The organism is Pseudoalteromonas sp. L23, assembly GCF_021728455.1.
Lineage (GTDB): Bacteria > Pseudomonadota > Gammaproteobacteria > Enterobacterales > Alteromonadaceae > Pseudoalteromonas.
Genome location: NZ_JAKKCW010000006.1, coordinates 230687 through 288357, shown reverse-complemented (window position 1 = coordinate 288357; position 57671 = coordinate 230687). Strand labels below are relative to the sequence as shown.

General features: G+C 44.1%; 54 protein-coding genes and 1 riboswitch (2 of these 55 running past the window's edge). Of the genes, 35 read left to right on the top strand and 19 right to left on the bottom strand.

The genetic code is table 11. The features are described from left to right. A protein-coding gene (locus L3V43_RS12770) for a methyl-accepting chemotaxis protein (protein ID WP_102057645.1) crosses the window boundary here: on the bottom strand, positions 1 to 1521 show its 5' portion. Its footprint begins 510 nt before the window's first position; the window shows 1521 of its 2031 coding nt (coding positions 1-1521); its start codon is at positions 1519 to 1521; the stop codon falls past the left edge of the window. Positions 1522 to 1648: 127 nt separating this feature from the next. Between L3V43_RS12770 and L3V43_RS12765 the strand changes: the two genes are divergently transcribed. Then, the gene (locus L3V43_RS12765) at positions 1649 to 2446 is read left to right on the top strand and encodes an NADP-binding protein (RefSeq protein WP_237116609.1); all 798 of its coding nucleotides are present in this window, start codon (positions 1649 to 1651) and stop codon (positions 2444 to 2446) included. Here the strand turns inward: L3V43_RS12765 and hutH are convergent. The 3 genes from hutH to hutC form a co-directional block, all read right to left on the bottom strand. Beyond that, complete coding sequence (hutH, locus tag L3V43_RS12760) at positions 2438 to 3970, bottom strand: histidine ammonia-lyase (RefSeq protein WP_174170529.1); 1533 nt, start codon at positions 3968 to 3970, stop codon at positions 2438 to 2440. The two genes, L3V43_RS12765 and hutH, sit on opposite strands and share 9 nt — an antisense overlap. Positions 3971 to 3972: 2 nt before the next feature. Beyond that, on the bottom strand, positions 3973 to 5652 hold the full coding sequence (gene hutU, locus L3V43_RS12755) for a urocanate hydratase (protein WP_237116610.1): 1680 nt from the start codon (positions 5650 to 5652) through the stop codon (positions 3973 to 3975). Positions 5653 to 5809: 157 nt separating this feature from the next. After that, entirely contained in the window at positions 5810 to 6571 is a 762-nt protein-coding gene (gene hutC / locus L3V43_RS12750; RefSeq protein ID WP_017217272.1) for a histidine utilization repressor, read from the bottom strand. Positions 6572 to 6682: 111 nt separating this feature from the next. On the opposite strand from hutC, the gene hutI reads away from it, so the two are divergent. Together hutI and L3V43_RS12740 are read left to right on the top strand one after the other, a co-directional pair. Further along, positions 6683 to 7906, top strand: coding sequence for an imidazolonepropionase (gene hutI / locus L3V43_RS12745; protein ID WP_237116667.1), 1224 nt, complete (start codon positions 6683 to 6685; stop codon positions 7904 to 7906). 24 nt (positions 7907 to 7930) lie between these two features. Next, the gene (locus tag L3V43_RS12740) at positions 7931 to 9715 is read left to right on the top strand and encodes a GGDEF domain-containing phosphodiesterase (protein WP_010607044.1); all 1785 of its coding nucleotides are present in this window, start codon (positions 7931 to 7933) and stop codon (positions 9713 to 9715) included. 43 nt (positions 9716 to 9758) lie between these two features. On the opposite strand, the gene L3V43_RS12735 is transcribed toward L3V43_RS12740, so the two are convergent. Both L3V43_RS12735 and rraA read right to left on the bottom strand, forming a co-directional pair. Next, on the bottom strand, positions 9759 to 10814 hold the full coding sequence (locus tag L3V43_RS12735; RefSeq protein WP_102057640.1) for an arginase family protein: 1056 nt from the start codon (positions 10812 to 10814) through the stop codon (positions 9759 to 9761). Between the two features lie 18 nt (positions 10815 to 10832). Further along, positions 10833 to 11336, bottom strand: coding sequence for a ribonuclease E activity regulator RraA (gene rraA, locus L3V43_RS12730; protein ID WP_010607046.1), 504 nt, complete (start codon positions 11334 to 11336; stop codon positions 10833 to 10835). Between the two features lie 158 nt (positions 11337 to 11494). On the opposite strand from rraA, the gene L3V43_RS12725 reads away from it, so the two are divergent. From L3V43_RS12725 to L3V43_RS12710, 4 genes are all read left to right on the top strand, one after another. Beyond that, positions 11495 to 12019 (top strand): phosphatase PAP2 family protein, encoded by a 525-nt coding sequence (locus L3V43_RS12725; protein WP_010368944.1) that lies wholly within the window; start codon positions 11495 to 11497, stop codon positions 12017 to 12019. Next, positions 12016 to 13068 carry an MJ1255/VC2487 family glycosyltransferase gene (locus L3V43_RS12720; protein ID WP_010607047.1) on the top strand — a complete coding sequence of 351 codons (1053 nt, stop codon included), beginning with the start codon at positions 12016 to 12018 and terminating at the stop codon, positions 13066 to 13068. The genes L3V43_RS12725 and L3V43_RS12720 overlap by 4 nt, the downstream gene beginning before the upstream one ends. 105 nt (positions 13069 to 13173) lie before the next feature. Continuing rightward, on the top strand, positions 13174 to 15054 hold the full coding sequence (locus L3V43_RS12715; RefSeq protein WP_102057638.1) for a methyl-accepting chemotaxis protein: 1881 nt from the start codon (positions 13174 to 13176) through the stop codon (positions 15052 to 15054). Between the two features lie 89 nt (positions 15055 to 15143). After that, positions 15144 to 15662, top strand: coding sequence for a GrpB family protein (locus L3V43_RS12710; RefSeq protein WP_102057637.1), 519 nt, complete (start codon positions 15144 to 15146; stop codon positions 15660 to 15662). On the opposite strand, the gene L3V43_RS12705 is transcribed toward L3V43_RS12710, so the two are convergent. The 5 genes from L3V43_RS12705 to priA all read right to left on the bottom strand — a co-directional run bounded on the left by L3V43_RS12705 (position 15659) and on the right by priA (position 20727). Then, positions 15659 to 16033, bottom strand: coding sequence for a DUF971 domain-containing protein (locus tag L3V43_RS12705; RefSeq protein WP_102057636.1), 375 nt, complete (start codon positions 16031 to 16033; stop codon positions 15659 to 15661). The genes L3V43_RS12710 and L3V43_RS12705 overlap by 4 nt on opposite strands. Before the next feature lie 49 nt (positions 16034 to 16082). After that, the gene (hslU, locus tag L3V43_RS12700; protein ID WP_010607051.1) at positions 16083 to 17411 is read right to left on the bottom strand and encodes an HslU--HslV peptidase ATPase subunit; all 1329 of its coding nucleotides are present in this window, start codon (positions 17409 to 17411) and stop codon (positions 16083 to 16085) included. A gap of 11 nt (positions 17412 to 17422) precedes the next feature. After that, positions 17423 to 17941, bottom strand: a complete 519-nt coding sequence (gene hslV / locus L3V43_RS12695) for an ATP-dependent protease subunit HslV (RefSeq protein ID WP_010368932.1) — start codon at positions 17939 to 17941, stop codon at positions 17423 to 17425. 70 nt (positions 17942 to 18011) lie between these two features. After that, positions 18012 to 18542 carry an SPOR domain-containing protein gene (locus L3V43_RS12690; protein ID WP_010368930.1) on the bottom strand — a complete coding sequence of 177 codons (531 nt, stop codon included), beginning with the start codon at positions 18540 to 18542 and terminating at the stop codon, positions 18012 to 18014. A gap of 13 nt (positions 18543 to 18555) precedes the next feature. Further along, a complete protein-coding gene (gene priA, locus L3V43_RS12685; protein WP_237116611.1) occupies positions 18556 to 20727 on the bottom strand; it encodes a primosomal protein N' in 2172 nt (723 codons plus the stop codon). A gap of 214 nt (positions 20728 to 20941) precedes the next feature. On the opposite strand from priA, the gene rpmE reads away from it, so the two are divergent. Next, entirely contained in the window at positions 20942 to 21157 is a 216-nt protein-coding gene (gene rpmE, locus L3V43_RS12680; RefSeq protein ID WP_010607053.1) for a 50S ribosomal protein L31, read from the top strand. A gap of 772 nt (positions 21158 to 21929) precedes the next feature. Next, complete coding sequence (locus tag L3V43_RS12675) at positions 21930 to 23171, top strand: malic enzyme-like NAD(P)-binding protein (protein WP_069020522.1); 1242 nt, start codon at positions 21930 to 21932, stop codon at positions 23169 to 23171. Between the two features lie 80 nt (positions 23172 to 23251). On the opposite strand, the gene metJ is transcribed toward L3V43_RS12675, so the two are convergent. Next, complete coding sequence (gene metJ, locus L3V43_RS12670; RefSeq protein WP_010368921.1) at positions 23252 to 23572, bottom strand: met regulon transcriptional regulator MetJ; 321 nt, start codon at positions 23570 to 23572, stop codon at positions 23252 to 23254. 344 nt (positions 23573 to 23916) lie between these two features. On the opposite strand from metJ, the gene metB reads away from it, so the two are divergent. Beyond that, positions 23917 to 25137 (top strand): cystathionine gamma-synthase, encoded by a 1221-nt coding sequence (gene metB, locus L3V43_RS12665; protein WP_237116612.1) that lies wholly within the window; start codon positions 23917 to 23919, stop codon positions 25135 to 25137. A gap of 4 nt (positions 25138 to 25141) precedes the next feature. Next, on the top strand, positions 25142 to 27490 hold the full coding sequence (gene metL, locus L3V43_RS12660; protein ID WP_102057632.1) for a bifunctional aspartate kinase/homoserine dehydrogenase II: 2349 nt from the start codon (positions 25142 to 25144) through the stop codon (positions 27488 to 27490). Positions 27491 to 27565: 75 nt separating this feature from the next. Here metL and L3V43_RS12655 read toward each other — a convergent pair whose 3' ends face one another. Next, positions 27566 to 30022, bottom strand: a complete 2457-nt coding sequence (locus L3V43_RS12655; RefSeq protein WP_237116613.1) for a PBP1A family penicillin-binding protein — start codon at positions 30020 to 30022, stop codon at positions 27566 to 27568. Positions 30023 to 30151: 129 nt separating this feature from the next. Between L3V43_RS12655 and L3V43_RS12650 the strand changes: the two genes are divergently transcribed. The 9 genes from L3V43_RS12650 (at position 30152) to L3V43_RS12610 (ending at position 39017) form a co-directional block, all read left to right on the top strand. After that, the gene (locus L3V43_RS12650) at positions 30152 to 31231 is read left to right on the top strand and encodes a pilus assembly protein PilM (RefSeq protein WP_010368913.1); all 1080 of its coding nucleotides are present in this window, start codon (positions 30152 to 30154) and stop codon (positions 31229 to 31231) included. After that, positions 31219 to 31791, top strand: coding sequence for a PilN domain-containing protein (locus L3V43_RS12645; protein WP_010607058.1), 573 nt, complete (start codon positions 31219 to 31221; stop codon positions 31789 to 31791). The genes L3V43_RS12650 and L3V43_RS12645 overlap by 13 nt, the downstream gene beginning before the upstream one ends. A gap of 16 nt (positions 31792 to 31807) precedes the next feature. Then, on the top strand, positions 31808 to 32413 hold the full coding sequence (locus tag L3V43_RS12640) for a type 4a pilus biogenesis protein PilO (RefSeq protein WP_010607059.1): 606 nt from the start codon (positions 31808 to 31810) through the stop codon (positions 32411 to 32413). Beyond that, a complete protein-coding gene (locus L3V43_RS12635; protein ID WP_010607060.1) occupies positions 32410 to 32952 on the top strand; it encodes a pilus assembly protein PilP in 543 nt (180 codons plus the stop codon). Before L3V43_RS12640 ends, L3V43_RS12635 begins: the two co-directional genes overlap by 4 nt. Beyond that, positions 32942 to 35008: a type IV pilus secretin PilQ family protein gene (locus L3V43_RS12630; RefSeq protein ID WP_010607061.1), complete on the top strand. Its 2067-nt coding sequence runs from the start codon at positions 32942 to 32944 to the stop codon at positions 35006 to 35008. The genes L3V43_RS12635 and L3V43_RS12630 overlap by 11 nt, the downstream gene beginning before the upstream one ends. A gap of 150 nt (positions 35009 to 35158) precedes the next feature. Further along, complete coding sequence (aroK, locus tag L3V43_RS12625) at positions 35159 to 35677, top strand: shikimate kinase AroK (RefSeq protein WP_010607062.1); 519 nt, start codon at positions 35159 to 35161, stop codon at positions 35675 to 35677. A gap of 26 nt (positions 35678 to 35703) precedes the next feature. Then, positions 35704 to 36774 (top strand): 3-dehydroquinate synthase, encoded by a 1071-nt coding sequence (gene aroB / locus L3V43_RS12620; protein WP_237116614.1) that lies wholly within the window; start codon positions 35704 to 35706, stop codon positions 36772 to 36774. Further along, positions 36775 to 38136, top strand: a complete 1362-nt coding sequence (locus L3V43_RS12615) for an AAA family ATPase (protein WP_237116615.1) — start codon at positions 36775 to 36777, stop codon at positions 38134 to 38136. 47 nt (positions 38137 to 38183) lie between these two features. Beyond that, complete coding sequence (locus L3V43_RS12610; RefSeq protein WP_010607065.1) at positions 38184 to 39017, top strand: Dam family site-specific DNA-(adenine-N6)-methyltransferase; 834 nt, start codon at positions 38184 to 38186, stop codon at positions 39015 to 39017. A gap of 19 nt (positions 39018 to 39036) precedes the next feature. On the opposite strand, the gene L3V43_RS12605 is transcribed toward L3V43_RS12610, so the two are convergent. Together L3V43_RS12605 and L3V43_RS12600 are read right to left on the bottom strand one after the other, a co-directional pair. After that, positions 39037 to 39231, bottom strand: coding sequence for a DUF2970 domain-containing protein (locus L3V43_RS12605; protein WP_010607066.1), 195 nt, complete (start codon positions 39229 to 39231; stop codon positions 39037 to 39039). A 38-nt stretch (positions 39232 to 39269) separates the two neighbouring features. After that, positions 39270 to 39572 (bottom strand): hypothetical protein, encoded by a 303-nt coding sequence (locus L3V43_RS12600; protein WP_010607067.1) that lies wholly within the window; start codon positions 39570 to 39572, stop codon positions 39270 to 39272. A 137-nt stretch (positions 39573 to 39709) separates the two neighbouring features. Here L3V43_RS12600 and rpe point away from each other — a divergent pair, with 137 nt between their 5' ends. The 11 genes from rpe to speD all read left to right on the top strand — a co-directional run bounded on the left by rpe (position 39710) and on the right by speD (position 50270). Next, entirely contained in the window at positions 39710 to 40381 is a 672-nt protein-coding gene (gene rpe / locus L3V43_RS12595; protein ID WP_010368892.1) for a ribulose-phosphate 3-epimerase, read from the top strand. Continuing rightward, on the top strand, positions 40381 to 41046 hold the full coding sequence (locus L3V43_RS12590; protein WP_237116616.1) for an HAD-IA family hydrolase: 666 nt from the start codon (positions 40381 to 40383) through the stop codon (positions 41044 to 41046). Before rpe ends, L3V43_RS12590 begins: the two co-directional genes overlap by 1 nt. 25 nt (positions 41047 to 41071) lie before the next feature. Further along, entirely contained in the window at positions 41072 to 42076 is a 1005-nt protein-coding gene (gene trpS / locus L3V43_RS12585; RefSeq protein WP_039494036.1) for a tryptophan--tRNA ligase, read from the top strand. A gap of 185 nt (positions 42077 to 42261) precedes the next feature. After that, positions 42262 to 42843, top strand: coding sequence for an aminodeoxychorismate/anthranilate synthase component II (locus tag L3V43_RS12580; protein WP_237116617.1), 582 nt, complete (start codon positions 42262 to 42264; stop codon positions 42841 to 42843). A gap of 213 nt (positions 42844 to 43056) precedes the next feature. Next, positions 43057 to 44232 carry an HDOD domain-containing protein gene (locus L3V43_RS12575; RefSeq protein WP_010607070.1) on the top strand — a complete coding sequence of 392 codons (1176 nt, stop codon included), beginning with the start codon at positions 43057 to 43059 and terminating at the stop codon, positions 44230 to 44232. A 357-nt stretch (positions 44233 to 44589) separates the two neighbouring features. Beyond that, a complete protein-coding gene (locus L3V43_RS12570; protein ID WP_206472683.1) occupies positions 44590 to 45801 on the top strand; it encodes an aspartate aminotransferase family protein in 1212 nt (403 codons plus the stop codon). Between the two features lie 67 nt (positions 45802 to 45868). Continuing rightward, positions 45869 to 46882, top strand: coding sequence for an arginine N-succinyltransferase (astA, locus tag L3V43_RS12565; RefSeq protein ID WP_010607072.1), 1014 nt, complete (start codon positions 45869 to 45871; stop codon positions 46880 to 46882). A 15-nt stretch (positions 46883 to 46897) separates the two neighbouring features. After that, the gene (astD, locus tag L3V43_RS12560) at positions 46898 to 48370 is read left to right on the top strand and encodes a succinylglutamate-semialdehyde dehydrogenase (RefSeq protein ID WP_069020533.1); all 1473 of its coding nucleotides are present in this window, start codon (positions 46898 to 46900) and stop codon (positions 48368 to 48370) included. Between the two features lie 152 nt (positions 48371 to 48522). Beyond that, positions 48523 to 48858: a DUF3802 family protein gene (locus L3V43_RS12555; RefSeq protein ID WP_029215895.1), complete on the top strand. Its 336-nt coding sequence runs from the start codon at positions 48523 to 48525 to the stop codon at positions 48856 to 48858. 103 nt (positions 48859 to 48961) lie between these two features. Then, on the top strand, positions 48962 to 49375 hold the full coding sequence (locus tag L3V43_RS12550) for an OsmC family protein (protein WP_010607074.1): 414 nt from the start codon (positions 48962 to 48964) through the stop codon (positions 49373 to 49375). 85 nt (positions 49376 to 49460) lie between these two features. Further along, positions 49461 to 50270, top strand: coding sequence for an adenosylmethionine decarboxylase (gene speD, locus L3V43_RS12545; RefSeq protein WP_095726638.1), 810 nt, complete (start codon positions 49461 to 49463; stop codon positions 50268 to 50270). A gap of 131 nt (positions 50271 to 50401) precedes the next feature. Here speD and L3V43_RS12540 read toward each other — a convergent pair whose 3' ends face one another. From L3V43_RS12540 to L3V43_RS12530, 3 genes are all read right to left on the bottom strand, one after another. After that, positions 50402 to 51058 (bottom strand): hypothetical protein, encoded by a 657-nt coding sequence (locus L3V43_RS12540; protein ID WP_237116618.1) that lies wholly within the window; start codon positions 51056 to 51058, stop codon positions 50402 to 50404. A gap of 87 nt (positions 51059 to 51145) precedes the next feature. After that, the gene (locus tag L3V43_RS12535) at positions 51146 to 51313 is read right to left on the bottom strand and encodes a hypothetical protein (RefSeq protein ID WP_237116619.1); all 168 of its coding nucleotides are present in this window, start codon (positions 51311 to 51313) and stop codon (positions 51146 to 51148) included. A 154-nt stretch (positions 51314 to 51467) separates the two neighbouring features. Then, positions 51468 to 51821: a helix-turn-helix transcriptional regulator gene (locus L3V43_RS12530; protein WP_237116620.1), complete on the bottom strand. Its 354-nt coding sequence runs from the start codon at positions 51819 to 51821 to the stop codon at positions 51468 to 51470. A gap of 346 nt (positions 51822 to 52167) precedes the next feature. Here L3V43_RS12530 and L3V43_RS12525 point away from each other — a divergent pair, with 346 nt between their 5' ends. Beyond that, the gene (locus L3V43_RS12525) at positions 52168 to 52401 is read left to right on the top strand and encodes a hypothetical protein (RefSeq protein WP_010607079.1); all 234 of its coding nucleotides are present in this window, start codon (positions 52168 to 52170) and stop codon (positions 52399 to 52401) included. 125 nt (positions 52402 to 52526) lie between these two features. Here L3V43_RS12525 and L3V43_RS12520 read toward each other — a convergent pair whose 3' ends face one another. Continuing rightward, positions 52527 to 54605: a TonB-dependent receptor gene (locus L3V43_RS12520; RefSeq protein ID WP_174170548.1), complete on the bottom strand. Its 2079-nt coding sequence runs from the start codon at positions 54603 to 54605 to the stop codon at positions 52527 to 52529. Positions 54606 to 54716: 111 nt separating this feature from the next. Here L3V43_RS12520 and L3V43_RS12515 point away from each other — a divergent pair, with 111 nt between their 5' ends. The 3 genes from L3V43_RS12515 to thiC all read left to right on the top strand — a co-directional run. Then, positions 54717 to 55124 (top strand): acyl-CoA thioesterase, encoded by a 408-nt coding sequence (locus L3V43_RS12515; RefSeq protein WP_010607081.1) that lies wholly within the window; start codon positions 54717 to 54719, stop codon positions 55122 to 55124. Positions 55125 to 55228: 104 nt separating this feature from the next. Beyond that, on the top strand, positions 55229 to 55648 hold the full coding sequence (locus L3V43_RS12510) for an META domain-containing protein (RefSeq protein ID WP_010607082.1): 420 nt from the start codon (positions 55229 to 55231) through the stop codon (positions 55646 to 55648). 68 nt (positions 55649 to 55716) lie between these two features. Continuing rightward, positions 55717 to 55847: riboswitch (TPP riboswitch) on the top strand. A gap of 118 nt (positions 55848 to 55965) precedes the next feature. Beyond that, a protein-coding gene (gene thiC, locus L3V43_RS12505) for a phosphomethylpyrimidine synthase ThiC (RefSeq protein ID WP_010607083.1) crosses the window boundary here: on the top strand, positions 55966 to 57671 show its 5' portion. The gene runs 247 nt beyond the window's last position; only the first 1706 of its 1953 coding nucleotides appear in the window; its start codon is at positions 55966 to 55968; the stop codon falls past the right edge of the window.

Genomic DNA, 57671 nt, shown 5'->3' with positions numbered 1-57671 from the left:
ACCTATGTTACTGGTTTCTTGTTCAAGTCCGGCAACCACTTTTGCGGCCTCACCAATATGGAGTGCTAGTTCAGTCATGACTTCTTGGGCTTGTGATGAACGTCCTGCACCTTCATTGGTAATACGTTGTACGACATCAGCGGCTTGGTTGGTCTCTTGTGCATTACGTGAGATTTCAGTCACAGTGGCTGCCATCTCGGTCACTGCCGCGCTTACGCTATCTACCTGTTCTTTTTCGCGCTGAATTTCGCTGTTAGTATTGTTTGATACTTCACGCAATTGGGCGGAAGCATTACTTAATTGTTCAGCTTGTGCTGCGGTATCGAGCATCATTGCTCTAAGTTTATCGATGAAGGTATTCATATGCAGCGCGAGTTGACCAACTTCATCTTTACTGGTGATATCGATACGTCTAGTTAGGTCGCCTTCACCTGATGCGATGTCTCGCATGGTTTCGGTAAGCGCTACAATCGGTTTGGTGATCATTTGCGTGGCGAGCAAGATCATTGCCACGATAATGGCTAAGATAATAATCAAGGCTGTGATTGTGCTCATTACGGCGTCATTTACAGGCGCTTCGATCAGCGACACCGGAATAAGTAGGCCAACGTGCCAATCCAATAGGGGGTTGTCTAATTTCACATTGTCATAAACAACATAATACGCTTCCCCTTTGAACGTGACTGTACTATTGCCAACGGGGTTACGCTTGATAGCGGCATTTAGAGCGTCAAAGCCTGATGTATTGGAAAACTGGGATTCAAGGCCATCTAAACCTTCTTTGCCTTTCTCGCCTTCATCTGTGGTAGAGAGTGAATGACCAGTACGCTTGGATAAATGCACAACATTTAAATCACCATCGAGCAAAAAGCCAAAACCTTTATCTTGAAACTTGATACGTTCAACCATATCGTTCAATTTATTGATCTGTAAGTCGACGCCACCCATGGCGACGAGTTTGCCGGCGTTATTGTAGATAGGTTGACGGATCACAGCAGACACCGCACCGGTATTGATATCGGTGGCAATTGGACCGACATACAATTTACCTACATCAAGCGTATCCTGCCACCATGGGCGCTGATAGGCGTAGTAAGGTCGACCATCTGAATATGCTGATGTACGATCATTTTCTTTAAAATATTCACCGGTGTTTGCTGAGGCAATAAAGGCTGAGAGAATATTTTCATCACCTTTGGCGATTCTAACTAAGTCTTCATTGACCTCTTGATAGTCTTTATCTTTAGTCAGATCGGCGCCACGGGTATTATAATTTTCAAACCAATGAATGTTGTGAGGCGTAGAAACAAAGGTTTCAACTACTTTACCGTATTGGCCAAAGAATGCTTCCATCGCCAATTTTTCGGCTTGAATATAGCTTTGCGTTTCTCGTTCAATTCCATCTCGAGAGAGCGTTGCAATATGGCTGACGAAAAAGCTTGATGCAATAATTAATAATACGGAAATGGTGCCGCCAATTAGCAGCAATATTTTCTTTCTAAGGGATAAATTCTCAAGCATGACACTTCTTATTTTTAGCTTATGCAAACGGTAATCAAACCATAGATAACAGGAGAACGCCACCGTTTGCGTTAACTTCTTTTACATAGATAATACAAGGTAACTTCTTGGTTAAGGTAATATTCATATGAAAGTATTAAATCGCAGTCTGGTGGTACTGGGCGCGGGTTGGCTCGGTGAAGCGTTGTGTCGCGAAGCTGAGTTGCAAGGGTGGCAAATAGAAGGCACCAGAACCCAAGCTAGCGAGATGCATAGCTGGTCAAGGCAGCTGGTCTTAACTGAAAATGGCACCTTAGCGCACTCAATTTCTTTACACAACGCGTATTGGGTGTGTGCGATCCCACCAAGAGCTAGGCATGTCGATAGTAACTATTTAGAAACGTTAGAACAGGCATTGTTACTTGCAAAGAAGATGTCAGCAGCAGGTTTCTTATTGTGTTCGACCACTGGCGTTTATAGCACCGAAAATGGTGAATATGATGAACAAGGTAAGTTAGCGGATAAAGCCAACCTGCGTGTTGATATACTAAGAACTGCTGAAGAGATGGTGCTTAACGCAGGCGGTAAAGTTGTGCGCTTAGCAGGTCTTCAAGGTCCCGGTAGGGAGCCTGGGCGATTTGTAGCAGGAAAAGCCTTGTCTAGCTCAGCGAATGGTAGAGTGAATATGGTTCATCGCGGTGACGTTGTTACTGCAATCAATACCGTGATCGTGCAGTGGCATGATGCTGCAGACATTTATAATGTTTGCTATCCAGCGCACCCCACGAGACAGGCGTTTTATCAATATCACTGTGAAAAGTTAGGGACTGAGATGCCAAGTTTCGCTTCGTCAAAAGAAGAGGCGCGAATTATCAAAGCCGAGCGTATTACCGAGCTCGGCTTTGCCTATCATTATCCGGTTGTTAATGAATCTGAGTTAGGCTGAAGGTAAGAGTTGTGCTGGTAGCAAGTGCGCCAGTGCAGCTTGACCCAATAACGCATTAGCACTTTCAATATCAGGTGCAAAATACCTATCTTTGTCATAAAAGCTCACGACTGCTCGTAATATTTGCTGAGCTGTAGCCACTTTGTCAGATGGCTTAAGTGGCGCTCTAAAATCTAACCCCTGCGCTGCAGCAAGATATTCAACTGCGAGTACACCTTGGGTGTTGTCAGCCATTTCCTGTAAGCGTCTTGCCGCAAAGGTTGCCATGGAAACATGATCCTCTTGGTTTGCTGAGGTTGGGAGGCTGTCAACACTGCCAGGATGTGCGAGTGTTTTGTTTTCAGAGGCCAGTGCCGCAGCAGTGACTTGCGCAATCATAAAGCCCGAGTTTACACCGCCATTGTTAACTAAGAAGGGAGGTAGTTTTGATAAGCTCGAATCAATAAGCAGTGCGATACGACGTTCAGCCAATGCACCAATTTCAGCAATGGCTAGCGCTAGGTTATCAGCCGCCATCGCGATAGGTTCTGCATGGAAGTTGCCGCCAGAAATAATATCTCCAGCATCAGCAAATACCAGCGGGTTATCTGTTACCCCATTGGATTCTACAAGGATCACCTCAGCGGCCTGGCGGATCTGAGTTAAACAGGCACCAAGCACCTGTGGTTGACAACGCAAGCAATAAGGATCTTGTACTTTTTCACAATCAACATGAGCATCACTTATTTCTGAGCGAGTTTGTAAGATATCTCTAAACGCCAGTGCGGTGTCGATTTGGCCTTGCTGACCACGGACTTCGTGAATACGAGCATCAAACGGCGAGCGGCTGCCCATAGCTGCTTCAATGCTCATTGAACCAACGACACAGCTTTGCGCATAAAGATCTTCTGCTCTAAATAGGCCTTGCAGTGCAAAAGCAGTAGATGCTTGTGTACCGTTAAGTAGTGCGAGACCTTCTTTTGCAGCTAAAGTAAGTGGTTCAAGCCCTGCTATTTTTAACCCATCGATGGCATCGATAAGCTCACCACGATAGCGAACCTGGCCTTCGCCAAGGATCGGTAAACACATATGCGATAGCGGTGCGAGATCGCCTGATGCCCCGACCGAGCCCTTCTTGGGCACACAAGGATAGACTTCGGCATTAACCAAGGCTGCTAAGAATTCAATTACATCTAAGCGGATCCCAGAGAAACCACGAGAGAGTGAATTGATTTTTAGCACCATCATGAGTCGAACGGTGCTATCGTCCATTAACTCGCCAATACCGGCTGCGTGCGACAGTACAATAGAGCGTTGTAGCAACTCTAATTCGTCTTTTGCAATTTTGGTGTTGGCCAGCAAGCCAAAACCCGTATTAATGCCGTAAACGGTGCGTCCTTCTTTGATTACTTGCTGAACTGTGTCTGCACTGTTAGCAATAGCGGCTTTCGCTGATTCGTCTAAGCTGAGATGAACAGGCTGTTGATTGATTTGTCGTAACGTGTTTAAAGTCAGTTGGCCTGGGATTAAATTTAGTGAGTACATACTTACTTTCCTTCCAGCATAGGTAAATCTAGTTTTTGTTCTTTTGCACAGTCTTTGGCTATGTCATAGCCGGCATCGGCATGACGCATTACACCGGTACCTGGGTCATTCCATAGTACGCGAGATAAACGGGCGTCTGCTTCGTCTGTGCCATCTGCCACAATAACGACTCCCGAATGTTGACTGAAGCCCATACCAACGCCACCGCCGTGATGCAGTGAGACCCAAGTTGCACCGCCAGCCGTGTTTAACAAGGCATTGAGTAACGGCCAGTCTGATACTGCATCTGAACCATCCATCATCGATTCCGTTTCACGGTTTGGACTGGCTACAGAGCCAGAATCTAAGTGATCACGACCAATCACAATCGGTGCTTTGAGTTCTCCATTTTTGACCATTTCGTTGAATGCTCGTGCTAAACGCGCTCTGTCCTTCAGTCCAACCCAGCAAATACGAGCTGGCAGGCCTTGGAATTGAATGCGCTCGCGCGCCATGTCTAACCAATTGTGAAGGTGTGGGTCGTCTGGGATAAGCTCTTTAACTTTCGCATCTGTTTTATAAATATCTTCAGGATCGCCAGACAGCGCAACCCAACGGAATGGACCTATGCCTTGGCAAAACAGCGGACGAATATAGGCAGGAACAAAGCCCGGGAAATCAAAGGCGTTATCAACCCCTTCTTCTAAGGCCATTTGGCGAATGTTATTCCCGTAGTCAGTTGTTGCGGCTCCGCGCGATTGCAGCGTTAGCATGGCTTGTACTTGCACCGCCATGGATTGTTTTGCGGCTTTTACAACTGCTTGTGGATCGCTTTCGCGAAGTGCGGCTGCCTGCTCCATAGTCCACGTTTGCGGTAAGTAGCCGTTTAATGGATCGTGCGCAGAAGTTTGATCGGTCACTACGTCAGGCGTGATATTGCGCTCAACCAATTCAGCATACACATCCGCTGCATTGCCCAACAGGCCAACTGATACCGGTTGTCCAGCAGCCTTAGCTTCATCAATAATAGCTAATGCATCATCAAGTGTGGTTGCCTTTCGGTCCACATAACGTGTGTTAAGACGAAAATCGATTCGTGACTCATCACACTCAACAACGAGGGCGCTAAAGCCTGCCATTGTTGCCGCGAGTGGTTGTGCGCCGCCCATCCCGCCAAGGCCACCCGTTAAGATCCACTTGCCTTTCGCCTCACCATTAAAGTGTTGCTTTGCCATTGCTACAAAGGTCTCGTATGTGCCTTGCACTATGCCTTGTGAGCCAATATAGATCCAAGAACCAGCGGTCATCTGGCCGTACATCATCAGGCCTTTTTTATCGAGTTCGTTGAAGTGATCCCAGTTAGCCCAATGTGGTACTAAATTTGAGTTAGCAATTAAGACGCGAGGAGCATTGCTATGAGTTTTGAATACCCCGACAGGTTTACCTGATTGCACCAGTAAGGTTTCGTCTTCTTCTAAGCGGTCTAACGTTTCGACGATTTTATCGAAGCATGCCCAGTCGCGAGCGGCGCGGCCAATACCGCCATAAACTACTAGTGCATTTGGGTGCTCAGCAACTTCAGGGTCAAGGTTATTCATCAACATTCGCTTTGCCGCTTCAGTAAGCCAGTTCTTTGCGGTAATGTCTGTACCTCGTGGCGCGCGGATCTCGCGGCTAGGGTCTAATCTTGGGTTGTCACTCATTCTGCTCTCTCCTGTTGTATATACAACCTAAGTGAAACGTCTAGTTGCTGCGATTGCTTAGTTTCACTAGGTTGTTAGTCTATTTGTATTGCATGACAACCGAGGCTGCCATGTCGTTTTGATTTATCTGCCGCGATATTTGGCGACACTTTATGTGTTACGACCTTTGCTTAAAGGTGAGATGACCACCTAAGCGATATTTACTGCCTGGCGAAATTAATCTTGCGAAGCTAACAATGCCTTTTGCAGACCAAGTTCGGCGGATCATTTGTAAACATGGCTCTTCATTATAAAGCCCAAGCCACTGGCAAACCTCTGGTGATGGCATAACCGCTTCAACGGTGTGTCTAGCCTCTGTGAGTGGCGCGACTTGAGATAAATATTCGTGAGGGGTAGTCAGTTCAAAGTTTTGGTCTAAATACTCCGGTGCCAACTGTGGATTGACAAAGCGCTCTTCGACTTGCAGTGGTTGTTCATTTTCATTATGTACAATTACGCTTCTGTAGACTGGCGCGTCCGCTTCTACACCCAGTGCAATGGCGATAGGCGCTACTGCAGCAATAAGTTCAAGCGTCAGTACGGTACATGAGTATTTGCCATTGCGTGCGTTGACCTCGTCGGCAATATTGCGGATCTCAAGTAACGAAGACTGAGATTTAAAACTGGCAACAAAAGTACCTAGACCTTGGCTACGAGTTAAAATTCCGGCTTCAGTTAGCTCGCTTAGTGCTCGTCTTGCGGTCATTCGGCTAACATTAAATTGGTCAGCTAACTCATTTTCCGACGGCACGCGCTCGTTTTCGAGCCAGCGCGCGGCGCGAATATTATCGATAATATATTGTTTTATCAGCGCAAATTTAGGAAGCTCAGGCACAGTTGTTGTCTCGAGTTCATATTTATGTAAATAAAGATGGCACACTTCTCTTGTATATACAAGTATCCCTGATAGACTCAATGGATAAATCTCGCAGTGAGCGAGTTTCTTTTAATGTGTTGGCATATGGATTTGATTTAGATTAGGACAAGTATGATGTTAGAAGCCGATTTGCTTATTATCGATGTCAATATTGCAACTATGGATCCCAATTTGGATACCCCTTATGGTGCGATAGAAAACGCAGCGATCGCTATTAAAGATGGCAAAATTAATTGGTTAGGCCCTCGTAGTGAACTACCTGAGGTTGACGCCATAGCAACCCCTATTCATAAAGCCAATGGCCAATGGTTGACCCCAGGGTTAATCGACTGCCACACGCATATTTTATTTGCAGGTTCTCGGGCCAACGAATTTGAGCAACGATTACTGGGGGCGTCATATCAACAGATTGCCGCGCAAGGTGGTGGTATCGCAAGTACCGTTAAGGCGACACGATTAGCAGACAGAGAAACGCTGTATGTTAACGGTAAGAACCGCTTGAATAGTTTACTCAAAGAAGGGGTTACCACGGTTGAAAGTAAATCGGGTTACGGCCTAGACGTTGAAAATGAGCTAAAGCTGCTAGAAATTAATCAACTACTTAATGAGCATCACCCGATTGATGTGCATAGCACGTTCTTGGGCGCGCATGCATTACCCCCAGAGTACAAAGACAATAGCCAAGCCTACATTGATTTAGTCTGTGATGAGATGCTGCCACAAGTTGCTTCGCGCCAATTAGCAACGGCTGTTGATGTATTTTGTGAGAACGTCGGATTTACCTATCAGCAAACTGAGCAAGTATTTACTCGAGCACAACAGTTGGGATTACAGGTTAAATGTCATGCTGAGCAGCTATCTAATCAACATGGCAGCGAGCTGGTGGCAAAGTTTAAAGGGCTTTCAGCGGATCATATTGAATATCTTGATGAAGCTGGTGTGGAAGCGATGGCGAGAGGGGATGTGACTGCGGTACTTTTACCCGGCGCTTTTTATTTCTTACGAGAAACGCAATTACCACCAATTGACTTGCTCAGAAAGCATAAAGTAGCAATGGCACTCGCGAGCGACTTCAATCCAGGTACTGCGCCTTTGTGCTCACTGCGATTAATGCTAAATATGGCATGCACATTATTTAGAATGACACCGGAAGAAGCGCTTAGCGGTGTTACGGTTAATGCTGCGAAAGCCTTGGGGTTGAGCGACCGTGGAGTATTGAAAGTTGGAACGCGCGCGGACTTAGCGTTATGGGACATTACCCATCCTGCACAGTTAAGTTATCAATTTGGTGTAGCGGACCTGTCAAATTTGTGGATCTTAGGTAAACTTAATCAGTAATGATCCTTTTATAAGCAACAAATTATGCTTTCAATTTCAACAGCTAGTGGCGGAGCCACGGAATTATTGCTGTCTGAAGGAATAGCGATACTAATTACGCCAATGATGGCTGGCATGGCCGGAGCCATTGTAATGGGGGCGTTAGCATTAATGTTGCAGCGCCCCTCTGGTATGCTCAAGCTGGCTCACCTTAGCAGTGCAACACTTGCAATACTGCTCGCCTTTACGGGCAATATCACTACATTACATTTACTTACTCTGACGATACTCCTGTATCTATTCCATGGCTTACAGGAGCACAAAAGTGGCTTATTGTTGATAAGTGCTGCTGCGATAATCACTTTGGTAATGTGGACTGTGTCTGAATATCTATGGACATTTCCTGCCCAGCATGGCGCAATTGTCATTGTGTTTATGTATATTCTTTTCCTTGCCTATCAAGCGTATAGCAGCGCAAATGAATTTGAATTGAAAGAACACAATGATGACCACACCGAGCATGAAAGTTTGGGGTTACCTGGTCGGCAAAGTTTTAAACGTGCTTTTAATGAATATCGCCAAACGGAAGGGAGCCCTTGTATGCTCGTGCTAGTCCGTCTCATGGGTTTCGAGCAGGTAAATTTTCATTTAGGGCGTGAGTTTGGTGACTTGCTGCTAGCTCAGTCGGCTAATCGTATTGCACAATGTTTGCAATCAGGCGATGTTATGGCCATCACTCATGGCAATGAAACTGCGAAAATGGCGCATCTAGGTGGTCTTAACTTTGCGTTTGTATGTTCGTTAAAGCATGGTAAGCACTTTCATGAGCAGCTGATAGAGGAAATATCAAACAGCACTTTAAAGCCATTCAATGTTGGTAGCTGTACGTTAGAGATCATGATGCGTGCGAGTTATGTGAATTGCGATGAAGAAATGGGGCAGCTTGAGAACCTGATTTCTTGCGTGTTTTTAGCGCTAGATACACAATCAGAAGCGCATCAGCATAGCCATCAACAGGTCGTGCCGTATCAACAACGTATGCAAATTCATCGGCTGGAGCAACAGGTTAGGTTGTCGGAGTTAGCTAAAATCAACTTTAGATCTGAATTTGAGCTCTATTTTCATCCAGTCGTTCGTCATGAAGATAACAGCATTGAGTTTGTTGAATTACTGTTGCGTTGGCAGCATCCAAAGCAAGGGATTTTAAGTGCCAATGAATTTATTGATGATATTCGTTTAGTTGGACTTGCCATTCCCGTTGCTGAATATGTATTAGAGCGTGCATGCGAAATTGCATTGGCACTGAAAATGGAAGGGATCAGCGTTCCCATCAGTATTAATGTCTTTGGTGCTGAGCTCTTGAGCGAAAGCTTTATCGAGTTTATTGACTACACTATGCTCAACCATCAGTTAAGCCCTGGCGCTATCATTATCGAGTGTCCAGCTAGTATGCTTGCCGAACTAGATGAGCAAGAAATTGCGATGATCAGTCGTTTGAAGAACTTGGGTGTAAAAATGTGTGTCGATAGCTTTGGTGATGCGCCGCTGGTACTTGCTAAATTACCCGCACTGCGTTTTGAGTACGTGAAACTGTCGCGCAATATGACGCAAGAACCAGAGCATATGGGGCATACCAAATCCTTGGTAAAAGGCATTGTAGAGATGCATCAAGAAAAGCACTGTCGCGTGATTGGCGAGGGTATTGAATCTCTCGGGCAACTCGAGTTTGTAAAAAGCATTGGCACGGTGGCAGCGCAAGGGTTTTACTTTTCTCGACCACAGAACAGCAATATTTTGATCAGTTGGCTGAAACAAAGGCTGCCTCAATAACTAGGAGCGCCTTACCTTTACATTGGTTTGGCTGTGACAGTGTTTAGCACCTCTGTTGACGGGTACTTAAATAAGCGTTCGCAAGGTTTGTTAGTATTTGACCACAATGTTCGATACCCGCCTGCTCACCAAGTGGGTGTCTAGCCGGGGCTGCTTCACATAAGTGCAAATATTTAGCATTTCGAGCCTGAGCCATACGGTAAACAAAATATTCGGCATCGCTACTTGTGAAGCCTTGATAGGTCAGGGCGCTTGCAGGCATACCGACGATGGCATCAACGTCTAACTCTACGCCTAATGGAATGTCGCTTGGCATCGTTGCCAACGCTTTGTCGAGTGATGCGGATAAACTCTGAGTTTGCCTGGTTTTTATCGCTTGATAACTTGAAAATCCGAATCCAGCGTTTTGCAATTGAGTAAGGATTGTTTGGTTATTTTTGTGCTCGTGCAAGCCGATGACATGATAATGCGACAAACTACCAGCTTGATGCGCGTAACTGAAGCCATTACCGCTATGTCGCCCTTCACAAGCTCGAAAGTCAGCATGAGGGTCAAAGTTGATAGCACCAGCGGCACGCTTGCTGGCCTCAAAATGTGCCTGCAAAATACCAAAAGCATTATTATGACCACCACCAATGATAATTGGCTCCAAGCCTGCAGCAAAGATAGGTGCTAGGGTTGCAATAACTTGGTTGTCGAGGTCAGCACAGAGAGTGCGCAGCTGCGCTAGCTGTTCGCTATTAGCGTTATCGAGCGATAGTGCACGCGTTTGAATAGCGAGGGTATCCACCTCGCCTAGCAACAAAACCTTATCGCCTGACAAAAACTGGTTATCGGGCTGATTCAAAAAGCGTTTTAAGAAGGCTTGCCAACCGAGCTCGGCGCCGCCTTGCCCGCAATTGGCGCGCGGACCTATATCCTCGGGGATCCCCAACAACACGTAACGGATCCCAAATTGGGCCGCGTCTCTAAGCGAAGCCGCGTAGTCATGATCACATTGTAAAAAGCTTATGCTTTGCCAAATTCTGGTTTCACCGGCTCTTGCACTGACAAAAGTGGCAATATTACTTTCATCATATATACGGACTGCTGTACTCATGACTGTTACTTCTAGCGCTTAATTGTCTTCGTTATCATCTTCTAAAATTAACTCTTCCGCAGAGATGATAATGCCGGTGGAGTCGGCGTAAACAAAATCATCTTCGTAAAAAGAGACACCTGCGAAATTAACGGGAATGCCGACTTCGCCGCTGCCACTGCTATCTGCTGCTACTGGGATAGAAGCGATTGCTTGAATGCCAATATCGCTTTCTTCTAATTCATCAACATGGCGCACCGCGCCGTAAACGATGATGCCTTGCCAGTTGTTCTCGACCGCTAGCTCAGCTAAATCAATATCAACCAGTGCACGACGAGTTGAACCACCACCATCAACGAGCAGCACACGACCAGTACCGTCTTGTTGTAGTACATCTTGGATTTGCTCATTGTTTTCAAAACATTTGACGGTAGTGATACGACCACTAAATGACGTCTGGCCGCCAAAATTGATGAACATAGGCTCTAGCACATCAACCACATCAGCAAAGTGGTCGCAAAGATCAGAAGTGCTGTATTCCATATTGAATCCTCGAATATTGATTGTCGATAACCAGTATACTCTCATACTTGTGCTTAGCAATGCTTTGATTCAACTTACATATTTGTGTCTTAAAAGTGTCACCTATTTGTTATTTTGCTCTTCTATGCTGATATTGTGAGCAATTAGGCGTGACTCGAATGATGAAAGCAAAACTAGCCGAGCTGGACGCTGCATTATACTTTGTGGTGTTTTGCCCTAAACCAAGAAACTGGTTTAGATTGATAGCATTAGGTCTATCCAAAAGTGGCAACGGTGGACTCTATGTGTTGGTCGCAATTGCGTGCGCTCTGTTTTTGGAGCAGCTAGGTCAGCAATTTGCACTCACCGTGATTTTGGCCTTTGCAATTGAAAGGCCGCTTTACTTCTATCTAAAAAATCGTTTTGCACGATTACGACCATGTGACTGCTACGCAGTGAAAGCCTTGTTGACGCCGAGTGATAAGTTTAGTCTGCCCTCGGGGCATAGTGCTGGCGCTTGGCTATATGCGACTTGCTTGATGGAGCAAATTCCACTAGCTGCGTTTCCGTTGATGATTTGGGCTTCAGGAGTGTCATTGTCACGCGTAATTGTAGGGGTACATTATCCACTTGATGTGGTGCTTGGTGCGGCAATGGGTGTTGCCTGTGCAAGTTTAGCGATAGTGATATTAGGAAGCGTATGAAAATACTATATGGTGTTCAAGGAACGGGAAATGGCCATACGACTCGAGCTCGGGTAATGGCAAATTGCTTTCGCAACATGGGAATTTCTGTTGACTACTTTTTTTCTGGACGTCCTTCGGAAAACTATTTCGATATGCATGATTTTGGTGATTATCGCAGTTGCCGAGGGTTGTCATTCGTTACCGAGCGTGGCCAGTTAAATCGTTTAAAAACTTTTCAGTCGCTCAAGTTTGGTGAGTTTATTCGCGACGTTAGAAAATTAGATGTATCAGGTTATGATTTGATCTTTAACGACTTTGAGCCTGTCAGTGCGTGGGCAGGAAAGCTGGCAAAGGTTCCGGTGATAGCAATGAGTCATCAAGCGTCATATTTATATGATGCTGTTCCACAATTTGCCGTACAGCCTTGGCACAAAGCCCTGATCCGGTATTTTGCACCAGCTGATATTCATCTTGGGGTGCACTGGCAACCGTTTGATAAGCATATTATTCCGCCTTTTATTCCTTACGAGGCTGAGCAGGAGCAATGTGCATCGATAATTAACAAAGTTTTGGTTTATCTGCCGTTTGAAGCTTTGGATAGCATTATTGAGTTGTTAAAAGATTTCCCTGATAAGGAGTTTTACTGCTATCACCCGGATGCTGACAATGCTTCTTTGCAACATATTCACCTGAGAAAACCGAGTCGTTCTGGGTTTATTCAGGACTTAAGAAATACCAGTGGTGTGATTGCAAATGCCGGGTTTGAGCTGTCTAGTGAAGCATTAAAACTCGGTAAAAAACTGCTACTTAAACCATTAGATGGTCAATTTGAACAGCAGAATAATGCGCAGACGCTAGCCGAGCTCGGTCATGCCCAAGTGATGAATTATCTCAATGCTGGGGCGCTGGAAGAATGGCTGCGAACAGACGCGAAGGCATCGTTTTATTTTCCATCCGATCCTAGCTTGCTAGTGGAGTGGTTGATAGGAGGTCAATGGCACAATATTGATTTATTGCACAATCAACTCTGGAATGGTGTTAATAATTTGTATGTAAAAGCGGCGTAAATATATTAATTTGTAATATGAACCCAGAATAATTACCTATTATGAGGCAAGGCTGAAAGGCTTCAGCTATACTTTAGCCAGTCTATTAACATTGTAGGTAAGCCGATGGCGGTATTAGAAAATCTGACTATCAGACGTCGTTTGCAAGTGAATGCATTAGTGGTAGGGATTGCCTTGGTTGTTATGTTAATTATGATCATGTACGAAGCTCGTACTATGCTGAAATTGAATGAAACCATTCAATATGCAGAAGAGCTCGACATTCATGAATTAGCAATGCGCAAACACGAGAAAAATTTCCTTTTTTACAAGCAGGTAAATTCACTCGATGAGTTTGAAAACGAGTATCGTGAGCTGCAAACTAAGCTCGCTTTGTTGCAAGGTACTTTTTCTGATTTTGATATCGATTTAGGTCGGATCAACGAATTTGAACGCTTAGCAAAAAGTTATTACGATGACTTTCAAAAAGTGGTGCAATTACAAAAAACAATTGGCTTGCATCCAAAGGATGCTCTTTACGGTGAGCTTCGTGGTGCGGTACACGAGGTAGAAACACTACTAAAAGAGCAGCAGAATTATCAACTCCTTTCAACCATGCTGCAGCTTCGTCGAGCCGAAAAAGACTTTATGTTACGTTTTGATACCAAATATCTTAAGCGTTTTGACGAGCTAGTTGCACAGTTTTCTCAGGAAATTCGTAGTGCTGGGTTTAACGCTCAATATCAATCTAAGCTACTTAGTTTATTGAGCACCTATCAATCCAAATTTGCGGGTTTAGTTCGAGCACAAGAAGCACTTGGCTTAGATTTAACGAGCGGTGCGCTTGGCAAGATGAAAGTGAGTGTTGAGAAAAGTGATGCGGTGGTCTCTGAAGTCGTGGAGCAGGCAAAGGCAGAGATCAAAGAAAACGTTGATAAAACTCAGATGCTTGCCATCGGTGTATTTGTTGTGGCTGGTATTATCGTGATGACTTTGGTGTTATCGACTAGTCGCTCAATTATTCAGCCCGTAGAGCGCGTTTATCAAACCATTGAGCGCATTCGTCGTGAAAATAATTTAAGTCTACAAATTGAACAAAGCGGTAATGACGAAATCACGATTATGACCCGTGATTTTAATAGCTTAATTTCTGACTTCAGAGATCTCATTGCTGATGTGAATGGAGCGTTGGCAACTATTAATGAAGCCACGGATCATTTAACGGAGACAACGGCCCAAACGAGTACTGGTATGGCTGAGCAGTTGCACGAAGCGGATATGGTTGCAACCGCTGCGACCGAGATGCAAGCGACGATCCAAGACATTTCTCATAATACGGGTGAAGCGGCGCATAAAGCCGAGACAACGAATGAAAATGCGCAACAAGGTCGCCGTGAGGTTACTGCAACAATTGAGCACATCATGCAGTTATCGGAATCGTTAGGTGGTGCTTCAAGTGTTGTTGCTCAGTTAGAGCGTGACGGTGAAACTATTGGCTCGGTATTGGATGTGATCCGTGGTATTGCAGAGCAAACAAACTTACTTGCGCTAAACGCTGCTATTGAAGCTGCACGTGCGGGAGAGCAAGGTCGAGGTTTTGCTGTTGTAGCGGATGAAGTTAGGTCACTTGCGCAGCGTACTCAAGACTCCACGCAAGAAATCGAAAGTATCATTTCTACACTGCAACAGCGTACACGAGAAGTGGTGAACATCATGGAACAATGTCGTGAACAAGGCAATGAAAGTGTGTCGCAAGCCGAAAAGGCTGGGGAGTTGCTCAGCATGATCACCCAAGATGTGCAAACGATTATGGAAATGAGCACACATATCGCGACGGCAATTGATGAACAAAACCAAGTTGCTTCAGAAGTGAATAAAAACGTGGTTAAGATCAGAGACATTGCGCAAGGTGCCTCAGAGCATGCTCACTCTAATGCGCAAAGTAGTGAAGAAGTCGCAGAGCAAGCGCGCGTATTACACGAAGCCGTGGCTAAGTATCAGGTATAAACACCAATTCAACCTGAGGTTCTTAATGTCAAAACCCCACTTAATTTTTAGTGGGGTTTTTATTTAGACTCAAGATAGGTATCGCTTAAATGAATACCAATGTAGCAGTGGTAAGTTACAATTCGGATTGGCCGCACCAGTTCAATAAAGAGAAACAGGCGATACTCGCTCATCTATCCAAGGCAAATGTAGCTGCTTTACACCATATAGGCAGTACATCGGTGCCACAGCTGTGTGCTAAACCAATAGTTGATATGCTATTGGAAGTAAATGACTTAGATAAATTAGACATAGAGTCAGAAAAACTGCGTGATTTAGGTTATGAGATAATGGGAGAGTTTGGTATTGCTGGGCGTCGTTATTTTCGTAAAGGCATAGCGTCTAGAACTCATCATCTGCATGCTTTTTTAGCCGGTTCTGATGGAGTTAAACGTCACCTTGCCTTTCGTGACTATTTAATTACTTTTCCAGATATAGCGAGGCAATATGCTAGGGTTAAGCAAGAAGCTGTAAACGCCTGTAACCAGAATATGGAGAAGTACATTGCATTTAAGAATGACTTTATTCAATACCATGAGCAGCATGCATTGCTATGGCGGTTTGGTTAAGGCACAAACTTGATAGGTACGCTGTCCTTTTGGGTTTTATACTCTTCTACAGCGTTTACATATTCCTGCCATAGCGCATCGTGTTGTGTAGCTATAGTGTATAAGTATTGCCAGCTGTAGAGCCCTGAGTCGTGGCCATCATCAAAAACAAAGCGTGCAGCATAGTGACCAACGGGTTCAATTTTCTTTATGGCGACATTCTGTTTGTTTAGCACGAGTTGCTTTTGCGCCGGACTATGCCCTTGCACTTCGGCGGATGGTGAATGTGTTCGTAAGAATTCGGCACTTAGCGTAAAACAGCGGCCGTCCTCAAAATAAGCATCGAGTACTTTACTGAGTTTATGGTAATGAAGTTTGGTGACTTGATACATAATTGGTATAACTCAAAAAGCGGAGCAAGGCTCCGCTTTTGATTTTAATTTACAGAATGAAGCGGCTTAAATCTTCATCCTGAACAAGCATGTCTAAATGCTGTTCAACGTAGGCGGCATCAATTGTCAAGGTATCACCGGCCTTTTCACTGGCATCGAATGAAATCTCTTCCATCAGTTTTTCCATCACAGTGTGAAGGCGACGCGCACCGATGTTTTCAGTTTTCTCGTTGACCTGATATGCAGCTTCAGCCAGTTTAGTGATAGCGTCATCGGTAAAGTCGATAGTGACGTCTTCTGTTTTCAGTAGCGCTTGTTGCTGCTCTGTAAGAGATGCATTTGGCTCAGTTAGAATACGTTTGAAATCACCCGCAGTTAGTGCTTCTAGTTCAACGCGAATAGGTAAACGACCTTGTAGTTCAGGGATTAAATCCGACGGCTTGGCCATTTGGAACGCACCTGACGCGATAAATAAAATGTGGTCGGTTTTTACCATGCCGTGTTTAGTATTAACGGTTGAACCTTCGATAAGTGGTAGTAAGTCGCGTTGTACACCTTCACGGCTAACATCTGGGCCAGAAGATTCTCCGCGCTTACAAATTTTATCGATTTCATCAATAAACACGATACCGTTTTGTTCAACTGACTCAATAGCTTGCTCTTTAAGCTCTTCTGGATTAACAAGCTTTGCAGCTTCTTCTTCAATCAATAGCTTAAGTGCTTCTTTAATTTTCAGCTTACGGTTCTTTTTCTTGTCACCCGACATGTTTTGGAACATGCTCTGTAGCTGGCTGGTCATTTCTTCCATACCAGGAGGTGACATGATCTCAACATGAGGCGCCGTTTCTGCGATGTCGATCTCAATTTCTTTGTCGTCTAACTGACCTTCACGTAGTTTCTTACGAAATACTTGGCGTGTTGACGAGTTTTCATTTGGCTGAGACTCACCCCAAGCGTCTTTTGCTGGTGGCAAAAGTGCATCTAAAATACGCTCTTCGGCGGCTTCTTCAGCGCGGAATTTGAATTTCTTGGTTTGCTGTTCACGTGTTAGTTTAAAAGAAACTTCGACTAGATCGCGGATGATGGTTTCAACTTCTTTACCAACATAACCCACTTCGGTGAACTTAGTCGCTTCTACTTTGATAAATGGTGCGTTAGCAAGCTTTGCTAGACGGCGGGCAATTTCAGTTTTACCTACACCCGTTGGGCCGATCATCAAAATATTCTTGGGTGTAACTTCTGCACGCAGCTCTTCATCAAGCTGCATACGACGCCAGCGGTTGCGCAGTGCAATCGCGACGGCTTTTTTGGCTTTGTCCTGACCGATAATATGTTGATCAAGCTCGTGCACAATCTCTCTTGGAGTCATAGCTGTCATGACGAGTCCTATTACAATTCTTCGATAGTTTGGAAATTATTGGTAAATACGCAGATATCGCCGGCGATCTTCAGGCTCTTTTCCACGATTTCTTTCGCACTTAAGTCGGTATTTTCAAGTAGTGCGGTTGCAGCCGCCTGTGCGAAGTTACCACCACTGCCGATAGCAATAAGATCATGCTCTGGCTGCACCACGTCGCCGTTACCTGTGATGATAAGCGAGGCGGTTTCATCGGCTACCGCAAGTAGGGCTTCAAGCCTTCTTAATGCTCTGTCGGTACGCCAGTCTTTTGCCATTTCTACGGCTGCTTTAGTGAGATGGCCTTGGTGCATCTCTAGCTTTGCTTCAAAGCGTTCAAATAATGTAAATGCATCAGCTGTACCGCCAGCGAAACCTGCCAGTACTTTACCATTGTATAGACGACGTACTTTACGTGCGTTGCCTTTCATAACTGTGTTACCAAGCGAAACTTGGCCATCACCGCCGATAACCACTTTGTCATCGCGACGAACACTAACGATGGTAGTCATAGTAATCCTTATCTGGGCCTGTGCCCGTGTAACTCTAGATTAGTAGGAAATATGGGTGGACTTATAAAAATCAAGTCCAGCCCCAAATCCCGCAGCCAAATATCCCAACGCGCTGCAATTTGTTTTTATCGCTTTCTGCTAAACGCTTGGTATCGTAGGGGCCAAGACGGACACGATACCAGACACCGTTACTCCCTTCGGTACGACGGATCTCCGCGATTAATCCAGCAAACGCAACTTTGGCTTTCATGGCTTCGGCTTGGCTATGGGTTCTAAATGAACCACACTGCATTTGATAGGGACCTTTGCTCTCGATCTCTTTAACCTCGACCTTGATTTCATGATTTTTAATTTCTTCAATGAACTCAGGTGGGCGAGGCTTTGGTTTACTAACCTTTTGCTCGGCAACTGGGTGTGGGTTTTTGGCTTGCTCTACTTCTTTAGGATCGGCATTGGTTTTTATAAACCAAAGACCGTAGGCAAACCCTCCGATTAGTAGAAATGCAAAAATAGCAGCAATAACAGGAAATTTCGCCGATTTTTCTGGCTTGTCTTTCCCCTTGCCTTTAGGTTTCTTATTGATGTAATCGTGCTGTGCCATAGGTTATTTGATTTTAATAGCTATCCATTGGATCAACATCTATGCTCCAGCGTACTCGATTGGCAGACTCATGCGTAGCGATATAGCGCGCAAGTTGCGAAAGGTAGTCCCGCAGCACAGTGCGTTGTTGTGCGTGTATGTGTAATTGATATCTGAACTTTCCAGCTATTCGTTCAAGTGGTGCTGGAATTGGACCCAGCAATTGTATACCAGGATAGGGGGTAGCTGGAACCAAATCCGACAAAAAGCGCAATACTGTATTTATATTTGTTGCCTCGGCGCGGATGATAGCTAAGTGTGCGAAGGGGGGAAGCATAGCTTCTTCACGCTCTTGTAAGGCATATCGCGCGAAGTCGCCATAACCATTATTAATTAAATCTTGCAATAATGGATGTTCTGGAAAATGCGTTTGCAATAACACGGCTCCCGCTTCACCGGCACGTCCGGCTCGTCCAGCAACTTGCGTAATGAGCTGTGCCATTTGCTCGGTTGCTCTAAAGTCACAAGAGTAAAGTCCTGAGTCCACATCCAAGATAATCACAAGGCTGACATCGGCAAAGTGGTGGCCCTTGGCAAGCATTTGAGTGCCGACCAGAATTCGCGCGCCACCTTGATTAATTTCTTCAAGGGCGCTTTCAAGGCTGCCCTTACGGCGCGTAGAATCTCGGTCAATGCGAGTAACGGGAATATCAGTGAAGCGTTCGCTTAAAAAGCCTTCGAGTTGTTCTGTACCAAGCCCTGTGGGCATGATTTGGGTGCTGCCGCAATCTGGACACTGTCTCGGTACAAAGTCCTGTTCACCACAATGATGGCATACCAAGCGGTTCATGTTTTTATGGTACGTGGCGCTGGTAGAGCAATGTTTACAGGTATTAAGCCATCCGCATTCGTGACACATCAATGTTGGTGCAAAGCCCCGACGATTTAGAAACACCATAACTTGCTTACCGCGAGCGAGTGTTTTTTCCATCCAATGTAAACTCATTGGTGAAAACCCGCCTTGTTCTGGCTGACCTTTCATGTCGACAAGGTGAAATTGGTTGTCGTGCTGGGTCTGCGCTCGTTTACTCAGTGTGACGAGTTGATATTTGTTGGTAATGGCTTTGTGTAATGTTTCTAATGCCGGTGTTGCTGTTCCCAAAAGCAAAGGGCAGTGTGCCTGATGCGCTCGAAATGCAGCGAGATCTCTGGCGTGATAGCGCAGGCCTTCTTGCTGTTTAAACGAGTTGTCGTGCTCTTCGTCAACGATGATCATGCCGAGATTTTGAAATGGCAAAAAAATGGCCGAGCGAGTACCGATAACCAAAGCGCTCAGACCCTTTTCGGCGCGACGCCAAGTATGTAGGCGCTCATTATCGGTTAGATTTGAGTGCCATAAATCAATGGGCAGGTTATTAAAGCGCTTTTTGAAGCGGTTGACTGTTTGCGGTGTGAGTCCAATTTCAGGCACCAAGATCAGTGCTTGTTTACCCGCTTTTATTATGTTTTCAAGGCTCTGTAAGTAGACTTCGGTTTTACCACTTCCCGTTACACCTTCGATTAAAAAGGTACGGTAACCGACTTGTGCATTAACGGCGCTGCAAATAGTCGCTTGCTGGTCGTTTAGGCGTGGCTTTTCGCCTAGCTGTAATTCGTTTTGCGACCAATCACTATCATGCTCAATAGATTGTGAGATAAGCGCTTTTTCTTCCAATGCTTTAATTGTTTGGCTAGCAAATCCGAGCGCTTTGAGTTCGCTTAATTTTATTGCGCCACCTTCATATAATTGGGAAAGCAGCGCTTGTTGCTTTTTGGCTCGCAGTGTTGGTAGTTTCTGCCCTTTTTCCGTTAATCTGACGATGGGGATCTGAGTTTTGTCTGGGCTTCCTCCATCTCTGAGTACCGCCGGTAGTGCTGTGAATAAGGTATCACCAATTGGATGACAGTAATACTGAGAGACAAAGTGTAAGAAGCTAAGTTGTGCTTGATTAAAGACAGGGTGCTCGTCCAACACCTCAATAATTTGCTTGAGCTTTTCTTTTGGTACATCGGTGTCGTCTTTTTTAGCAAGTGCAATCGCAGTGCAGCGACGGTTGGCAAAATTGACGGTGACTCTCATTCCTGCTTCAACTTGCATGGTTGGTGCTAGCAAATAGTCGAATGTTCGGTGCAGTGGCAGCTTTAAAGCTACTTCAAGAATGAGCATGTATTACAATTCCATAAAGTGAGCGCAGTGACGAAGTATATACCTAAGGTGGTACGAATTGAAAACGTACTCTGCGACGGTGATAAAAAACTCTGAAATATTGCTTGTAGATTGTTCAGTTAAGCACTAAAATACGCGTCCACATTTTTGTATAACTACGTATGGTGCCAGACTTCGGGTTTGGAGAGCGATACGGCCTTAACTAGAGGTTGCTATGAAAGAAGGTATTCACCCTAATTACGAGACGATCACTGCATCGTGCTCTTGCGGTAACAAGTTCGAAACTCGTTCAACGCTATGTAAAGATATTCACCTAGACGTATGTTCTGCATGTCACCCGTTCTACACTGGTAAGCAGAAGATCCTTGACACAGGTGGCCGTGTAGATCGCTTTAACAAGCGTTTCGGTGCACTTAGCAGCAAGAAGTAATCTTGTTGGTCTAGTCGAAAAAAGCACCTTTAGGGTGCTTTTTTTGTGCCTGTTTGAAAATACCTTCTCGATTTATACATCCTATTCTGCATCAGCAGATAGACCGTCAGTCATCCCGTCTTATTGTGTCTTTTATTCTTCTAAAATAAAAAACTTGCCAGTTTGGCAGCAAAACTTTACTGATCTCTTGGGTAGAGTAAAAACTCTATTTAGCAGATAAATATTGAACATTTACGAGCTTAAGTTGTGAAAATAATCAAAGCTCATATAGTAAATACTATCAGGTATGAGCACTTAATATAAACTAAAGTCAGTATATTGCGATTAAATGTCGGTATCTTGACGTTAAAGTTAGTTAAGTTGCTATTTTCTTATTGTTTTTATAGTTGGTGTACATTTGTGCTAATTTTATACATTCTGTGCTGGTTTTAGCGTCTTGTTTTTTAAGTTTTAGTCATTTTATTTGTGAAATATTTCTTAAAATTGAGCTTATCTTCTCGGAAAAGTATAGAAAATACCATGCTAGTGGATAGACCTGATTTTACTTGAATAATGAGCAAAACTCGGTATTGTGTGAATACGGTCGATTAACTATATGTCCTATTGACATACCGCGACAGCAAAGCACATACGCTTGTTGAGTGGTTGAATGTCGTCGCTCATATAGTTAATCGCACTGTGTGTTGCTGTAACCAGCTAGCTAGGTTGCCAACATTCAGAATGCGAACGTTTACCACACTCTCACATTAACTTCGTAGGAAAATATCGCGCCATGACAGACTTTCGTCAACAAGCTCTAGATTATCACGAGAAGCCCGTTCCAGGTAAAATCAGTGTTGAACTCACTAAACCTGCCGAGACCGTAAAAGACTTGGCACTTGCATACAGCCCAGGTGTTGCAGAGCCAGTACGTGAAATCGCGGCTGATCCGGCGAATGCATACCGTTACACGGGTAAAGGAAATATGGTTGCGGTGATCAGTAATGGTACGGCAATTCTTGGCTTGGGTAACTTAGGTCCTTTGGCGTCAAAGCCTGTTATGGAAGGTAAGGCACTATTATTTAAGCGTTTTGCGGGCCTTGATTCAATCGATATCGAAGTTAAGCACAACACCACTGAAGACTTCATCAATACTGTGGCAAATATCGCAGACACATTTGGTGGTATTAACCTTGAAGATATTAAAGCGCCAGAGTGTTTTGAAATTGAGCGCGCGCTAATTGAACGTTGTGACGTTCCTGTATTCCATGATGATCAGCACGGCACTGCAATTGTAACCGCTGCGGGTATGCTGAATGCGTTGGAAATCCAAGGTAAAGATATTCATGATGCGATTATTGTGTGTCTTGGCGCGGGTGCAGCCGCTATTGCTTGTATGGAATTACTGATCAAATGCGGTGCCCAACGTGAGCACATCTATATGCTGGACAGAAAAGGCGTGATCCATACTCGTCGTGATGACCTAAATGAATACAAAGAGCTGTTTGCAAACAACACGGATAAGCGTACGTTACAAGACGTGATTGCGGATGCGGACGTATTTGTTGGTGTTTCTGGCCCAGACTTACTTTCTGCTGAGGATCTAAAGCTAATGGCTGACAAGCCAGTGGTATTCGCTTGTTCTAACCCAGACCCTGAGATCAGCCCTGAAGTTGCACACGGTGCACGTAATGATTTGATCATGGCGACAGGCCGCTCGGATTATCCAAACCAAGTAAATAACGTACTGTGTTTCCCGTTTATCTTCCGTGGTGCCCTTGATGTACGCGCAACCGCTATCAATGACGAGATGAAGATTGCAGCGGTTGAAGCAATTAGAACGATTGCGAAAGAGCCTGTACCTGCTGAAGTGTTAAAAGCGGCTGACGTAGATAGTCTAGAGTTTGGTCCTGAGTATATTATTCCAAAACCAATGGATCCACGTTTGTTACCTCGTATCGCAAAAGCGGTAGCGGTAGCTGCAATTGAATCAGGCGTGGCACAAATCGATATGCCAGCTGGATATATGGAATAGTACCATTGGTATTATTCAAATGAAAAAGCCTCGATTGAGGCTTTTTTTGTGTCTGTATTTCCAGAGCGAAAGAGCAGTTATCACTCTTCGTTTATTTCTGGGATCTCCAAACCGCGCTCTTCCATTATTTGTCTTACCTCTAAAGGAATACGCTCTGGATTATCTTTTCTCAAGTCTTCATCGCTCGGCAGTGGCTGACCTGTGAAGGCATGTAGAAACGCCTCACATAAAAGCTCACTGTTCGTGGCATGACGTAAGTTATTCACTTGGCGACGTGTACGCTCATCAGTTAGCACTTTGAGTACATTCAGAGGTATGCTCACCGTGATCTTTTTTACTTGCTCTGCTTTCTTACCGTGTTCTGCATATGGGTGAATATACTCACCGTTCCATTTTGCCATAATTGTGTACTTGCCTCAGTTACATCAATGCCAATATGACTGGGTTCTGGTCTACATTATTCACCAACCGCATGAATATAGGGATAACCTTACGAATTAAAGATAAATCCCAAACTCAAATAGATGAATAAACTAATCCGCCATAGCGAGATAGAAGAATCTCTGCCATAGTTTTCAATAACTCAGTCGTATTAGCAACGCCTAGAGTGGCGAAATTTTATCGGTTTAAAAAAGATAGTCAAATACTAGTTATTTAGCCATTTAGCAGTATAAATGTTTTGACTTCTGGTTTCTGTTGCTCTAACCTTTTAGACGTCTAAACATCCAACTATCTAGGTGACCTTATGAGTCAAGTTAATAAATCGACGGTAGCAGTGCGTCACGGTATAGAAGCTGATAAAGCGCATGGGGCAGTAGTGCCACCGCTTTACCTTTCTACCACCTATTCTTTTGCCGATTTTGATACCAAACGCGACTACGATTATGGCCGCAGCGGTAACTTTAATCGTGATGTGCTTGCACAGGCACTTACCGAACTTGAAGGTGGTGCTCGTAGTATTATTACCGCCACTGGCATGGCTGCCGTTCACCTAGTAACTCAACTGCTTAACCATGACGATACGCTGGTTATTCCACATGACTGCTATGGTGGTAGCTATCGCTTGTTTACATCGCTTGCAAAGCGTGGATTGCTCAAATTAACAGTCTTGGATCTCACGCAACCTGAAAGTCTTGCGCAGCTGCAGCAGATCAAACCTAAATTAGTTTGGATTGAAACACCAAGTAACCCAATTTTGCGGTTAACGGATATAGAAGCTGTCGTAAATGCAGCACACGCTGTGGGGGCTTTGGTCGCCGCTGACAACACCTTCTTGTCTCCTGCATTACAAAACCCCATTGCCTTTGGCGTGGATGTCGTCGTGCATTCAACCACTAAATATATCAATGGTCATTCTGATGTAGTGGGGGGCGCGGTGATCGCGCGTACACAGGAATTGGGTGATGAGTTAGCTTGGTGGGCGAATAATATCGGTATTACCGGTGCACCTTTTGACAGTTACCTTACCCTACGTGGACTGCGCACCTTAAATGTGCGTTTACGCCAACATCAAGAAAATGCTCAGCTTATTGCAGAATATTTAGAAAAGTCGCCGTATGTTAGCCAAGTTTATTACCCTGGCCTTGAGTCGCATCCTCAACACGAACTTGCGAAAAAACAACAGCTCGGCTTTGGTGGCATGGTGAGCTTTGATATCAAAGGCGATCTGCAAACATCTGCGAAGTTTTTAACGTCTCTAACGCACTTTTCATTGGCAGAATCTTTAGGTGGGGTTGAGAGTCTTATTTGTCATCCAGCGACGATGACACACGCGGGTATGGATCCGCAAGCACGTTTAGAAGCGGGAGTGGGCGACACGTTGATTCGTATTTCTGTAGGCATTGAAGATGCACAGGATCTCATTGCAGATCTGGAAGCGGGATTTGCATGTATTGATGAAAGTCAGGCGAGTGATGATGCTAAGTCATTCAAATTAACGCCTGCACATACAGTAGCGTTGTGGTGAGTAAATGGCAAAAGTAGTACATAAGTTTGGTGGTTCGAGTTTAAGCTCGCCAGAGCGTTATCAGGCGGTTGCCAAGATAGTGTTAGAGCAATGTCAACTAGGTGACAGTGTTGTGGTTTCTGCTGCAGGAAAAACAACGAATACCCTAGTGAAGTTATGGCAAAGCTTTGAGCAGCAAGATGTTCGCGCATTCAACGATGTTTTATTACAAGTTGAAAATCATCAACGTGAATTAATTGATGCCCTGTTTGTAGGTGAACAACACAGTGTGTTACTCAAACAGCTTGTCAATGAGCTGCAAGCAATCGCTTCAGGACGAGAAGAACAGCATCTTCACTACGCGAGTTTACTTGCACATGGAGAGCTATGGTCGGCTCGTATATTAGCAAACTACCTAAGTTCTCAAGGTATCGAAGCCAAAGCTATCGACGCTCGTACGTTATTTGTACAACAAGAGGGGGTGTTACTACACGCCCATAACAAAGAAGCGTGCTATCGCGCAATTGATGATCACGCTATCTATATCGTTACCGGTTTTATTGCCGCAAATGCACAAGGTGAAACGGTGACTTTAGGCCGAAATGGCAGTGACTATAGCGCGACTTTGTTGGCAAGTTATCTTGATGCGGCTCAAGTATCAATTTGGACGGATACAACGGGTGTATTCAGCACTGATCCACGTAAAGTCGCCAATGCCATAAAATACACAAAGGTATGTCGTGGCCAAGCTGAATTACTCGCACGATTAGGTAATCCAGTACTACATGCAAAAACGCTGTCTCCACTTAAAGATACCGATATAAAACTGCAAGTTCGCAGCAGCTTTGACGCCGATGCACTTGGCACTGAGATAGTAAAGGCAGGCTATAGCAAAGAGAAGCGCTTTATTACCACTTTTGGACAACTTGACCTGTTACGCGTTGAGCAGCTAAAAAGTGGTGAAGTGAAACAGCTAAGCCAGCTTATTCAGCATAGTATTCATCATTTTGTTAAAGGTGGAGAGGCACACTTACTGGTGCCATCTGAGTTTAGCCATGTTGTGATTAAAGCGCTGGATTCGCGAGCCAATATTATTGAGTCGCAAGTACAAGGCTTTGCTATTGTTGCCCCAAGTCAGGATGTTGCTGGCTTACATCAGCAAGCTCTGGAATTATTGGATGAACATGCGATTGTCACCCGTTTTGTGCTGCAAGAGCGCCATTACAGCTTAGTGTTAACCGATCAAGCAATTGATAGCGATCTACTTGCTATATTGCACGAACGTTTGGTCAATAAAGGCAGAGAGCTTGCTGTGATTGTAGCTGGTGTTGGCAATGTGGGTGAAGTGTTTATCGAACAATGCAAAAACCAAGTCGCTAAGCTGAGTGAGCACTTTGATCTTAAGTTGGTTGGCTTACTGCGTTCTAAGCAAATGTTGTTCTGTCCAAGCGGGTTGAATTTAGCATCGTGGCAACAGCAATGGCAAAATGAGGCCATCGAATATAATGAAGCAGAGCTATTCACTCGTATTAAAGAGCTAGATTACGAGCATAAAGTGGTGGTCGATATTACTGCGAGCGAGCGTTTCAGCGAGTTGTATCCGCAGTTTGTTGAACATGACTGCCATTTGATCAGCGCTAATAAATATGCCGGCACGGCACAACAAGGTTGGTACTCCAAGCTGCGTCAGCAGTTACAAGAGCGTAACCTGTTATGGCGTTACAACACCAGTGTTGGCGCAGGTCTACCCATTAACTTTGCGTTGGCTGATCTGCAAAATAGTGGCGATGAAGTGGTGAGAATTGAAGGCGTCTTTTCCGGCACTTTATCTTGGCTGTGTAGTCGCTATGATGGTTCTGAAGCATTTTCTGAGCTAGTGCTCGGGGCGCAAGAACTTGGTTTTACTGAGCCCGATCCGCGCGAAGATCTATCTGGCCGTGATATGCAGCGTAAGCTTTTGATCTTAGCAAGAGAGTTAGACATTGAACTTGAGCTTGACGATATTGAATTAGAGGCGTTAATGCCTGAGTCATTGAGCGTGGGTTCATGGCAAACGTTTTTAGAAAATCGCCAGCAACTCGATGACTTTTATGCGACACACTATGCAAAGGCCACAGCGAATGACGCAGCGCTTCGTTATACTGGTGCGCTTGAAATTGCAAGCAATGGCAAAGTGTCTGCAAAAGTAGGCATTGCACAGGTACCAAATGGCTCGGCAATCGCGAATTTAACGCCGGGTGATAATATTTTTGTGATCCACACTAAATGGTATGAACAAAATCCGCTGGTGATCCAAGGCCCGGGGGCAGGTAAAGAAGTGACAGCAGCGGGAATACATTCCGATTTATTCTGGCTGACGCAAAATCTAAAATAACTCTTTTAAGAAAATAGATATAATACAACTGGTATAAGACAAAAATGCCGATACATCTGTATCGGCATTTCTATTTTAGAATAACTCTTCGTGAGTCGGTAGCGGCGCGGTATCGTCAAACGGTGTGCTGCTATCCGTATCCAATACGTACTTGGTTGGGGCCGTACCTTGCTCGAAATATTCAAACCGAGATGTGTAATCGTTCTTGCGAGACAAAAGCCCTGTCTTTAAGTCAATCCGAGTTGAAATAAGCCCTGGTGGCGGCTCTATCGGAGCCAAAGGCTCGTCTTTAAGCGCCTCACGCATAAAGTCTATCCAAGCAGGTTGTGCTGAAATCGCTCCGGCTTCTGCGCCAACAAGTTGATTATTACCAAGGTTAGCGTTGTAGGCCGCACGACCCAAGGATTTACTCGCATCGTCAAAGCCAACCCAGACTGTGGTGAGGACATTACGGTTAAAGCCCGTAAACCAAGTATCTACTGAGTCATTGGTGGTACCCGTTTTTCCAGCAAGGTCACGACGTTTTAACCATTGACCACGCCAGCCAGTGCCGCTCCAGCCCGTATCGTGTTTCCAACTACCACCACCCCAGATAGCACTGTGAAGCGCATCAGCAATCAGAAATGCGTTTTGCTCCGAAATCACTTGCGGTGCACAGCGCTCAGGTTGTTCTTCCATCTGCTGTTCGTCGCAGACCAATAGCGGCTCTGCAGAACCCAGCTCAGTGCCGAATGAGTCGGTAATTTTATCGATAAAATACGGCTCAATGAGGTGACCGCCGTTGGCAAAAGTGGCCATGCCGCGCGCCATTTCAATAGGAGTCAGTGCAGCACTACCAAGTGCCAACGACTCGCTGCGATTAATATCTGCGTCTTGGAAACCAAATTTAAGCAAATGATCAGCAGCCTTATTTATGCCAACGCCTTTGATCAAACGAACAGATACCACGTTTTTCGATTGTGCAAGCGCTCGGCGAATACGGATTGGGCCGTTATACACTTCAGGGCTATTCTTCGGACGCCAAGCCACGCCAACGCTTCTGTCCCAATGATTAATCGGGGCATCATTAAGAATGGTGGCTAGGGTATAGCCATTTTCTAACGCGGATGAATAAATAAAAGGTTTGATGTTCGAACCCACTTGGCGCTTAGCTTGGGTAGCACGATTGTATTGGCTAAGCTCAAAGCTGTAGCCGCCCACAATCGCCTTTACACGCCCATCCTGCGGGTCAAGTGAGACAAGTGCACTGGATGCCTGCGGCAACTGACTTAACATCCAGCCGTCGTCTTGTTTGCGTACAAACACTTGCATGCCCGGCGCGAGGATATCCGCGGTTGTTTTTGGTGGTAGGCTTTGACGCGTTTCACTGATGTATTGTCTGGCCCAACTTAGGCCTGACCATTCCAATGTAATTTGCTCACCGGTCTTTAAGAGCAGGTCGGCCGTTTTTTCTGCAATGTTTAGCACTACAGCGGCTTTTAACGGTCCAATTTCATTGACCTTTTTAAGGCGAGTAATAATGCCTTCACGGCTTAGCGGCGATTCCGTTTCAGCATGCCAATAGATTTCTTCTGCGCCTCTAAAGCCGTGACGCATATCGTAGGCATGTAAATTATCAACTAATGCATGCTGAGCAGCCTGTTGCATGTCTGATTCCACACTGGTGTAAACTTTCATGCCAGAGTTGTAAGCCTTATCAGTACCATAACGCTCAACCATATAGGCGCGAACCATTTCAGAAATATAAGGTGCATACAGCTCGATTTCGGCGCCATGGAATTTAGCCGTGATAGGAGCTTGTGTCGCCTCACTATATTCTGCGCGGGTAATATACTTTTCAGCAAGCATTCGTCCGAGCACAACATTCCGGCGCAATTGCGCGCGCTCTGGGTTACGAATTGGATTTAACGCAGAAGGCGCTTTTGGCAGGCCTGCAATCATTGCCATTTCTGCTAAAGTTAATTCTGATAGTGAGCGACCGTAGTAGACTTGCGCTGCAGCACCGATACCAAAGGCGCGATTGCCCAGTTCAATTTTGTTTAAGTAAAGCTCAAAAATTTCATCTTTCGTTAATAGTTGCTCAATATGCAACGCAATAAAGATTTCTTTCACTTTACGAATATAGGCTTTCTCTCTTGTTAAGAAGAAGTTTCTGGCAAGTTGCATGGTGAGCGTACTGGCTCCCTGCTTTTTTTGCCCTGTGGTGATAAGCACTATAGCGGAGCGGACGATACCTATCGGGTCTACGCCGAAATGATCGTAAAAGCGGTTATCTTCTGTCGCTAAGAATGCCTTTCGCATGGGGAGTGGAACATCCTGCAAACGTACAGGGATCCTGCGCTTTTCACCAAATTGATTGATGAGTTTTCCGTCTCGTGTAAAGACTTGCATGGGTGTTTGTAGTTGAACATCTTTCAAAACCTCTACACTTGGTATGTCAGATTTGACATAATAATAAAGACTGATAAGTGTCAACACGCCTAAAAGGGTACAAACAAAAACGAATTGTAAAAATCTTTTCAATAATTTCACGGAATTATCCCTAGTTAGACTCCCAATTACAGGTAGACACTGCTAGTATATCTTGATTAAAAAACGATTAATATTTTTGTGTGCTAAATTTTTATGGTACACAGTCTTAAAAGGAAACGGGCGCTTCACATGCTGAGCCAACTACTAAAAAAACAAGCACCTCTGATGATAGGGATCGATATCGGCTCCCATTGTGTCAAAGCGGTGTTGCTGTCGAAGACAAGTTCCAGCTACCGAGTAGAAGCCGTTGCGATTGAACCTATTCCGAAAGGAGCAGTAAATGAAAGGGCCATTCAAGACATTGAAGCGATCGGCAACGCGATAACTAAAATGAAGCGGCGCATTCCAAAGCTCACGCAATATGCAGCAGTTGCCGTATCCGGTCAGACCGTGATTACAAAAGTGATCTTTATGGATGTGTCATTAACTGATGCTGAACTCGAGTCTCAGATAGCAATAGAAGCAGATAGCCTGATCCCTTACCCGTTAGATGAAGTTAGTCTAGATTTTGAAAAAATTGGAGTAAACGAAGCCGATCCGTCAAAAATGAATGTGCTGCTCTCTGCGGCTCGTACCGAAAGCGTGCAAGCACGGGTTGGCGCATTGGAAGAAGCGGGTTTCAAAGCGAAAGTTGTTGATGTAGAAAACTACGCACTAAGTAGAGCCATGGATGTCATTTACCCTGAACTGCCAAATGATGCCTTTGATAAAATCGTAGCAATGATAGATATTGGCGCAGTGCTTACGCTGATTAGCGTTATTCAATCTGGGAAAACGATTTACACTCGTGACCAAGTGTTTGGTGGTGAGCAATATACCAACAGCATTGTTGCTTATTACAACAAAACCTACGATGAAGCAGAACTGGCGAAAACGACGGGGGATTTACCTCCAAACTATACCTTTGAAGTCTTGGCTCCTTTCCAAACTTCTATGCTGCAGCAAATTCGTCGAGCAGTGCAAATGTTTATGACGACCAGTGGTAAAGATCATATCGATTACATCGTGTTGACGGGTGGAACGGCTTTAGTGGATGGCTTAGATAAACTGCTCATTGATGAGCTTGGGATCCACACAATAGTGGCAGACCCGTTTACTGATATGGAGATTGCACCAAAAGTAGATAGGCATGTGCTGCAAAAGCATAAAGCGCAATTCGCCTTAGCGACAGGCTTGGCATTAAGGAGCTTCTCATCATGCCACATATAAATTTGCTTCCTTGGCGCGAGCAGCAAAGGCAAGCGTCGCAACAAATCTTTCTGACTATCATTGCGGTGATCATCGCGGCTTGTCTGTTGTTAATGTACATGCTTGGCAGCTTCTATGACGGCTTAAAAACCGGGCAAGAAATTAAAAACCGCTATCTCGAAAGCGAGATCACTCAACTAGATTCACGGATAGTTGCGATTAACGACCTGAATAAGCAAAAAGAAAATTTACAGCGCCGTATTCGGCTTATTGAGGAGTTGCAACTCAACCGCAGTCTCGGCACGCAAATTATCGATGAAATAGCGCGAGTGGTTCCGGCTGGGGTTTATCTCACCAGTCTTGAGCGACAAGACAATATGATCAAAGTCATTGGTCGGAGTGAATCAAACAACCGCTTATCGCAAATGCTACGACAAGTTGAATCATCATATTTAATAGAGCGGCCGGTGATCCAAGGCATAGTAGCCGGTGAGCAAAGTTCAAAATTACTGAGTGATTTTACGATGCATTTTTATATTAAGTCTCATGACGACATCCACTTAGCCGATAAAGCGAAATAGGGCGGAGGCATAGTGCATGAATTTTGACTTAAACAGTTTAAAAGAAATAGATTGGAATGAGCTGGAGCTCGATAATATTGGTCATTGGCCATTTCCTGTAAAAGTTTTATGCTCCGTTCTGGTGGTTTTACTAATGATGGTATTGGGTTATAACCTGATGGTCTCAAGTTCCATTGACCGCTACGACCAAGCGGTTAAAAAAGAGCAAGAGCTGAGAACGAGCTACCGGATTAAATACGCAAGAGCAAACAATCTAGAGCTATATAAACAGCAAATGATTGATATGGAAGCGCAATTCACTGAGCTGTTGAGACGACTGCCAAGCTCCAACGAAACGCCTGGACTACTTGATGATCTGACTTACGTTGGTACCTCAAGCGGATTAACCTTCCTAAAAATTGGCTGGATGCCAGAGGTACGTAAAGAGTTTTATACCGAATTGCCGATTAAGCTAGAAGTGATAGGTAAGTATCATGAATTTGGTCAGTTTGTGAGTAAGGTATCTGAATTACCTCGTATAGTCAGCCTACATGATTTTAGAATCGAAAATGCAGGAAATGGCGAGCTGGTATTTAGTGTTGTGGCAAAAACTTATCGTTATGAGCAAGGAGGTCAGAAATGATCCGACTGATGCTCTGCGTGACCTCGTTGATGTTCATCTCGGGTTGTAATGATAGTACTGCAGAACAAAAAGAATTTATTGATCAGGTAAAAGCAAGTTCAACACCAAAAATCGAGCCTATACCTGAAATGCAAAATTATGAGCCATTTAAGTATAGCGCTTCAGAATTGCGTAGCCCTTTTGTTGCGCCCCAGCCTGAAGTGATTGAAAATAAGCTAGTTCAAATTAAAAACTGTTTACACCCAGATCCAGATAGAGATCGCTATCCATTGGAGAAATTTCCGTTGGATAATCTACGTATGAAAGGCATTATTGCCAAGTCTGATGGTCGTTGGGCGCTAATCGAAGCGGCGACGCAAGGCTTGTATCGTGTAAAGCGTGGTGAATATATGGGCCTGTATCATGGCAAAGTGCTGAGTGTACATGCCGATCATTTAGAATTATTAGAATTGATCCCAGATGGAACGGGATGTTGGAAAGAAAGGCTAACAAAAGTGGAAATGTTAGAAGCGGAACAAGGTGGCACGAGTGAATACTAACAATAACGTTATAAAATCAACCATTAAAAGCACTCGAACATTATGGCGTTCTGTGCTCGGTGTTGCCTTAGTTGGCCTTTCGTCAATTACGCATGCCATTCCTATGTTGTATGACATTCGCTATAACCCCGTTCCGACAGGGGAAACTCAGCTACAACTGGTGTTTGATGAAAAACTCAATACAGAGCCACAAGTTCGTGTTGTCGGCGAAAGCACCAGTATTGAATTGTTTTTCCAGCAGGCTGAGTTTGAAGAAAGCTTAAAAGCTTTGAGTATTGATAAAGCTGGTATTCAAGGCATTACCAGTGAACTCAGAGATGGTGGTTTTGCCGTTTCCATCAACATGGATGAGCTGAAGCTATATAAAACCGAGGTTAAGAATAACCTTGTGATAGTGGAAGTGTCTAATAAACCGATTGTCTCTGAACAAGATCAAAGTCAAAAAGTCACTGCGTTTATCAACCAAATTCAAGCTATCGATTTTCGTCGCGGTGAGAAAGGTGAAGCTAAAGTACTTGCGTTTCTTGAGCACAACCAAGCGGCCATCGATGTACAAGAGCGCGGTGGTAAAATCATTGCGGACTTCCACCATATCGATATTGCAGAAGACCTGCTATACGAACTCGATGTGTTAGATTTTGGCACTGTGGTATCTCGCATAGAAACCTTTAAAGAAGACAATAAAAGCCGCATTGTGATTGAGCCAAATGCGGCATTCAAGTTTACCTATCAACAGCTTGATAACATCTTTACCTTATCAGTTGAAAAAGACGAAGGTAATAAAACCTTTGGCGATAAAAAAGAATATAAAGGTCAGCCGATCACGTTGAATTTTCAGGATATTCCAATTCGCTCCGTACTACAGATCATCGCCGATACAAACAACTTTAACCTAGTAACGAGTGACACCGTATCTGGCAATATAACCTTGCGTTTAGATGGTGTACCTTGGGATCAAGCGCTTGATGTTGTGTTACGTGTGAAAGGGCTAGATAAGCGTATGGATGGCTCTATTTTGATGGTCGCGCCATCTGAAGAGCTCGCTGCTAGAGAAGCCAAGGAATTACAAGCGCGTCAGCAAGTAGAAGAGCTGGAACCATTATATAGCGAGTATATTCAACTTAATTACGCGAAAGCGGAAGAGTTTGCTGACTTACTCAAAACCGATATCAACTCTATTATTAGTCATCGTGGTAGTGTATCGGTTGATAAACGTACCAATACTTTATTAATTAAAGACACCTCACGCAGTATTGAAAGTGTTCGTCGGATGGTTGAAACCTTAGATGTGCCGGTAAAACAGGTGCGTATAGAGTCACGCATGGTTACTGTAGATGACACAGTACAAGAAGACTTAGGTGTCCGCTGGGGCTTTAGCGATCAGCAAGGCAGTGATGCCATCTCTGGTACGCTAGACGGTGCGAATGCGCTATCCAATGGCAATATTCCGTCTTTGGAAAACCGCTTAAACGTTAATTTAGGCGTAAAAGGAGTCCCTGCTGGCAGTATTGGTATGCACATTGCGAAATTAGCTGATGGCACTTTGATAGATCTTGAGTTGTCTGCACTGGAGCAAGAAAATAAAGGTGAGATAATCGCGACGCCAAGCATCACGACAGCTAACCAGAAAAAGGCGCGTATCGAGCAAGGTACAGAGATTCCTTACGTAGAGGCATCATCAAGTGGTGCAACGACGGTGAGCTTCAAAAAAGCGGTTTTAAGCTTGGAGGTGACACCGCAAATTACACCTGATAATAAAATAATTCTCGACTTAGTGATTACACAAGACACTAAAGGTGATACCGTGCAAACGCCAAATGGCCCGGCGACGGCAATCAATACCCAAGAGATCCAAACACAAGTACTGGTTGAAAATGGTCAAACTATCGTACTGGGTGGTATCTATCAGCAAGAAGTGAAAACGGCAGTAAGTAAGATCCCAATTTTGGGCGATATCCCATATTTAGGTCTATTGTTTAAGAACTCTCGTGATATTAATGAAAAGCGAGAATTGCTGATATTTGTGACGCCTAAGATCATTCAAGACAGTTTATAGGCCCGTTGACAGTAAAAGTATTGCGCTTTTTGCGTGGTTTGACTTGAAATTGTTCACGGATTACTGAGATAATCCCCTCCTTAATTTTGGGGCCAGGTCGTTAGGCGGGGTTTTATTTCAAATTTTAGAGTTCGTTTGTACTAAAAAGATATGGCTGAGAAACGTAATATATTTCTAGTAGGCCCGATGGGGGCTGGTAAAAGCACGATTGGTCGTCACATTGCAGATCAATTACACCTTGAATTTTTCGATTCGGATCAGGAAATTGAGCGCCGCACAGGTGCCGATATTTCTTGGGTGTTCGATATCGAGGGCGAAGAGGGGTTCCGCAAGCGTGAAGAAAGCGTCATCTCTGACCTAACAGAAATGCAAGGCATTGTGTTAGCGACAGGTGGTGGCTCTGTGATCAGCAAAGAAGTGCGCAACAAGTTGTCTGCGCGCGGTATTGTTGTTTACCTAGAAACGCCGATCGAAAAACAGGTAGCTCGTACTCAGCGTGATAAGCGTCGTCCATTACTACAAACCAGTGAAGACTCACGTGACGTACTAGAGCGCTTAGCTGATGAGCGTGAACCACTATATAGAGAAGTGGCAGATCACGTTGTTCGCACGGATGAGCAAAGCGCTAAAGTAGTTGCAAACCAAATTATTGAAAAATTAGATTTCTAATATAACAACACCGTAGGAGGGACGCCATGCTTGAATTAAAGGTTGATTTAAACGAGCGGAGCTATCCCATCTTTATCGGTGAACATCTCTTATCTGATGAAGGACGACTTAAGCAGTATGTTGGGCAAAGTCGTCCTGTTATCATCACCAACACCACCATAGCACCTTTATATTTAGACAATCTTTTAGCGATATTTGACGCTCAAAAACCGCTACATTTTGTTATCCCTGATGGTGAACAATACAAATCGCTAGAATGGTTTGAAAAGATCTCTGCCTTTTTGCTCGAGCATAATTGTGGTCGTGATACGTGTTTGATTGCCCTCGGTGGCGGTGTGGTTGGCGATTTGACTGGTTTTGTTGCGGCATGCTACCAGCGTGGTGTTCCGTTTATTCAAATCCCTACGACTTTGCTGTCACAAGTAGATTCATCGGTTGGTGGTAAAACTGCGGTAAATCATCCGCTAGGTAAAAACATGATTGGTGCTTTCTATCAGCCAAAAGCGGTTTTTATCGACACCAAGACCTTAAGTACATTGCCTGCAAGAGAGTTTGCTGCGGGTATGGCTGAAGTCATTAAATATGCGTTGATCTATGACGCATCTTTTCTTGATACATTAACGGATCAGCATTCTCAGCTCAGCGCACTAGATGCTGACAGCCTTCAACAAGTTATTTATAAGTGTTGTGCGATAAAAGCCGAGATCGTCGCCAAAGACGAAACCGAAGCGGGATTGCGTGCATTACTTAATCTGGGTCACACCTTTGGCCATGCGATTGAAGCGCAAATGGGCTATGGTAATTGGTTGCATGGTGAAGCCGTTGCTGCCGGTATGATGATAGCTGCAAATTTGGCTTGTCAGCGCGGCGCGCTTAGTACTACTGATGTTGAAAAGATCCGTCGTGTTATTGCGCTTTATCAATTACCGACAGAAGCGCCAAGCGAGATGACCGCAGCGCAGTTTTTACAACATATGCGCAAAGACAAAAAGAACAAACAAGGCAAAATTCGCTTTATTCTTCCTACGCAACTAGGCCAATGTGCGCTAGTGGATGATGTTAGCGATGAAACCGTGGTAACTCTAATAGGTCGTTAAATGCAGTCGCAAATTTTACCAAGCAGAGCTGCATTGGTAGATAGAATTGCTATGCAATTCGACTATGGCCAAAACCTGATAACCTTAGTCGGTTCTTCAGGTCTTGGTAAAAGCTACCTTGCGGAATCGTTTCTTACTGATAAATACCCAGACTTTAACAAAGCGTTTGTAAAGCTGACTGCCAATACTCAAGAGTTTTATGTGGTACGGCAGCTGCTTGAGCATAGCTTTCGCAGTCCTCTCATTGATCAGAAGTTATCTCTAAGTGAAAACTTCATGTTGCTCCATGATGAACAAGCTTGTGGGCCATGTTTATGGGTGTTAGACAACGTCAGGCATTTAACCCAAGAGCTTGCGGAACAACTACAAAAGCTCGCAAAATCTTCTCGCGAAACAATTTACATACTCGCTACGGCGCAGCAGCCTCAGCTGATCCCTGAAAGTCTGGATATTCATATCGAGCCTTTATCCGTGCTCGAGAGTAAGCGCTTGATGAGCATGTTTTACAAAGACTTACCGCCTGACGAAGATCCTATTTTTAATACGTTTGTTGCTGAAGCTCGAGGTAATCCGAGTGTTTTACTTTCTTGGCAGCCACAGCAGCAGAGTCTAAATTTACGTGAACAAAGCTCCAAAGTAGGTAGCAAATCACAATGGCAATGGTATGTCATTGCGCTTTGTTTGGTATTAACAGCGTTAATGGTTGCTTTAGTGTATAAGCAAGAATTAAAACGATACTGGACGCCAACTCAAGATAATGAAGAAACAGTAGCCACCGCTATTGATGCGCAAGTGGTATTTGAGGCGCCAAATACCACAGTTGAAAAAGTTGAAATTGAAAACGACGTGCAACCAGAGTTGCCAACCGAAGCGCCAACGCAAGTCGAAACAGCGCCTGTTGGCAGTATTTTATCTGCACTAACCGAAACAAAAGAAGATACGACAAACAACAATAGCGCACTATCAGAGCAAGCGGTTACACCTGAAAAAGCCGATGTTGATAGTACTCCTGCCACTTTATCGCCAGTAACAGAGCCTCAGTACGCAGAGCCTGAACTATTGACGGGAAACCCTTGGTATCTCAGTCGCTCAGATGGTGAATGGGTGATCCAGTTACTTGCAGTGACAGAAAGTGAGATTGCAGCTGGGTTTATGGCGGAGCATAACGAGGTAGTAACACAGCAGTTTACTGTTTTAAGAAATGGCCGAACTTGGTTTGTAGTTACTACTGATGCTTACCAGAGTTTGGCATCTGCGAAGCAAGCAAAGGCAGTATTGCCAGAAGCGCTACAAAAAGGTCAGCCATTTTTTAAGAGAATGAGTAAAATTAAACAAGAAATTACTCAGTCTCTCGGTAATTAGCCACATTTAGTGTAAAATCGCGCAACCACTCACGACATAGAACGAGCATGCAACAAAAGACTAGAGCCTTCTTAAAATGGGCAGGCGGAAAATACAGCTTAGTAGAAGATATTTCTAAGCGCCTACAAGCAGCAAGTAATGAAGCCGACACGCTAGTAGAACCTTTTGTTGGAGCGGGATCTGTTTTCCTTAACACTCAGTTTAAGCATTATGTCTTAAATGACATTAACGCTGATCTTATCAACCTGTATAAAGAGTTGAAGCGTATTCCTGATGAATTTATCAGTGACGCTAAAAGGCTATTCGTCGAGCTGAATAACCATCCAGATGCGTATTACGCGTATCGACAACAGTTTAACGAAAGCATTGATGTGTATGAGCGTGCGATTCTATTTCTATATATGAACCGCCATGGCTACAATGGTTTATGTCGTTATAACCTCAAGGGGATCTTTAACGTCCCTTTTGGTAAATACAAAAAGCCTTACTTTCCAGAGCGCGAGTTATATGTGTTTGCTGAAAAGGCTCAACAGGCTACTTTCACCTGTCAAAGTTACAGCCAAGTATTTGAAACCATGCCAAAGAATGCGGTAGTGTATTGCGATCCTCCGTATGTACCTTTGAGCAAAACTGCGTCATTTACTAGCTATGCAAAAGGTGGGTTTAACTTAGACGATCAAGCACAGCTGGCGAATCTTGCGGAAACTGCGGCTTTTGAAAAGCAAACGCCAGTGTTAATCTCCAATCACGATACGGTGTGGACACGAAAGATTTACAATCAAGCGAAGCTAGATGTGATAAAGGTGAAACGTACAATTAGCCCAAAGGGTAATGGGCGGAATAAAGTTGACGAGCTAATGGCGCTATATCACCGTTCGTAATTTGCAGCGACATAAAGGACTAAGCCAAAACAACACCATTTACAAACCAAATTAAGCCAATGACAAAAGCGGCGACAAAAACGATGCCCGCAAAAGCAAACGGCCAAAAATGCTTTTTGTTAAAGTCATATGCTTGTTTTTGACCGCTCTGCACACCAAACATTGCCGCACAGACACTTTGAATTAACGCGAATTTACTATTGGAAGAAGCCATAGTGTTTACCTCTTACCAGTTGATTGGCTCAACTGGTATTAGTAAGGAGATGAAACTTTACTACTGCTTTGATTGTCTTTAGAGCCAAGTAATAACTCAAGCAAATCCAAATAATGGAATTGGCCACTCGAACTACCGCCAGTCAACCACGCAGCCCAACTGGTGTGCGCTTCTTGCTGACATTCCACTGCATTTATTCGACTGCTTAAATTGCCAGTGCTACAAGCGCATGCGGAGTAATTTGCGGCAAGACTTTCATCATTGTCGAAAGAAAATACCCCTGCCGACACGGCTAATACCGTCCCAAGCAGAGCAATCCGTGCTTTATATCTAGAAACCATAACCCTATCCCCAGAAGTTAAATATCACATAATGATACACAATGTTCGTTTATTGCACAATCATAAAGCGCCTTAAATCGCAGACATTTTGGGCAATTTACGGTACAGTATCGCGGTCTTACGTTTAGGGGAAAAGTATGTCTGATTTTTTAATTGCACCATCCATTCTATCCGCAGATTTTGCGAGGTTAGGCGAAGATGTTGAAAAGGTACTGACAGCAGGTGCCGACGTGGTTCATTTCGATGTAATGGATAATCACTATGTGCCAAATTTAACTTTTGGTCCAATGATTTGTGACGCATTAAGAAATTACGGAATTACTGCTCCTATCGACGTACACTTGATGATAAAGCCTGTAGATAGTCTAATTCCCGAGTTTGCTAAAGCCGGAGCGAGCATTATTACATTTCACCCAGAGGCCAGCGAGCATATAGACAGAAGCCTTGCGCTGATTAAAGAGTCAGGTTGTAAAGCTGGCTTGGTATTTAATCCGGGCACACCGCTGCATTATCTTGATCATGTGATGGATAAAATTGATCAAATCCTCTTGATGTCAGTAAATCCGGGCTTTGGTGGCCAAAGTTTTATCCCACATACACTTGAGAAATTAAAAGAAGCGAGAGCACGCATTGACGCTTCCGGTCGCGATATTCGTCTTGAAGTGGATGGGGGAATTAAGGTGGACAACATTGCTGAGGTTGCAGCGGCCGGTGCAGACATGTTTGTTGCGGGTTCCGCTATCTTTAATCAACCCGATTACAAAGCGGTAATAGACGCCATGCGTCAAGAATTAGCAAAGGTAAAATAATGCGTTTTGAGGGTATTTTATTTGACCTTGATGGCACGTTAGTTGATAGCGTCGAGGATATGTACATGGCGCTCAATTTAACGCTGTCTGAGCTTGCTCACCCAATTGTTAGTCATGCTCTGGTGCGTGAATGGGTAGGTAACGGCATCGATATGTTAGTAAAAAGAGGCCTAAGCGGTAGCCATGAAGTTAGCGAAGACTTATCCGAAAGTTTAGCGCACACCGCCATTGAGCGTTTTAAAGTGCATTATGACGAATTAGTTGGTCAGTATGCGGGTTTGTATCCGCATGTTGAGACGGGGTTATCTGCATTTGCCACAGTGCCAAAAGCCGTCGTGACAAATAAAAATCGTGCATTTACGCTAAAACTGCTGGATAAATTAAATCTCACTTCGCATTTTGATTGTATCGTCTGTGGTGATGACACTGACAAAAAGCCGTCACCAGCTCCGCTATTGCTGGCTGCCGAGCGTCTTGGTATATCAGCGGATAAGCTAATCATGGTTGGGGATTCTAAAAGCGATATTTTGGCCGCTCAGGGCGCTAAGATACCTGTGATTGCGCTAAATTATGGGTATAATCAGGGATTCGATTTGAAAGAGTTCAATCCACAGTACCTTTGTGACGGATTCTTAGATATTATTCCCATTATCAATCAACGTTAATTCAATGAAGAAATAAAGGAACGACATGAGTAAACCTGTAGTATTAAGTGGTATTCAGCCAACCGGTGGTATGACAATAGGCAATTACGTAGGTGCCATTAACCAGTGGCTTAAACTACAAAACGATCATGATTGTTACTTTATGTTGGTTGACTTGCATGCCATTACGGTTCGCCAAGAGCCACAGCAACTACGCGATCGCGTATTAGACGGCGTAGCACTATATACTGCTTGCGGCATCGACCCAGATAAATCGTCACTTTTTGTGCAATCACAGGTTCCTGAGCATGCTCAACTAGGTTGGGTGCTGAACTGTTATGCACAGATGGGTGAGTTAAACCGCATGACGCAGTTTAAAGATAAGTCAGCAAAGCACGCCAATAACGTAAATGTTGGCTTATTCGCCTATCCAGTATTGCAAGCTGCGGATATTTTATTGTATCAAGCGGATCAAGTACCGGTTGGTGAAGACCAAAAGCAACACCTTGAGTTGACCCGCGATATCGCAACGCGCTTTAACAATCTGTATGGCGATGTCTTTAAGATCCCAGAACCTTATATTCCAGAGTTTGGCGCTCGTGTTATGAGCTTGCAAGATCCGAGCAAGAAGATGTCAAAATCAGACGAAAACCCAAATGGTTTTGTGATGCTGTTGGATGAACCTAAGAAGATAGAGAAAAAGCTGAAAAAAGCGGTAACGGATTCAGATGAGCAAGCACGCATTTACTTTGATCGTGTTGAAAAGCCAGGAGTATCCAACTTACTGACTCTACTTAGTGTTGCAACTAAACGCTCAATTGAAGAGTTAGTGCCAGAGTACGAAGACAAAATGTACGGCCATTTGAAGAAAGACACTGCCGATGCGGTAGTGAATATGCTTGAGCCTATTCAAGCGCGCTTTAAAGAAATCCGTGAAGATCAAACTCTGCTGAACGAAATCATGAAAAAAGGTGCGGAAAAAGCAAGTATTCGTGCCGAAAAAACGCTTAAAGCTGTGTATGACGCCGTCGGTTTTATTCCTCGCGGTTAATAAAACACAAAGAAAGACACCATTTATGGTGTCTTTTTGTATTACAAGGGCCTATTGCCCCTTGGTTTAAAGCAGATACTAGATATAAGAAAACCCTCCTGTTGAGTTCGTGATAAAATAGACTTATAACGAACATCTTTACCCTAGTGGCGAATAGGCTGCTTGGTTCTTTTAGTGGTACCTACATGCTGTTGATGATTGATAACTATGATTCCTTTACCTACAACCTAGTGCAGTATTTTCAGCGCTTAGACGTGGACGTGCTGGTAAAGCGGAATGATGAAATCAGCGCCTCACAAATCAAGAAGCTTAATCCCAAATATGTTGTGCTATCTCCTGGCCCTTGCAGTCCTGATGAAGCGGGGATCTCGCTTGAAGTCGTAAAACGTCTACAGGGACAAATCCCTATTCTTGGCATTTGCCTTGGTCATCAAACTATTGCACAAGCTTTAGGTGGCAAAGTCATTCGCGCAAAACAAGTGATGCATGGGAAAACGTCTCAAGTGCACCATAACAATATAGGCGTATTTCAAGGCCTGCCATCACCATACGAAGTATGCCGCTACCACTCTTTGGTTGTTGAGCAAAGTAGCTTACCAAAGTCTCTAGCCGTAACGGCTTGGACACAGACACAAGAGGGGGAGCGTGATGAAATTATGGGACTCTTGGCATCCGATAGAGCACTTGAAGGTGTGCAATTTCACCCAGAAGCTATCCTCACTGAACACGGCTTAGCATTACTTGATAACTTTATAAAACGCTTCTAAAGTTTAAACAAAACCAACGGGATTTCGCCTAGGTGTTATACATCCATATTCGCTGCGTTTTTGTTGGTTAGACTAGTTTTTGATACGTAACTTTTTGATTCTATTGTGCGCAATATCAAATCATAATATTGCTTTTACTGGTATAATGTTAATCAGTAAGACGATTCTGTTGAGTGCTTAACTCAGTGTTTTTCCTTTAGATAAGTAGCATGCATGACGCAAGAAAATAAGCAAATTAGAATGGCACAAGCGCTATCCGAGCGTGCCCATGACCTTCTTATCAGCCTCAACTTTGCGCAAAAGCAAATAGGCTATATCCATACATTTGATATTAGCTATGGGGAGAATATCGCACAGCGCACTATGCTAGAGGTGGAAATTGCAGCGGCTGCAAAACGCCAAGAAAGCAGCACAAGCCATCACAAATATATTGCCAAAGCGAGTAAGCATCTACATTCCGTTATCGAAGAAGCTATCACAAAGCAACTGCATGACCTTGATAATATCTATCATGAAGTCATTGGCATTCAAGACTCCGTTCCTGCGATTTTAGACATTCTTGCCGTGCGCTCAGCTTCAGTTGGGCGTTTAGAACCTTTGGTTAATGACTTAAGTTGGTTGGGTCGTGAGCTAGTTTCGCTAGTCAACTTGCCACAGTATCGCAAAAAAAACAGTAAAGGCACGTCCATTAAGGTCGACACGCCGGCATTAGCATTAAGGTATTTAGGCCTTGAGAACTTGCAAATGGTGATCCCGACAATGGCGGTAAGACACTGGATGCCGCATGCTACAGAACCATTTGGTTTAATGAAGCGTAAATTACGCGAGCTGAGCATGAGCACGGCCATTGCGGCAAAAGAGCTGGCACCATTTTTTGGGGTAAAAGAACAGCATGCGTTTACTTTAGGCATGTTACTAGAACTTGGGAAAGTGGCCTTGATCCGTCTTTATTTACGCACCTTCGAAAAGGTGTGGCAAGCCAAGGTGCAAATAGCACGAGACAAAAAGCAAAAAGACCTACACACCGCATTAATGGAGTTATCTCCTGATCCGTTATTTTTACGTAACTTGTTGATAGAACATTCAGCAGAGATTTCACGTAAGCTAATTGAAAAAATGGAGTTACGTTATTTACCCTTTAATGCCGTCATGGAAGAGTATGCGCAAACTTATCTACCAAATGCGCATAAAAACATTGCCGACCCATTACCTCTGACACAAGTGATGCAAAAAGCCTATGGCTACGCACAACTGCTTGTTTTAAAAGATAGTCAGTTAATTGAAGACGACGAAGCCGAGATTTTGCTCAATCATTTAGAACTTACCGAGGAAATGCGTCAGCAATTGGCAAAATGTGCGTTCCATAACCTGCAGTTGACGATTTTGTAAAAAAAATTGAAATTTTTTTTGCGACTATTCATTCAAAACCTAATCTTAAATGATCTGTGCAAGGCTGCACGGCGCTTGCTTTGCCCTAAATATCTGCCCTAGATAGTTATTCACTTGAGTTGAGAATATATGTTAAACCCTTGAATACTAAGGGCTGAGAACGTGGTATAAGTGAGACAAATGGCGCTTTTTCTGGAATAATGAGCGTATGAATTTTGTGCCATCAAGGGGCGGGTCAAAATACATAGCACCGAATTGGTGTGAATAAATATCCTATCAAGTGGCGGCAACGCGCCGACCTCCAAAAGGAAATGACTCCTTGTTTGCACTTTCACTCACCAAATATGAGGAAATAAAATGACTATCAATCGTGAATTGTTTGACGACGTAATGGTACCTAACTACGCACCTTCAGCGGTAATTCCAGTGAAAGGTGAAGGTTCTCGAGTATGGGATCAGGAAGGTCGTGAGTACATCGACTTTGCTGGTGGTATCGCAGTTAACTGTCTAGGTCATTGTCACCCAGCTTTGGTGGGCGCGCTTAAAGAGCAAGGCGAGAAAATTTGGCATCTATCTAACGTGATGACCAATGAGCCCGCACTACGTTTAGCGAAAAAGCTAACTGATGCCACGTTCGCAGAAAAAGTCTACTTTGCAAACTCAGGTGCAGAAGCGAACGAAGCTGCGCTTAAACTAGCACGCCGTTGGGCACTAGATAAGTTTGGTGCTGAAAAGTCGCAAATCATCTCTTTCAACAAAGGTTTCCATGGCCGTACTTTCTTCACTGTGACCGTAGGTGGTCAAGCTGCATACTCTGATGGCTTCGGTCCAAAGCCGGGCGACATTGTTCACACAGACTATAACGATTTAGCGGCATTTGAAGCGCTTATTTCAGACAACACTTGTGCCGTGATGATGGAGCCGCTACAAGGCGAAGGTGGTATCATTTCACCAACGGCTGAGTTCGTAAAAGGTGTTCGCGAGCTGTGTGACAAGCACAACGCGCTACTTATTTTTGATGAAGTGCAAACTGGTGTTGGCCGTACTGGTGACCTGTATGCATACCAAGGTTTAAACGTAACTCCTGATATTTTAACAACGGCTAAAGCGCTTGGCGGTGGTTTCCCTATCGGCGCGATGATCACAACAACTGAGATTGCTGCGCACCTAAAAGTGGGTACTCACGGTTCTACATACGGCGGTAACCCGCTGGCGTGTGCGGTTGCAGAAGCGGCATTTGACACAGTAAACACAACAGCAGTACTTGATGGCGTAAAAGCAAAAGAGCAGCTGTTCCGTGAACTACTAAACGACATCAACGAAAAGTACAACGTATTTACCGAAGTACGTGGTAAAGGTCTACTGCTTGGTGGTGTAGTCACTGAAAAGTACGAAGGCAAAGCAAAAGAATTCTTGGTTGAAGGTATCAAGCAAGGTGTGATGTCGCTGGTTGCTGGTGCAAACGTAGTACGTTTCACTCCATCTCTTGTTATTCCAGAAGCTGACATTCGCGAAGGGATGGCACGTTTTGAAAAAGCCGTTGCTGCGGTAGTTGCTAACAACGCTTAATACTGGTTGCAAGGTCACCTTTTGGTGGCCTTGTTGTTATCCACATTTTTGAGGAGTAAGCGGGCTCATGATGATCCTTCGCCCAATCCAAGAAAGCGATTATCCAGCGCTTTTAAACATTGCTCACGAATCAGGCCACGGTTTTACCTCTTTGCCTGTTAACGAAGAGCTATTACAGAAGAAGATTGCACGCTCTGTTGCTTCATTTGGCAAGCAAGCAGACAAGCCTTTTGATGAAGGCTATTTATTTGTATTAGAAGATACTGAAACAGGCGAGGTGGTTGGTACCAGCGGTATCGAAGCTGCGGTTGGTTTAGATGATGCGTTTTATCATTATCACCTAAGCAAAGTGATCCACTCTTCACGCACACTCGATGTTTATAAAGCAGTGGATATTTTAACGCTATGTAATGACTACACTGGCGCGACGGAATTATGCACCCTGTTTTTAAAAGATGGCTATCGCAAAGGCGCAAACGGCAAACTGCTATCTCGCTCTCGCTTTATGTTTATTAACCAACATCGTGCTCGTTTTGCTGAAACCGTTATCGCGGAAATGCGTGGTGTTTCTAACGAGCAAGGCGAAAGCCCGTTCTGGCAATGGCTTGAAGAGCATTTCTTCTCGATGGATTTCCCGACAGCGGATTATCTAACGGGTATCGGCCAAAAGGTCTTTATTGCTGAATTAATGCCAAAGTACCCAATCTACGTGAACCTGCTTAGTAAAGAAGCACAAGCGGTGATTGGTGAAGTTCATGACAATACGCGTCCTGCGATTGAGCTACTAAAAAGCGAAGGTTTCACATTTAATGGTTATGTTGATATCTTCGACGCGGGTCCAACGGTAGAAGCAAAAGTGGGGAACATCCGCACGGTTCGCAATAGTGAAACTCGTACTGTGAAAATAGGCGAAAGCAACGGTGGATTCCCTGTTATGGTCGCAAATGGTAAACTTGTTGATTATCGCGCGACAGTAATTGAGTTAGCCCTGACTGATGGCAATGAAGTTACGCTTGCTCCACATGTTGCCGCGGCGCTAAAAGTTGAAGAAGGCGATCAAGTAAGCCTAGTAAAGATTTAAGATTGGGAACAGATTATGACAACACATGCAGCACAACTAATAAATGGTGAGTGGATTGCAGGACAAGGCGCAAGCTTTAGCTCTGTAAACCCAGCAAACAACGACGTTATTTGGAGCGCAAACGCAGCTACTGCTGAGCAAGTTGACGGCGCGGTAAAAGCGGCTCGTGAAGCTTTCTATTCATGGAGCGACATGAGCTTTGAAGCGCGTCTAGAAATCGTTAAGCGTTTCGCTGAAGTATTAAAAGAAAATAGCGAAGAGCTGGCTATTGCAATTGCTAAAGAAACGGGTAAGCCACTTTGGGAAACTCGTACAGAAGCGGGTGCTATGGTAGGTAAAATCGCGATTTCTGAGAAAGCCTATCAAGAGCGTACAGGTGTTGTTGAAAATCCAATGCCAGTTGGCCGTGCCGTGATCCGTCACAAGGCACATGGTGTAGTTGCTGTATTTGGCCCATATAACTTCCCTGGTCACTTACCTAATGGTCACATCGTACCTGCGCTACTTGCTGGTAACACGGTTATCTTTAAGCCATCTGAACTAACGCCATATGTTGCTGAGCTAACGCTTAAATACTGGCAACAAGCGGGTCTTCCTGCTGGTGTTATTAATCTAGTTCAAGGCGAAGTTGAAACAGGTAAAGCACTTGCGTCACACGCGGGTATTGACGGCTTATTCTTTACTGGCTCTTCTCGTACGGGTCACTTGCTACATGAGCAATATGCAGGTCAACCGGGTAAGATTTTAGCGCTTGAAATGGGCGGTAATAACCCGCTTATCGTAAAAGACGTAGCGGATACCAAAGCGGCAGTACACGACATTATTCAATCTGCGTTTATCTCAAGTGGTCAACGTTGTACTTGTGCTCGTAAACTATTCCTTCCTGCGGGTGAACAAGGTGACACAATCCTTGAGCAACTGATCAAAGCAACTAAAGCGATTAAAGTGGGTAACTTTGACGATGCAGATCAACCGTTCATGGGCTCAATGATCTCAAATGCAGCAGCCGCTGGCATGGTAAAAGCACAACAACAGCTTGTTGAGCTCGGTGGTCAGTCGCTTATCGAGCTGACGCACACAGAAGGCACAGGCTTTGTGACGCCAGGTATCATCGAATGTACTAACATTGCAGACTTCCCTGATGAAGAGCACTTTGGTCCGCTGTTAAAAATATTCCGCTACACAGACTTTGACGCAGCTATCGAAAAAGCGAACGAGACAAGCTTTGGCTTATCAGCAGGTCTGCTTGGCGACAACGAAGCTGATTACGACCGTTTCTTACGTCGTATTCGCGCAGGTATCGTAAACTGGAACCGCCCAATCACTGGCGCTTCAAGTGCAGCTCCGTTTGGTGGTATCGGTGCATCAGGTAACCACCGTGCAAGTGCATACTACGCGGCAGATTACTGTGCATACCCAGTGGCTTCTGTGGAACTAGAAAAGGTAACTTTACCTTCTAGCTTGAGCCCAGGTTTATCTTTGGATTAAAATGCCAATATTGAGGTTTACTCAATAAAAATTGATAAGAAAAGCAGCTTCGGCTGCTTTTTTGTGTCTAGTTGACTACAAAAGTAGCAATCGAAAAAACTTTCTGCTTAAATCAATAGGAGATGTCTTTGATAGGTTCGGGTGAGCAAAGTATGGTTTTAGATAAACAAGGGTACGATGATTTAGTCATGTATTTGACGCAAAACTTAGCCTTGTTTGAGAAGTCTGGGACGGTTGAACCAGGGGCTCCAACAGTCATGGAATTAATCGAAGATGTGATCGCTGAAAACGTTATCCGTATATGCGAGCAGCACACAGAGTTATCTACAGAGCAGCGCAGTATGATCGTGCGTGAGGTAGATGGCATTGTGTATGACTTACAAGAAGTGCTATCAAGTGTTGTTGATAGACGTGTCACCGTAGAACAAAAAGAGTTTATCGAAGAATTCGCAGGTTTGGTCAAAAACCTGTTTGATTCTGCTGTATAGCTTGGCACAATCACTATCGACAGTGTAGAAAACACACTTAGAGGCAATTCTAGGTTTAAGATACACCGCCATTTGGCGGTGTTATGCTTTATAGAGGATAACTATGTTAGCTAGCGTAAAATGGGTTGAAGGAGATACCTTTATCGGTCGCTCTGCGTCGGGGCATAATGTGGTATTTGATGCCGGTTCTGATAGTGCTGCGCCAAGTCCAATGGAGATGGTATTAATGTCAGCGGGATGTTGTTCGTCAGTCGATGTAGTCAGCATTCTACAAAAGGCGCGTCAGGATGTGACCGACGTGGAAGTAAAATTAACCGCAGAGCGCGCAGAAAGCGCACCTCGGGTTTTTACCAAGATCAATTTACACTTTGTGGTGAAAGGGCGTAATGTCTCTGAAAAACACCTAGAAAGAGCCGTAAGTTTATCCGCTGAAAAGTATTGTTCAGTGGCATTAATGCTTGAAAAAGCAGTAGAAATTACGCATAGCCATGAAGTGGTTGAAATTGACGAAAAATAACGCTTTTTCATAGCGCTATTTTCGTATAAAATCCGCGAACTTTTGTTTCTGCAGCGCAGATTTTTTGTATTAAGGTGGGTCTATCGTGAACAAGCCCTTTGATAAAATTAAACTCCATGGCTTTAACAACTTAACTAAGAGTTTAAGCTTTAGCATTTACGATATTTGCTACGCCAAGACCGAGCAGCAACGTAAAGAATATCTAGAATATATCGATGAGCAGTATAGTGCTGATCGTTTGACGGATATTCTAAAAGACGTAACGGATATTATCGGTGCAAACGTACTGAATATCGCGCGTCAAGATTATGAACCACAAGGGGCGAGTGTGACGATCTTAGTATCAGAAGAGCCTGTTGAACAACAGACTTTTGATAGTAATGAAGCACCAGGACCATTGCCTGATTCAGTGGTTGCACATTTGGATAAGAGTCACATCTGTGTTCATACTTATCCTGAAGCGCACCCACATGATGGCATTTGTACTTTTAGAGCAGATATCGAAGTTTCAACGTGTGGCATTATTTCGCCACTTAAAGCGCTTAACTTCTTAATTCACTCTTTAGAGTCAGATGTGGTGACGATTGATTATCGTGTTCGTGGATTTACTCGTGACGTTAATGGTGTTAAACACTATATCGACCACGCAATTCACTCGATCCAGAATTACATGACGGAAGATACTAAAGACGCATACCACATGGTAGACGTAAACGTGTATCAAGAGAACCTATTCCACACTAAGATGATGCTTAAGGAAACAGACCTAAATGCATATCTATTTGGAATTAGTACTGATGATTTAGACGCAGACGAAGAGGAAGAAATTCGTCTTAAGCTGAATCGTGAAATTCAGGAAGTGTTCTATGGTCGCAATTTACCAGAAACTGAATAATCAGCGGTAAATTGAGGAATTAAAAAAGGCGCGCAAGCGCCTTTTTTAATGTCTGAGATTCCTTGTTAAGTCATCATATAAGCGCATAGAGCACGACTGTACCCGCTTATAAGGTGACAGTTATAAAATCACTAAGATTCGCTATCTAACTCTTCATCTGGTGTATCAGGGCGCTGTCGTTCGACAAAGATAGTGGCTAGTAGGGTGGTGATCACACAAGCCAAGAGAATCGACTTCAAGTACTCATAACTTTTATAGACCCAACCCCAACTCCAAAAGGGTTTCGAAGCTTCTTCTGAAACACCAAAAAAGAGATCCATATTGCGGATCAGGTTTTCACCAAAGGCTGCTAAATCAACAATAATAAAAGCGAAGAAAATACCATAAAGAATGGGGTCTGCATGGGTCATGTAGATAGATTGCCAGTTCTCTGGGTTTGTTTTTCGTATATACTTAAGGGATAAGCGCATACGATACTTTAGCAATATCATGGTTATTAAATCTAAAATAAAGTGAGTACCAAAGATAAAGGCATTATTTAGATATGGAGGGAATTCATTAGGGTTGTACTTAAGCAAGTAAAGGATCACCAAGTATTCAACCAATATCATGAGTAACAAAATAAAAGTGATGTGCTTAATATTCTCAAGGTTCTTACCAAGAATACTGATGACAAAAATAATGATTAACCAAACACTGTTAATATATAGTTCAAAGCGTATGTAGGCTGCTGAAAGCAAAATAGCTGTCACTACTCCAAATAATAAAAAAATCCATGATAACTTCATTGCTTTTCCTGATATCTCCAGCGTTTATTCTGCGCACTCTAGAGTCGGCAGCATGACTCTCAGCTGCCGGTGAGTATATTTGCTCATCTAGTTGTAAGGCGGCTCTGTACAAACTGCAGTTTGTTGTTCTATTTCTACTTTTGGGTCTTTATCTTTATTTGGACCGCTGCCACCAGAAACCATTTTTGTTTCTTTGAGGTGGAGCTGATAAATATCTGAAAGCTTACTAGTAGTCTTTTTTAGCAAAAAGCGCATAATGACGTCCTTTTTAAGTTAAGTTTTGCGGTGTTTAGTTTCCACTCCACTTTACTCCTTAACAACAAAGTTGAAAACACTATGTTGTAAATAGGCATTATTCGTAACTTTATTGTTTTCCATCTAGCAGAAGGATTATGAAAGTGTGAGTCTTTCATTTGCCGTTATCCTCGTTACTTGATTTGCTATTTCGTGGTGTTGGAGACTTGCGCCATAACTTGGTGTCGTCAATTTTGTCTCTTAAGGCAAGGATTTGTTCTCTAAGTGGATTAAGGTTGATGCCGCAGGCGTCGCACCATACTTCAAAATATTCGTAGGGAAATTTGCTTACGCCTTTTTCGTAGTTTTCGTAAGTGCCACGCTCCACGCCGACCAAGTTAGCCATTTCTTGCGTGGTTTTGCCAGCGACTTTGCGCATGCGGCGCAGGTCGTCTCCTGTAAAGCGCTTATCATATTTCCCCACCAACTCAATCCTTTTTGCCTGTCGCACTCGCGTCACAAACAGCATCAGTCCCTATGTTGTCTGATGTACGCTATTTGTTTGTCTCTATTGTTCGCTTAACCAAGTTGCATTTTTGTATCTAAACCGTAAACGCGAGTCTATCGTAGAAATTTTCTTTTTCAAGTGTATTCAGTCGAAAAATGAACATTTTGTTGCATTTAATGAATCTTCGCTCGATTTTTTAGGCGAAGCCTGAGATGAGTAACTCTTGAGTCAAAGGAGGTGTTGCTATGATGGTGCTGGCGTTTTTAATTAATTTACAAATAAATTCAAAAAAATTTTCTTCGCGCAGATTTTTGCCCGAAGCTTTTGTTACTTTAGTGTGAAATAAAGTGACATGTTGGAGAGCAATATGGATTATCTACGCCAATATCATGACTTAACGATTTATTACGATGCCCTCAAGAAGGCGGCAAGGCAGGGTGACGAGGTGCCAGACACCACAACCAAATGGTTAGCACTGGTGGAAACAACCTTGTTTGAACTGCAAGAGCTTGCCCATATGGAAAAGGCTTACATGCAGAAGTCAAAAACGATGAATAATCTGGTTGAGTTGGTGTATTCCAGTGCCCCAAGCATGGAGTAACTAAAAGGGTAATTGCTTTTTGAGTTTTTGCGGTGAGGGGGAACGTTTTACTCTAATTTTACGTTCCCCCTTTTTTCTTTTTGTGCCCGTTTATCGCCTTATGTGTAGGCGATAAACGGGTCGTACTACAGTTCGTAAGTAAAACTTAGACCATAAACGCGCGGCTCGCCGTACTGTACATAGGTATTGTCTTGCCAGCCGTCTAGTGGATTATTACCAAACCTAAAGCCACGCACTACAATGTCTTCGTCTGCTAGGTTTCTACCCCAAGCCGTTAATGACCAGTTGTCGCCATAGTAACTAAGGCTTGCGTTGATTAGGTTATGATTGCGTGCTTGCTCGTTGTGACTGTCCGAGAGGTAATAGTTGTCTTTGCCTTCCACACCCAATTCAACCACTAGGTTATCCATTAACTCGTAATTGACGGCAAACGAGTATTGATAATTTGGCGCTTGTGCTTGGTCTCGACCATCAAGGTTTAGGCCACTGGCAGCCACAAAGTCTTCAATCTCGGTCTCTAAATAGCCTGCGCTATAGCTAAAACCAAGGCGGTCCGTGTATTGTAGGTTGCCTTCAACTTCTAGGCCGTAGTTACTGCCTTTACTGGCGTTGTCGATGTAGCCTGCAAATTGCTGGTTAGAAACTTGCCATTGCTTTAACTGGATATCATCGCGTTGCATATAAAAAGCGGTAACCCGCACAAGGTGACGTTTGTCTTCAGATTCACCTTTTACGCCAAACTCAGCGTTCCAAACATACTCTGGGTCAAAGTAATGGTGTTCGGCCGGAATGTTTAAACCTTCATCTTTGGCTTTTGCTAGTGCTTCGCCGTTTACACCGCCGACTTTGTAACCGCGAGTAAGGCTGGTGTAGATCATCGTGCGCGGTACAACTTGATATTCAAGTGCAACTTTTCCGCCCCACATTACATCATCGGTTTCAATGGTAAAGCCGTTACTATCTAAATAGTCAGCGTCATATTGCTCCGCGCGAAGGCCACCGATAAGACGGGTTTTGTCAGATAGGTGATGTACGTATTGACCAAAAATCGCTCTACTTTCTACGGTGTATGCTGACGTAAATGGGTTCTCAAGCCAAGTGTAATGACGGGTCAAATCAACATCGTTACGCTTTGCAAAAACACCTACCACCCAGTCATTTTGCTTATCTTTGATTAAAAACTCTATATTGCCATTTTCATGGTTACGCTCGTAGGCATCGGTTGAGCTGTATCCTTCTGGGTGCAAGCCTGCTGCACATAGCGCTGGTTGAGCTGCGTCGTTACATACCCAATCTTCGTCGTAGCTATATAAAGTATCAGCATCTAGCCCAGATACTTTAAATTCGACATTGAATAAGTCTGAGCGAGTGTAAATTCCACGTAGTGAAAACGCATCGGAGCTGAGGTTGTCTTGGCCCGGGGTATCAGCAACGCTGTTACGTGAATTATCTAGGGTAAAACCGTCGTACCCGTTTTCAGTATCAATATGGTGATAAGCGAACTCTAGTGCGAGGTTGTCGCTCACTTGAGAGTTAAGTTTCACTCTTGCTACTTGCTCGTCTTGTTGCTGAGTGGGTTTGTTTAGGTAGAGGTTATCTACGTAACCGTCAGACTCTCGCTGATAAAGGCTGACGCGCACTGCGGTGTCGTCGCTTAATCCAGTGCCCGCAGCAAGGCCTGCTTCATAGCTACCGTAATTGCCTGCACCTAATTTCACTTTTAATGATGGCGCTGTGGTAGCGGCTTGGGTATTTACTTCAACGATTCCTGCTAAAGCATCTGAACCGAATTTAGTGCCTTGAGGGCCGCGATACACTATCACTGACTCAGTATCAAAAAGCAGCGCACTTGCGCCTAATCCTGAATAATTAATACCGTCAATTAATAAGCCAACGCTGGGATAAATAGGATCAACAAACTGTGAACGTAAGCCGATACCACGGATTTGCATAAAGCGACCACGAGACGCACCTGCCGTAAAGTTAACGTTAGCGGTGGCACCTAGTATCTCATCTAAATATTGCGCACCACGCTTAGCGATAGTGAGTTCGTCCACCACCGAAGCGCTTGCACTTAATGTCTGGATAGTTTCATTCTGAAAATCGCCAGTGACGACAATGGTTTCTAGGTTATCGTCGGCAAGTACCTGATGAGAGAAAAATGGCAGCAGTGCCAAGGTGATCGTAGAGAGTTTTAACTTCATGCTTAATCTTTGTCCCATTTTTAATTGGGCACAGTTTAACAAAAGCCAGACCAGTTGACAGTGAAATTGTGTTATATGTTAGCCCGAAAATGTTAAACAAATAGGCCAGATATGAGTTTTAAAGTCGATTTTAAAGTCCGAGATTACGAGTGTGACTTACAGGGAATAGTTAATAACAGCGTGTATTTTAATTATTTAGAGCATGCAAGGCATGAGTTTTTACTGGCGAATAACGTTGATTTTGCAGCGCTTGCTGAGCAAAAAGTGAACTTAGTCGTTATTCGGAGCGAAATGAATTATAAAGACTCGTTACGCCCAGGTGATGAGTTTTATGTTGAAGTCGCACTCGAGCGTGAAAGCAGAGTAAAGTTCGCATTTAAGCAAAAAGTAATAAGAGCGCATGACGATAAGCTAATGCTTGATGCGGTGGTAACAGGGACTTCGGTGAATGAGCGCGGTAGACCGTTTTTACCAGACGCTATTACGCACTTATTTGAAGAGCAGCAATTTGTGAAATAGTTGGTGTTAAAATATTCAGGTAAGACAATTTTACAGAATTTTACTGCAATTTTTGTGTCTTGAAACGTTATAATAAACTTAGGGCATAAAATAGATGGTTTACCATGAAATTCATCAGCATAATCGGCGCAATAATGGCGCTAAGTGGATGTATATCGACAGGGAAGGTAGACACGGAAGCGCTTAAGTATTCCGCTTGGCAGTTACAGAGTATAAATGGTCAACATATTACGCAGTTACAATCAGACGCTGGACTTGGTGAAAAGCCTATTGATATTCGTTTTATCGATGCACTGCAGGTCAACGGTTTTGCGGGTTGTAATCGCTTTTTTGGCGAAGGCGAAATTGTCGAAGGGCAGCTAAAAGTTAAAAACTTAGGCATGACGCGTAAATACTGTGGTGAAGAAATCGCTCAGGTTGAATCACAGCTTATCAACCAATTACAAATTGGTGTATTGCTTGAAGTAAATGCTAATAAGTTGACCTTGAAAGGAAAACCTCAGTTTAGTTTTATTAAACAATAAGCTGAAAATAAGAATTCCAGTGTCAGTGCTTGCGAGCTTTCGTGTTAGCAAGTAGACTGGCGCTAATTCGTTACTTGTCGGAGTGCCTTGAGTTTTTGCAGCAAATTTGTGTGCAGATATTCGGGCTGAGATCGCATTTTGCGGGATCCGTGGACCTGATCAGGTTAATGCCTGCGTAGGGAACAAGACAGCAAACGCGTTGCGTTTGTCTGTAGCAATAGTAGTTTATTGCTATCCACCTTACCCGAGGACTATCCTCGTCTCTCTCCTTTTGGAGATCTGACAAGACACCTTTGTATGAAAATAAGAGGGACGTCATGTCAAACAATAGTAGCAAGCTAAGTCGTCGTGAAGCGCGAGCAGCCGCGGCAGAATTTATCCATAACCTTAAAGGCCAACCATTTCCAAACTCACATAAAGTTTATGTGGAGGGCGAACAAGCAGGCGTACGCGTTGGTATGCGTGAAATCACGCTAAGTGATTCGTTTGTTGGTGGCACCGAAGAAAATCCGGTATTTGAATCAAACGATCCCATTCGTGTTTATGATACTTCAGGTCCATACACAGATCCTGAAGTGCCGGTTGACGTTCGTGCTGGTCTTCCTAAATTTAGAGAGCAGTGGATAGTTGAGCGCGATGATACCGAAATGCTAGAGTCGGTGACGTCACAGTTTTCTCAGCAGCGTATGGCGGATGAAGGGCTTGACCATATTCGCTTTGAACATTTACCTAAAATTCGCCGTGCTAAGGCGGGTAAAAATGTCACGCAAATGCACTACGCCCGTCAAGGCATAGTGACGCCTGAAATGGAATATGTAGCGATCCGTGAAAATATGGGACGCGCTAAGTTGCGTGAAGAATTGCTCGCGCAGCAACACAAAGGCCAATCGTTTGGAGCCAGTATTCCTGAGTTTATTACGCCTGAATTTGTGCGTGATGAAATTGCCCGTGGTCGTGCTGTACTGCCAAACAATATTAATCACCCAGAGACCGAGCCGATGATCATCGGACGTAACTTCCTAGTAAAAGTTAACGCCAATATCGGTAACTCATCAGTGACTTCTTCTATCGAAGAAGAAGTAGAAAAAATGGTATGGTCGACCCGTTGGGGTGCAGATACCGTAATGGATCTGTCGACAGGGCGCTACATTCATGAAACCCGCGAGTGGGTGGTACGTAACTCTCCAGTGCCTATCGGTACGGTTCCAATCTATCAGGCACTAGAAAAAGTAAATGGTGTTGCTGAAGATCTAACGTGGGAGATCTTCCGCGATACCTTGATTGAGCAAGCTGAGCAAGGCGTGGATTACTTTACTATCCACGCGGGAGTACTACTGCGTTACGTGCCGATGACGGCAAAACGCGTGACGGGTATTGTGTCTCGCGGTGGTTCAATTATGGCGAAGTGGTGTTTAGCGCATCATAAAGAAAACTTCCTCTACACGCACTTTGAAGACATCTGTGAAATCTTAAAGCAATACGATGTTTGTTTCTCGTTAGGTGATGGCTTGCGTCCGGGTTCTATTGCCGATGCCAATGACGAAGCACAATTTAGTGAACTGCGTACCCTTGGTGAGTTGACTAAGCTTGCGTGGAAACACGATGTTCAGGTCTTTATTGAAGGCCCAGGACACGTGCCGATGCATATGATCAAAGAGAATATGGAAGAGCAGCTAAAGCACTGCGATGAAGCACCGTTTTACACGCTTGGCCCACTCACAACTGATATCGCTCCGGGTTATGATCACTTCACTTCAGGGATCGGTGCGGCGCAAATTGCGTGGTATGGCTGTGCGATGCTGTGCTATGTGACACCAAAAGAACACTTAGGCTTACCGAATAAAGAAGATGTAAAAGAAGGTTTGATCACCTACAAAATCGCGGCGCATGCAGCGGATTTGGCGAAAGGCCATCCCGGTGCTCAAGTTCGTGACAATGCGCTGTCTAAAGCACGCTTTGAGTTCCGCTGGCACGATCAGTTTAATCTCGGTCTAGATCCAGAGCGTGCTCGTGAATATCACGA

Excerpts from the sequence above, each read along its gene's own strand:
- L3V43_RS12765 (WP_237116609.1), top strand. The coding sequence starts at position 1,649 with ATGAAAGTATTAAATCGCAGTCTGGTGGTACTGGGCGCGGGTTGGCTC.
- hutH (WP_174170529.1), bottom strand. The coding sequence starts at position 3,970 with ATGTACTCACTAAATTTAATCCCAGGCCAACTGACTTTAAACACGTTA.
- hutU (WP_237116610.1), bottom strand. The coding sequence starts at position 5,652 with ATGAGTGACAACCCAAGATTAGACCCTAGCCGCGAGATCCGCGCGCCA.
- hutI (WP_237116667.1), top strand. The coding sequence starts at position 6,683 with ATGTTAGAAGCCGATTTGCTTATTATCGATGTCAATATTGCAACTATG.
- L3V43_RS12740 (WP_010607044.1), top strand. The coding sequence starts at position 7,931 with ATGCTTTCAATTTCAACAGCTAGTGGCGGAGCCACGGAATTATTGCTG.
- L3V43_RS12735 (WP_102057640.1), bottom strand. The coding sequence starts at position 10,814 with ATGAGTACAGCAGTCCGTATATATGATGAAAGTAATATTGCCACTTTT.
- rraA (WP_010607046.1), bottom strand. The coding sequence starts at position 11,336 with ATGGAATACAGCACTTCTGATCTTTGCGACCACTTTGCTGATGTGGTT.
- L3V43_RS12725 (WP_010368944.1), top strand. The coding sequence starts at position 11,495 with ATGATGAAAGCAAAACTAGCCGAGCTGGACGCTGCATTATACTTTGTG.
- L3V43_RS12720 (WP_010607047.1), top strand. The coding sequence starts at position 12,016 with ATGAAAATACTATATGGTGTTCAAGGAACGGGAAATGGCCATACGACT.
- L3V43_RS12715 (WP_102057638.1), top strand. The coding sequence starts at position 13,174 with ATGGCGGTATTAGAAAATCTGACTATCAGACGTCGTTTGCAAGTGAAT.
- L3V43_RS12710 (WP_102057637.1), top strand. The coding sequence starts at position 15,144 with ATGAATACCAATGTAGCAGTGGTAAGTTACAATTCGGATTGGCCGCAC.
- L3V43_RS12705 (WP_102057636.1), bottom strand. The coding sequence starts at position 16,033 with ATGTATCAAGTCACCAAACTTCATTACCATAAACTCAGTAAAGTACTC.
- hslU (WP_010607051.1), bottom strand. The coding sequence starts at position 17,411 with ATGACAGCTATGACTCCAAGAGAGATTGTGCACGAGCTTGATCAACAT.
- hslV (WP_010368932.1), bottom strand. The coding sequence starts at position 17,941 with ATGACTACCATCGTTAGTGTTCGTCGCGATGACAAAGTGGTTATCGGC.
- L3V43_RS12690 (WP_010368930.1), bottom strand. The coding sequence starts at position 18,542 with ATGGCACAGCACGATTACATCAATAAGAAACCTAAAGGCAAGGGGAAA.
- priA (WP_237116611.1), bottom strand. The coding sequence starts at position 20,727 with ATGCTCATTCTTGAAGTAGCTTTAAAGCTGCCACTGCACCGAACATTC.
- rpmE (WP_010607053.1), top strand. The coding sequence starts at position 20,942 with ATGAAAGAAGGTATTCACCCTAATTACGAGACGATCACTGCATCGTGC.
- L3V43_RS12675 (WP_069020522.1), top strand. The coding sequence starts at position 21,930 with ATGACAGACTTTCGTCAACAAGCTCTAGATTATCACGAGAAGCCCGTT.
- metJ (WP_010368921.1), bottom strand. The coding sequence starts at position 23,572 with ATGGCAAAATGGAACGGTGAGTATATTCACCCATATGCAGAACACGGT.
- metB (WP_237116612.1), top strand. The coding sequence starts at position 23,917 with ATGAGTCAAGTTAATAAATCGACGGTAGCAGTGCGTCACGGTATAGAA.
- metL (WP_102057632.1), top strand. The coding sequence starts at position 25,142 with ATGGCAAAAGTAGTACATAAGTTTGGTGGTTCGAGTTTAAGCTCGCCA.
- L3V43_RS12650 (WP_010368913.1), top strand. The coding sequence starts at position 30,152 with ATGCTGAGCCAACTACTAAAAAAACAAGCACCTCTGATGATAGGGATC.
- L3V43_RS12645 (WP_010607058.1), top strand. The coding sequence starts at position 31,219 with ATGCCACATATAAATTTGCTTCCTTGGCGCGAGCAGCAAAGGCAAGCG.
- L3V43_RS12640 (WP_010607059.1), top strand. The coding sequence starts at position 31,808 with ATGAATTTTGACTTAAACAGTTTAAAAGAAATAGATTGGAATGAGCTG.
- L3V43_RS12635 (WP_010607060.1), top strand. The coding sequence starts at position 32,410 with ATGATCCGACTGATGCTCTGCGTGACCTCGTTGATGTTCATCTCGGGT.
- aroK (WP_010607062.1), top strand. The coding sequence starts at position 35,159 with ATGGCTGAGAAACGTAATATATTTCTAGTAGGCCCGATGGGGGCTGGT.
- aroB (WP_237116614.1), top strand. The coding sequence starts at position 35,704 with ATGCTTGAATTAAAGGTTGATTTAAACGAGCGGAGCTATCCCATCTTT.
- L3V43_RS12615 (WP_237116615.1), top strand. The coding sequence starts at position 36,775 with ATGCAGTCGCAAATTTTACCAAGCAGAGCTGCATTGGTAGATAGAATT.
- L3V43_RS12610 (WP_010607065.1), top strand. The coding sequence starts at position 38,184 with ATGCAACAAAAGACTAGAGCCTTCTTAAAATGGGCAGGCGGAAAATAC.
- L3V43_RS12605 (WP_010607066.1), bottom strand. The coding sequence starts at position 39,231 with ATGGCTTCTTCCAATAGTAAATTCGCGTTAATTCAAAGTGTCTGTGCG.
- L3V43_RS12600 (WP_010607067.1), bottom strand. The coding sequence starts at position 39,572 with ATGGTTTCTAGATATAAAGCACGGATTGCTCTGCTTGGGACGGTATTA.
- rpe (WP_010368892.1), top strand. The coding sequence starts at position 39,710 with ATGTCTGATTTTTTAATTGCACCATCCATTCTATCCGCAGATTTTGCG.
- L3V43_RS12590 (WP_237116616.1), top strand. The coding sequence starts at position 40,381 with ATGCGTTTTGAGGGTATTTTATTTGACCTTGATGGCACGTTAGTTGAT.
- trpS (WP_039494036.1), top strand. The coding sequence starts at position 41,072 with ATGAGTAAACCTGTAGTATTAAGTGGTATTCAGCCAACCGGTGGTATG.
- L3V43_RS12580 (WP_237116617.1), top strand. The coding sequence starts at position 42,262 with ATGCTGTTGATGATTGATAACTATGATTCCTTTACCTACAACCTAGTG.
- L3V43_RS12575 (WP_010607070.1), top strand. The coding sequence starts at position 43,057 with ATGACGCAAGAAAATAAGCAAATTAGAATGGCACAAGCGCTATCCGAG.
- L3V43_RS12570 (WP_206472683.1), top strand. The coding sequence starts at position 44,590 with ATGACTATCAATCGTGAATTGTTTGACGACGTAATGGTACCTAACTAC.
- astA (WP_010607072.1), top strand. The coding sequence starts at position 45,869 with ATGATGATCCTTCGCCCAATCCAAGAAAGCGATTATCCAGCGCTTTTA.
- astD (WP_069020533.1), top strand. The coding sequence starts at position 46,898 with ATGACAACACATGCAGCACAACTAATAAATGGTGAGTGGATTGCAGGA.
- L3V43_RS12555 (WP_029215895.1), top strand. The coding sequence starts at position 48,523 with ATGGTTTTAGATAAACAAGGGTACGATGATTTAGTCATGTATTTGACG.
- L3V43_RS12550 (WP_010607074.1), top strand. The coding sequence starts at position 48,962 with ATGTTAGCTAGCGTAAAATGGGTTGAAGGAGATACCTTTATCGGTCGC.
- L3V43_RS12540 (WP_237116618.1), bottom strand. The coding sequence starts at position 51,058 with ATGAAGTTATCATGGATTTTTTTATTATTTGGAGTAGTGACAGCTATT.
- L3V43_RS12535 (WP_237116619.1), bottom strand. The coding sequence starts at position 51,313 with ATGCGCTTTTTGCTAAAAAAGACTACTAGTAAGCTTTCAGATATTTAT.
- L3V43_RS12530 (WP_237116620.1), bottom strand. The coding sequence starts at position 51,821 with ATGCTGTTTGTGACGCGAGTGCGACAGGCAAAAAGGATTGAGTTGGTG.
- L3V43_RS12525 (WP_010607079.1), top strand. The coding sequence starts at position 52,168 with ATGGATTATCTACGCCAATATCATGACTTAACGATTTATTACGATGCC.
- L3V43_RS12520 (WP_174170548.1), bottom strand. The coding sequence starts at position 54,605 with ATGAAGTTAAAACTCTCTACGATCACCTTGGCACTGCTGCCATTTTTC.
- L3V43_RS12515 (WP_010607081.1), top strand. The coding sequence starts at position 54,717 with ATGAGTTTTAAAGTCGATTTTAAAGTCCGAGATTACGAGTGTGACTTA.
- L3V43_RS12510 (WP_010607082.1), top strand. The coding sequence starts at position 55,229 with ATGAAATTCATCAGCATAATCGGCGCAATAATGGCGCTAAGTGGATGT.